Source organism: Hydrogenophaga sp. LT287 (assembly GCF_055702805.1).
Genome location: NZ_JBVPZC010000004.1, coordinates 1 through 56,239, shown reverse-complemented (window position 1 = coordinate 56,239; position 56,239 = coordinate 1). Strand labels below are relative to the sequence as shown.

Annotated in this window: 51 protein-coding genes (1 of these 51 cut by a window edge); 27 read left to right on the top strand and 24 right to left on the bottom strand. The window is 63.9% G+C overall.

Annotation, left to right across the window (positions count from 1 at the left end; translation table 11 throughout):
- The 3 genes from AC0GNR_RS05175 to imuA form a co-directional block, all read right to left on the bottom strand.
- Nucleotides 1-468 carry the start of an error-prone DNA polymerase gene (locus tag AC0GNR_RS05175; protein ID WP_472899938.1) on the bottom strand. The gene continues 2,721 nt to the left of window position 1, outside the view, so 468 of the gene's 3,189 nt are visible here — the first part of the coding sequence; its start codon is at nucleotides 466-468; its stop codon lies off the left edge, out of view.
- A 265-nt stretch (nucleotides 469-733) separates the two neighbouring features.
- Nucleotides 734-2,038: a Y-family DNA polymerase gene (locus AC0GNR_RS05170; protein WP_472899937.1), complete on the bottom strand. Its 1,305-nt coding sequence runs from the start codon at nucleotides 2,036-2,038 to the stop codon at nucleotides 734-736.
- Nucleotides 1,983-2,834, bottom strand: coding sequence for a translesion DNA synthesis-associated protein ImuA (gene imuA, locus AC0GNR_RS05165; protein ID WP_472899936.1), 852 nt, complete (start codon nucleotides 2,832-2,834; stop codon nucleotides 1,983-1,985). The genes AC0GNR_RS05170 and imuA overlap by 56 nt, the downstream gene beginning before the upstream one ends.
- A 193-nt stretch (nucleotides 2,835-3,027) precedes the next feature.
- Here imuA and rpoH point away from each other — a divergent pair, with 193 nt between their 5' ends.
- A complete protein-coding gene (gene rpoH / locus AC0GNR_RS05160) occupies nucleotides 3,028-3,984 on the top strand; it encodes an RNA polymerase sigma factor RpoH (RefSeq protein ID WP_472899935.1) in 957 nt (318 codons plus the stop codon).
- A 243-nt stretch (nucleotides 3,985-4,227) separates the two neighbouring features.
- Nucleotides 4,228-5,931, top strand: coding sequence for a sensor domain-containing diguanylate cyclase (locus tag AC0GNR_RS05155; RefSeq protein ID WP_472899934.1), 1,704 nt, complete (start codon nucleotides 4,228-4,230; stop codon nucleotides 5,929-5,931).
- Here AC0GNR_RS05155 and lysS read toward each other — a convergent pair whose 3' ends face one another.
- Complete coding sequence (lysS, locus tag AC0GNR_RS05150) at nucleotides 5,932-7,509, bottom strand: lysine--tRNA ligase (protein ID WP_472899933.1); 1,578 nt, start codon at nucleotides 7,507-7,509, stop codon at nucleotides 5,932-5,934.
- A gap of 376 nt (nucleotides 7,510-7,885) precedes the next feature.
- On the opposite strand from lysS, the gene AC0GNR_RS05145 reads away from it, so the two are divergent.
- The 8 genes from AC0GNR_RS05145 to AC0GNR_RS05110 all read left to right on the top strand — a co-directional run bounded on the left by AC0GNR_RS05145 (nucleotide 7,886) and on the right by AC0GNR_RS05110 (nucleotide 16,233).
- Entirely contained in the window at nucleotides 7,886-8,881 is a 996-nt protein-coding gene (locus AC0GNR_RS05145) for a UDP-glucose 4-epimerase family protein (RefSeq protein ID WP_472899932.1), read from the top strand.
- Complete coding sequence (locus AC0GNR_RS05140) at nucleotides 8,878-9,438, top strand: sugar transferase (protein ID WP_472899931.1); 561 nt, start codon at nucleotides 8,878-8,880, stop codon at nucleotides 9,436-9,438. Before AC0GNR_RS05145 ends, AC0GNR_RS05140 begins: the two co-directional genes overlap by 4 nt.
- Before the next feature lie 102 nt (nucleotides 9,439-9,540).
- Nucleotides 9,541-11,496, top strand: a complete 1,956-nt coding sequence (locus AC0GNR_RS05135) for a polysaccharide biosynthesis protein (RefSeq protein ID WP_472899930.1) — start codon at nucleotides 9,541-9,543, stop codon at nucleotides 11,494-11,496.
- Between the two features lie 41 nt (nucleotides 11,497-11,537).
- Nucleotides 11,538-12,452 carry a glycosyltransferase family 2 protein gene (locus AC0GNR_RS05130; RefSeq protein WP_472899929.1) on the top strand — a complete coding sequence of 305 codons (915 nt, stop codon included), beginning with the start codon at nucleotides 11,538-11,540 and terminating at the stop codon, nucleotides 12,450-12,452.
- On the top strand, nucleotides 12,445-13,101 hold the full coding sequence (locus tag AC0GNR_RS05125; protein ID WP_472899928.1) for a class I SAM-dependent methyltransferase: 657 nt from the start codon (nucleotides 12,445-12,447) through the stop codon (nucleotides 13,099-13,101). The genes AC0GNR_RS05130 and AC0GNR_RS05125 overlap by 8 nt, the downstream gene beginning before the upstream one ends.
- A gap of 30 nt (nucleotides 13,102-13,131) precedes the next feature.
- The gene (locus tag AC0GNR_RS05120) at nucleotides 13,132-13,935 is read left to right on the top strand and encodes a methyltransferase domain-containing protein (RefSeq protein WP_472899927.1); all 804 of its coding nucleotides are present in this window, start codon (nucleotides 13,132-13,134) and stop codon (nucleotides 13,933-13,935) included.
- Nucleotides 13,932-14,681 carry a glycosyltransferase family 2 protein gene (locus tag AC0GNR_RS05115; RefSeq protein WP_472899926.1) on the top strand — a complete coding sequence of 250 codons (750 nt, stop codon included), beginning with the start codon at nucleotides 13,932-13,934 and terminating at the stop codon, nucleotides 14,679-14,681. Before AC0GNR_RS05120 ends, AC0GNR_RS05115 begins: the two co-directional genes overlap by 4 nt.
- Before the next feature lie 28 nt (nucleotides 14,682-14,709).
- On the top strand, nucleotides 14,710-16,233 hold the full coding sequence (locus AC0GNR_RS05110) for an oligosaccharide flippase family protein (RefSeq protein ID WP_472899925.1): 1,524 nt from the start codon (nucleotides 14,710-14,712) through the stop codon (nucleotides 16,231-16,233).
- Nucleotides 16,234-16,284: 51 nt separating this feature from the next.
- Here AC0GNR_RS05110 and AC0GNR_RS05105 read toward each other — a convergent pair whose 3' ends face one another.
- From AC0GNR_RS05105 to AC0GNR_RS05070, 8 genes are all read right to left on the bottom strand, one after another.
- Nucleotides 16,285-17,001, bottom strand: a complete 717-nt coding sequence (locus AC0GNR_RS05105; RefSeq protein WP_472899924.1) for an ABC transporter ATP-binding protein — start codon at nucleotides 16,999-17,001, stop codon at nucleotides 16,285-16,287.
- Nucleotides 17,002-17,131: 130 nt separating this feature from the next.
- Nucleotides 17,132-17,902, bottom strand: coding sequence for an ABC transporter ATP-binding protein (locus AC0GNR_RS05100; RefSeq protein ID WP_472899923.1), 771 nt, complete (start codon nucleotides 17,900-17,902; stop codon nucleotides 17,132-17,134).
- 14 nt (nucleotides 17,903-17,916) lie between these two features.
- Complete coding sequence (locus AC0GNR_RS05095; RefSeq protein WP_472899922.1) at nucleotides 17,917-19,002, bottom strand: branched-chain amino acid ABC transporter permease; 1,086 nt, start codon at nucleotides 19,000-19,002, stop codon at nucleotides 17,917-17,919.
- A 13-nt stretch (nucleotides 19,003-19,015) separates the two neighbouring features.
- Nucleotides 19,016-19,945, bottom strand: coding sequence for a branched-chain amino acid ABC transporter permease (locus tag AC0GNR_RS05090; protein ID WP_472899921.1), 930 nt, complete (start codon nucleotides 19,943-19,945; stop codon nucleotides 19,016-19,018).
- A 229-nt stretch (nucleotides 19,946-20,174) separates the two neighbouring features.
- Nucleotides 20,175-21,470: a replication-associated recombination protein A gene (locus AC0GNR_RS05085; RefSeq protein ID WP_472899920.1), complete on the bottom strand. Its 1,296-nt coding sequence runs from the start codon at nucleotides 21,468-21,470 to the stop codon at nucleotides 20,175-20,177.
- A gap of 28 nt (nucleotides 21,471-21,498) precedes the next feature.
- Nucleotides 21,499-22,134, bottom strand: a complete 636-nt coding sequence (lolA, locus tag AC0GNR_RS05080; RefSeq protein WP_472900051.1) for an outer membrane lipoprotein periplasmic chaperone LolA — start codon at nucleotides 22,132-22,134, stop codon at nucleotides 21,499-21,501.
- 46 nt (nucleotides 22,135-22,180) lie between these two features.
- On the bottom strand, nucleotides 22,181-24,541 hold the full coding sequence (locus AC0GNR_RS05075) for a DNA translocase FtsK (RefSeq protein ID WP_472899919.1): 2,361 nt from the start codon (nucleotides 24,539-24,541) through the stop codon (nucleotides 22,181-22,183).
- Between the two features lie 266 nt (nucleotides 24,542-24,807).
- Complete coding sequence (locus tag AC0GNR_RS05070) at nucleotides 24,808-25,482, bottom strand: Crp/Fnr family transcriptional regulator (protein ID WP_472899918.1); 675 nt, start codon at nucleotides 25,480-25,482, stop codon at nucleotides 24,808-24,810.
- 163 nt (nucleotides 25,483-25,645) lie between these two features.
- On the opposite strand from AC0GNR_RS05070, the gene trxB reads away from it, so the two are divergent.
- The 3 genes from trxB (at nucleotide 25,646) to rpmG (ending at nucleotide 27,253) form a co-directional block, all read left to right on the top strand.
- Nucleotides 25,646-26,593: a thioredoxin-disulfide reductase gene (trxB, locus tag AC0GNR_RS05065; RefSeq protein WP_472899917.1), complete on the top strand. Its 948-nt coding sequence runs from the start codon at nucleotides 25,646-25,648 to the stop codon at nucleotides 26,591-26,593.
- Nucleotides 26,594-26,836: 243 nt separating this feature from the next.
- On the top strand, nucleotides 26,837-27,070 hold the full coding sequence (gene rpmB / locus AC0GNR_RS05060) for a 50S ribosomal protein L28 (protein ID WP_056269541.1): 234 nt from the start codon (nucleotides 26,837-26,839) through the stop codon (nucleotides 27,068-27,070).
- A gap of 12 nt (nucleotides 27,071-27,082) precedes the next feature.
- The gene (gene rpmG / locus AC0GNR_RS05055; protein ID WP_056269543.1) at nucleotides 27,083-27,253 is read left to right on the top strand and encodes a 50S ribosomal protein L33; all 171 of its coding nucleotides are present in this window, start codon (nucleotides 27,083-27,085) and stop codon (nucleotides 27,251-27,253) included.
- A gap of 184 nt (nucleotides 27,254-27,437) precedes the next feature.
- Here the strand turns inward: rpmG and AC0GNR_RS05050 are convergent, their stop codons facing one another.
- Entirely contained in the window at nucleotides 27,438-28,655 is a 1,218-nt protein-coding gene (locus tag AC0GNR_RS05050; protein WP_472899916.1) for a DesA family fatty acid desaturase, read from the bottom strand.
- A 167-nt stretch (nucleotides 28,656-28,822) separates the two neighbouring features.
- Nucleotides 28,823-30,091 (bottom strand): RsmB/NOP family class I SAM-dependent RNA methyltransferase, encoded by a 1,269-nt coding sequence (locus tag AC0GNR_RS05045; RefSeq protein ID WP_472899915.1) that lies wholly within the window; start codon nucleotides 30,089-30,091, stop codon nucleotides 28,823-28,825.
- A 68-nt stretch (nucleotides 30,092-30,159) separates the two neighbouring features.
- Here AC0GNR_RS05045 and AC0GNR_RS05040 point away from each other — a divergent pair, with 68 nt between their 5' ends.
- Nucleotides 30,160-31,779 (top strand): peptide chain release factor 3, encoded by a 1,620-nt coding sequence (locus tag AC0GNR_RS05040; RefSeq protein WP_472899914.1) that lies wholly within the window; start codon nucleotides 30,160-30,162, stop codon nucleotides 31,777-31,779.
- Nucleotides 31,780-31,914: 135 nt separating this feature from the next.
- Here AC0GNR_RS05040 and purN read toward each other — a convergent pair whose 3' ends face one another.
- Entirely contained in the window at nucleotides 31,915-32,511 is a 597-nt protein-coding gene (purN, locus tag AC0GNR_RS05035) for a phosphoribosylglycinamide formyltransferase (RefSeq protein WP_472899913.1), read from the bottom strand.
- A 14-nt stretch (nucleotides 32,512-32,525) separates the two neighbouring features.
- Here purN and AC0GNR_RS05030 point away from each other — a divergent pair, with 14 nt between their 5' ends.
- The 4 genes from AC0GNR_RS05030 (at nucleotide 32,526) to AC0GNR_RS05015 (ending at nucleotide 38,236) form a co-directional block, all read left to right on the top strand.
- Nucleotides 32,526-33,245 (top strand): YceH family protein, encoded by a 720-nt coding sequence (locus AC0GNR_RS05030; protein WP_472899912.1) that lies wholly within the window; start codon nucleotides 32,526-32,528, stop codon nucleotides 33,243-33,245.
- A gap of 76 nt (nucleotides 33,246-33,321) precedes the next feature.
- On the top strand, nucleotides 33,322-34,503 hold the full coding sequence (locus AC0GNR_RS05025; protein ID WP_472899911.1) for an acyl-CoA dehydrogenase family protein: 1,182 nt from the start codon (nucleotides 33,322-33,324) through the stop codon (nucleotides 34,501-34,503).
- 13 nt (nucleotides 34,504-34,516) lie between these two features.
- The gene (locus AC0GNR_RS05020; RefSeq protein ID WP_472899910.1) at nucleotides 34,517-35,632 is read left to right on the top strand and encodes an acyl-CoA dehydrogenase family protein; all 1,116 of its coding nucleotides are present in this window, start codon (nucleotides 34,517-34,519) and stop codon (nucleotides 35,630-35,632) included.
- Between the two features lie 153 nt (nucleotides 35,633-35,785).
- Nucleotides 35,786-38,236, top strand: a complete 2,451-nt coding sequence (locus AC0GNR_RS05015; RefSeq protein WP_472899909.1) for a hypothetical protein — start codon at nucleotides 35,786-35,788, stop codon at nucleotides 38,234-38,236.
- A gap of 80 nt (nucleotides 38,237-38,316) precedes the next feature.
- Here AC0GNR_RS05015 and AC0GNR_RS05010 read toward each other — a convergent pair whose 3' ends face one another.
- A complete protein-coding gene (locus tag AC0GNR_RS05010) occupies nucleotides 38,317-38,874 on the bottom strand; it encodes an HNH endonuclease (protein ID WP_472899908.1) in 558 nt (185 codons plus the stop codon).
- Between the two features lie 154 nt (nucleotides 38,875-39,028).
- On the opposite strand from AC0GNR_RS05010, the gene AC0GNR_RS05005 reads away from it, so the two are divergent.
- The 5 genes from AC0GNR_RS05005 (at nucleotide 39,029) to AC0GNR_RS04985 (ending at nucleotide 45,568) form a co-directional block, all read left to right on the top strand.
- Nucleotides 39,029-40,114, top strand: a complete 1,086-nt coding sequence (locus AC0GNR_RS05005) for a bifunctional riboflavin kinase/FAD synthetase (RefSeq protein ID WP_472899907.1) — start codon at nucleotides 39,029-39,031, stop codon at nucleotides 40,112-40,114.
- A gap of 118 nt (nucleotides 40,115-40,232) precedes the next feature.
- Entirely contained in the window at nucleotides 40,233-43,157 is a 2,925-nt protein-coding gene (gene ileS, locus AC0GNR_RS05000) for an isoleucine--tRNA ligase (RefSeq protein WP_472899906.1), read from the top strand.
- Nucleotides 43,157-43,663: a signal peptidase II gene (gene lspA, locus AC0GNR_RS04995; RefSeq protein ID WP_472899905.1), complete on the top strand. Its 507-nt coding sequence runs from the start codon at nucleotides 43,157-43,159 to the stop codon at nucleotides 43,661-43,663. Before ileS ends, lspA begins: the two co-directional genes overlap by 1 nt.
- Nucleotides 43,664-43,752: 89 nt before the next feature.
- Nucleotides 43,753-44,898: an aminotransferase class V-fold PLP-dependent enzyme gene (locus tag AC0GNR_RS04990; protein WP_472899904.1), complete on the top strand. Its 1,146-nt coding sequence runs from the start codon at nucleotides 43,753-43,755 to the stop codon at nucleotides 44,896-44,898.
- Nucleotides 44,899-45,064: 166 nt separating this feature from the next.
- On the top strand, nucleotides 45,065-45,568 hold the full coding sequence (locus AC0GNR_RS04985) for a porin family protein (protein WP_472899903.1): 504 nt from the start codon (nucleotides 45,065-45,067) through the stop codon (nucleotides 45,566-45,568).
- A gap of 64 nt (nucleotides 45,569-45,632) precedes the next feature.
- On the opposite strand, the gene AC0GNR_RS04980 is transcribed toward AC0GNR_RS04985, so the two are convergent.
- Nucleotides 45,633-46,625, bottom strand: a complete 993-nt coding sequence (locus AC0GNR_RS04980; protein ID WP_472899902.1) for a quinone oxidoreductase family protein — start codon at nucleotides 46,623-46,625, stop codon at nucleotides 45,633-45,635.
- Nucleotides 46,626-46,774: 149 nt separating this feature from the next.
- Here AC0GNR_RS04980 and AC0GNR_RS04975 point away from each other — a divergent pair, with 149 nt between their 5' ends.
- Nucleotides 46,775-47,713, top strand: coding sequence for a DMT family transporter (locus tag AC0GNR_RS04975; protein WP_472899901.1), 939 nt, complete (start codon nucleotides 46,775-46,777; stop codon nucleotides 47,711-47,713).
- Between the two features lie 26 nt (nucleotides 47,714-47,739).
- On the opposite strand, the gene AC0GNR_RS04970 is transcribed toward AC0GNR_RS04975, so the two are convergent.
- The 5 genes from AC0GNR_RS04970 to AC0GNR_RS04950 form a co-directional block, all read right to left on the bottom strand.
- Nucleotides 47,740-48,537, bottom strand: coding sequence for an SDR family oxidoreductase (locus tag AC0GNR_RS04970; RefSeq protein WP_472899900.1), 798 nt, complete (start codon nucleotides 48,535-48,537; stop codon nucleotides 47,740-47,742).
- Nucleotides 48,538-48,558: 21 nt separating this feature from the next.
- The gene (locus AC0GNR_RS04965; protein WP_472899899.1) at nucleotides 48,559-49,494 is read right to left on the bottom strand and encodes a DMT family transporter; all 936 of its coding nucleotides are present in this window, start codon (nucleotides 49,492-49,494) and stop codon (nucleotides 48,559-48,561) included.
- A gap of 64 nt (nucleotides 49,495-49,558) precedes the next feature.
- On the bottom strand, nucleotides 49,559-50,269 hold the full coding sequence (locus AC0GNR_RS04960; RefSeq protein WP_472899898.1) for a Crp/Fnr family transcriptional regulator: 711 nt from the start codon (nucleotides 50,267-50,269) through the stop codon (nucleotides 49,559-49,561).
- Between the two features lie 108 nt (nucleotides 50,270-50,377).
- A complete protein-coding gene (tfpB, locus tag AC0GNR_RS04955; protein WP_472899897.1) occupies nucleotides 50,378-52,183 on the bottom strand; it encodes a type IV pilus assembly ATPase TfpB in 1,806 nt (601 codons plus the stop codon).
- 10 nt (nucleotides 52,184-52,193) lie between these two features.
- Nucleotides 52,194-52,976 carry a class I SAM-dependent methyltransferase gene (locus AC0GNR_RS04950; protein ID WP_472899896.1) on the bottom strand — a complete coding sequence of 261 codons (783 nt, stop codon included), beginning with the start codon at nucleotides 52,974-52,976 and terminating at the stop codon, nucleotides 52,194-52,196.
- Nucleotides 52,977-53,116: 140 nt separating this feature from the next.
- On the opposite strand from AC0GNR_RS04950, the gene AC0GNR_RS04945 reads away from it, so the two are divergent.
- Nucleotides 53,117-53,926: a mechanosensitive ion channel family protein gene (locus tag AC0GNR_RS04945; protein ID WP_472899895.1), complete on the top strand. Its 810-nt coding sequence runs from the start codon at nucleotides 53,117-53,119 to the stop codon at nucleotides 53,924-53,926.
- Nucleotides 53,927-54,149: 223 nt separating this feature from the next.
- Here AC0GNR_RS04945 and AC0GNR_RS04940 read toward each other — a convergent pair whose 3' ends face one another.
- A complete protein-coding gene (locus AC0GNR_RS04940; protein WP_472899894.1) occupies nucleotides 54,150-54,713 on the bottom strand; it encodes a DNA-deoxyinosine glycosylase in 564 nt (187 codons plus the stop codon).
- The gene (locus AC0GNR_RS04935; protein ID WP_472899893.1) at nucleotides 54,710-55,561 is read right to left on the bottom strand and encodes a TatD family hydrolase; all 852 of its coding nucleotides are present in this window, start codon (nucleotides 55,559-55,561) and stop codon (nucleotides 54,710-54,712) included. The genes AC0GNR_RS04940 and AC0GNR_RS04935 overlap by 4 nt, the downstream gene beginning before the upstream one ends.
- 92 nt (nucleotides 55,562-55,653) lie before the next feature.
- Here AC0GNR_RS04935 and AC0GNR_RS04930 point away from each other — a divergent pair, with 92 nt between their 5' ends.
- Both AC0GNR_RS04930 and AC0GNR_RS04925 read left to right on the top strand, forming a co-directional pair.
- Nucleotides 55,654-56,010 carry an META domain-containing protein gene (locus AC0GNR_RS04930; RefSeq protein ID WP_472899892.1) on the top strand — a complete coding sequence of 119 codons (357 nt, stop codon included), beginning with the start codon at nucleotides 55,654-55,656 and terminating at the stop codon, nucleotides 56,008-56,010.
- Between the two features lie 51 nt (nucleotides 56,011-56,061).
- Nucleotides 56,062-56,239: helix-turn-helix domain-containing protein (locus AC0GNR_RS04925; RefSeq protein WP_472900050.1), on the top strand; the 178-nt coding region annotated here is incomplete at its 3' end.

The following is a 56,239-nucleotide window of genomic DNA, read 5'->3' as shown; positions in this document are numbered from 1 at the left end:
CACGAAATGCTGCAACAGCCAGCGCGCCACAGCGTCAATCTGATCCTGCGTGCTGCCGCGCTGTGGTACGGCAATCACCAGGCAGTCGGTCAGTGCGTCGGCGCTGATGGCGTTCAGCGTGAGGCGGTAGGTGCCCTTGGGCGCCGTGCGGCGCAGGCGGGTGATGAATTCGCACAAGTTGCCGTAGCCGTTGAGGTTGGTGGCGAGCACGACGAGGGTGAACGGCGCGTCACACACCACCTGAAACTGGCTGCCCACCAGCAGCTTCAGGCCATGCGCTTTGGCCGCCACGTGGGCGCGCACGATGCCAGCGAGCGAGCACTCGTCGGTGAGCGCCAGCGCGGTGTATCCCAGCGCCTGGGCACGCTCCACCAGCTCTTCGGGCCGGCTGGCACCGCGCAGGAAACTGAAGTTGGACAGGCACAGCAGCTCGGCGTAGGCGGGAATGCCAGCGGGTTGTGGCGTCATGGTGGGCACCCTCGCAGGCGGGCCCCCATCCCTGCCTTCCCCCAGAGGGGGAAGGGGTCAGTCATGTGCTCCGGGCGAGGATGGGCTTCAATGCCTTGCTCCTTCCCCCTCTGGGGGAAGGTTGGGATGGGGGCAAGCGCACCACGGGGAGGGATGCGTACCGAGCAGAGGGGAAGCCCCCCAGGGCGCCGTCGGGCCGGCTTTGCCGGACGGCCAGTGCCGCCCCCTTGAGGGGGTCGCGCGCAGCGCGGCGGGGGGGAGTCAATCAAGCGAATACTCCATGGAGAAACCACGCTGGCGCCTCGTCCAACCGCGTCTGAAACACCCACAACACCCCCGCGTGTGCCGACTGCGCCACCCAGTAGTCGCGCACCACGTTGCGTATCTGCCCCACGGACTCGTCGCGGTCCCACCAGCCGCCCTCGACCCGCTGCGGGCCGGCGAGCAATTGAAGTTCACCCTGGTAATAAGGCCGGTGGGCGCGCACCAGCAGCTTGATCGGCGCCGCCAAGATGAAGCCGGGCTGCGGCAGCCCGTTGCCCGCCACGGGCTTGCGGGGCAAGGGTTCGGGTGCCGTTTGCCAGCGGCACATCCATTCGGGGCGATGGTCTTCACACAGCACCGGGCGCAGCACGCGCTGCGGCCCCAGGCGAGCGGCCAGGCGTTCCAGCACCAGGTGCAGCGGCTCGCGGCCTTCGGCTTCGTCGGGCAGCCACGAAGCGCTTTTTTCTTCCAGCGGCACCACGGCGTCGGCCACCAGTTCCAAGTCGCCCACCGGGGCCAGCAGCTCCACCCGGGCCAGGTGTTCGGCGAGCAGGCGGCAGAGGTGATCAAGCTGGCGTGTGGGCTCGGCGGTGCGTATGGTGATGCTGCCGCCCTCGCCTGCGGACTTGGCGCGCATGGCGTCGTGCGCCCAGCGGAGGGTGAAGGCGGTGGTGCCGCTGTGGCGCGCGGCCAGCCAGCCGCACAGCGAAAGCAGCAGGCGGCGCGCGCCAAACAGCAGGGCCGGCGCGTCGTCCACCCGAAACATCAGCTCCAGGCGCTGCGCAAAGTGCTCGGGCAGCTCGATCCAGGCATGCACTTCAGGCGCTCTGCCGTAAGCCCGGTCGAGCGCGGCGAGCAACTGTTTGTCAAACCGGCGGGCCACACCGCCGCGCGGCAGCCGCCGCACGTCGCCCAGGGTGCTGCAGCCGATGTGCGACAGCGTGAGGCGGTGCGGGCGCACGGCACTGAGCGTGTCCATGGGCAGGGCGTCCAGCAGGGCGTCCAGCGGCTGTTGCAGGCCGTTTTCAACCCCGGCGCGTGCCAGCGCCAGCGCGGCCAGGCTGTTGGGCGCCCAGGCCAGCTGGCCCACACCCAGTTCGGCGCCTTCGGCTTGCACGCGCTCGCGCAGCGCGCGCTGGCCCCCAAACAGGCGCACGCTCGCCGCCAGCTCCATGACCACGGCTTCGTCAGCGACAGCAACGCGGGGCGTGAATTGAAGCGCCCAGAGTGCCAGCGTCTGCAGCGCCGCGTCAGTGGGCAAGGCGGTGTCGTCGGGCGCTGGGAGCCGGAGCGCTGACCACAACATGGTCGACCTTTGGGGTGGGGGTAGGCGCAGCGTCCCGGGGCTGGTCGCTGGGCAGCAACGCGCTGGGCTGTTTCAGGCGCGGCGTCAAAATGGTCTGCAGGCCACCGGGCACAGACGGCAAATGCAGCGTGCTGCCCAGTGGCGGGCCTTTGCGCTTGAACACCTCGACCCGCAAGGCCCAGTCAGGCCCCACGCGGGCCAGCAGGCGCAGCGGCGCGGCCGACGACTCTTGTGCCGCCGAGGCAGACCGGCACAGAAACACTGGGCCGGCACAGCCCGCCGCCAGCACCTGCAAGCGGCGCACCTGCTCGGCCCGCACCTGCGGCAGCCAAGCAATGACGGCACCGAAGGCGTTGGCCCTGACCAGCTGCTCGGTGGCCCACAGGCGCTCGGCCGGCGTCTCGGTTTGCACCCAGACCAGCTGGCGCTCGCTGATGCCTTCCCAGCGCAAACCGGGCGGGTGCGGCGGACGCGGCGGGCCCACCAGCACCACACTGCGCCCAGCGGCGCACACCTGACGCAGCAGCGGCCCCAGCAGCCGCCATTCCAGCATGCCGCTTTGCGGCGCCAGAATTTCGGTGACGGTATGGCAGGGCCAGCCACCGCCGGGCAACACCGCGTCCAGCGCAGCAAAGCCGCTGGACAGGGTGGCGGCCACAGGCGCGCCCAACTGGTCACCGCGCCACAGCGCTGCGGCCACAGCAGCAGGCAGGCCGCTGGCGAGCGCACCCGGGGCTGGCACCGGGTGGGGCGCGTTGTGGACCGGCGAGGCCAAAGGGACGGTGGCGGGTTGCATGTTGACGTTAAATACTGTTTATGCGTACAGTATATGAAAGCATTGAAGCTGTCCAGTAAAGCCCGGCGCCGTGCACGCCGCATCGACACCCGCGCAAAGCCCAGCCATATCAAGCCCATGGAACTATTCAATTAGCACTCACTCATAGAGAGTGCTAATATTTATGAAAGCCAACCTGAGGAGGGTTCTTCACATGTCCGTATCACTTGCTCCCGCCGCCTTGCCCACCGCCACCCTGGCCGTGGCCAGCCCTTGGGCCAGCCGCTCGCTCACGATGCCGCCGCTGGGCAACTTGGATGCCTATATTTCTGCGGTCAACCGCATGCCGCTGCTGACGCTGGAAGAGGAACAGGGCGCCGCCCGGCGCCTGCGCGACCACAACGACTTGGACGCTGCGGGCCAGCTGGTGATGTCGCACCTGCGGCTGGTGGTGTCGATTGCCCGCCAGTACTTGGGCTATGGCCTGCCGCACGGCGACCTGATCCAGGAAGGCAACGTGGGTCTGATGAAGGCCGTGAAACGCTTCGACCCCGACCAGGGCGTGCGCCTGGTGAGCTACGCCATGCACTGGATCAAGGCCGAGATCCACGAATACATCCTGAAAAACTGGCGCATGGTGAAGCTGGCCACCACCAAGGCGCAGCGCAAGCTGTTTTTTAACCTGCGCTCGCGCAAGCAGGGCTTTCGTGCCGATGCGCTGGACGGTGACACGCACCGCGATGTGCTGTCGGACACCGAGGTGGGCGTGATGGCGCGTGAACTGAAGGTGAAGCCGGAAGAAGTGCGCGAGATGGAAACCCGCCTGTCGGGTGGCGACGTGGTGCTGGACCCCGGCCCGAGCGACGACGGCGAAGACAGCTTCGGCCCCATTGCCTACCTGGCTGATGCCACCCACGAGCCCACGGCGGTGCTGGAGTCGGCCGAGCGCGACGCCCTGGCCACCGAAGGCGTGGCGCACGCCATGAGCGAGCTGGACGAACGCTCACGCCGCATCGTGACCGAGCGCTGGCTCAAGGTGAACGACGACGGCTCAGGCGGCATGACGCTGCACGAGCTGGCGGCCGAATACGGCGTGAGCGCCGAGCGGGTGCGCCAGATTGAGGTGGCGGCCATGAAGAAAATGCGCAAGGCATTGGCCGAGTTCGCCTGACGCCTCTGAGGCGCTCAAACTCAAAAGCCCCGGCGGATGGATTCGCCGGGGCTTTTTGCTGTATTGGCCAGACTCAGCCACTCCGCCACTCAGGCGCTGAACCGTCGGTTTTGTCCGAGGAACGGAGGCCCGTGCAAGCCAAAATGGCTGATGCCTATCTTTCTCAGCTCCCCACCCACCAGCTTCAGGGCCATGCGGCGGCACTGGGGCCAGCTTCTCAGCTTGTTGGTATGGGTTGGGCTGATGGCTTTGGGCACGCCCCATGCGCAGGCCACCAGCGCGCCCAGCAGCCTGACGCTGCCCACGGTGGTGCTGGACAGCGCGCAAAAAAGTGTGCCACTGGCGCAGCGTAGCCTCTTCTGGGTGGACCCCAGCGGCCAGCTGACCGCACCCGAGGTGGCCCAAAGCCAGGCGAGCCTGCCGTTTGCGGTGCGCAGCCCCAAGCACCGCTTGCTCATCGGCCCACAAGCGGCGCTCTGGGTGCGGTTTGACGCCTGGGTGCAAGACACCGGTTCGCACTGGGAACTGGAGCTGACGCATTCGGGCACAGACCTGATCAGCTTGTATTACCAGCACCCCGACGGCAGCTGGCACGCGCAGCACGCGGGCGACAGCATGGCCGTGCGCGACTGGGCTTCGCCCGACCGCTACCCGGTGTTTGCACTCGATACGCGGGCCGATGCCCCCGTGACCTACTGGGTGCGCATTCAACATGCCCGGGTGCCGTTCTCGGGCGAGCTGTTTGTGCACCGCCACAGCGCGCTGCGCGAAATGCGCATTCAACAGCAGTTCATGCTGGGTGCCTATTTCGGCATGGCTTTTTTGCTGACAGTGGTGGCGGTGGCCAATTCCCTGGTGTTTCGCGACCTGAGTTTTGGCAGCTACGCGGTCTACATTTCGGTGCTGGGCCTGGCGCTGGCTGCTTCGCTGGGGGTGGGCGGACAGTTTCTGTGGCCCCATTCCGCCCACTGGAACGGCATGGCCGAATTTGTGCTGCTGCCCCTGGTGGCGGTGGTGGGCTTGCTGTTTGTGCGCCATGTGGTGCAGCCCCGGCGCATCGGGCAAGGCCTTGACCGGCTTTCCCTTACCCTGGCGGGCCTGCTGGTGTTGCTGACGGCTTGGGATGTGGTCAGGCCCTCCGCCTGGACGCTGCAAGCCATTACCGCCACCGGCGCGCTGACCATGGTGTTGGTGTACGCCATGCTCTGGACCGCCTGGCGCACGGGCGACCGCTGGGTGCGCTGGATTGCACTGGGCATTTTGCCGGTGCTGGTGGCCGGCACAGTGCCGATCTTGCGCAATTTCGGCCTGATGTCGTCGGGCTTCCTGTCGCAATACGGCATGGTGATCGCCGCCGCCATTGAAGCGCCGCTGCTGATCTATGGCTTGCTGCAACGGTCGTCCATGCAACACGAGGCACAGACCCGCGCCAAGGCCCTTGCGCTGACCGAGCCGCTCACCGGCCTGACCAACCGCCACAACGGCATGCTGCGCCTGCACGACAGCCTGGTGCGGGCCCAGCGCTACAAGCACCAAACGGCGCTGCTGCTGATCGACCTGGACAACCACACCGGATTTGAACAAGAACACGGCCGGGAAGTGGCCGACCGCGCCCTGGTGCTCACCGGCTCGCTGCTGCGCTCGGTGGCGCGCGACGTGGACACCGCTGCCCGGGTGGACAACCGCAGCTTCATGCTGTTGATGGAAGGCCCTGTGCGGGCCGCGCAAGCGGTGGCAGCCGCCACCAGCATCGTGGCGGGCGGTCTGCGCCCGTCGTCGCAGTTGCCCGTGGGCGCCACCCTGCGTTTTAAAGTGGTGCTGGCCCTGCTGCCGGCAGAGGGCCAAGACCTGCAACAAGACGCACAAGCCCACCTGGACTGGCTGCGCAACAGCCTGGACGAACTGCGCAACGACAAGCGCAAGAGCATCCAGACGCTGAATTTTTGATCACGACTCTCTTCTGAGCGCCGGAAACAAAATCACGTCGCGGATGCTGGGGCTGTCGGTCAGCAGCATCATCAAACGGTCAATGCCAATGCCGCAGCCGCCGGCCGGGGGCATGCCGTATTCCAGCGCACGAATGAAGTCGGCGTCGTAATACATGGCCTCTTCGTCGCCGCCGTCCTTGGCCGACACCTGGGCGTGAAAGCGCGCGGCCTGGTCTTCGGCGTCGTTCAGCTCAGAAAACGCGTTGCCAAACTCGCGCCCGGTGATGTAAAGCTCAAAGCGCTCAGTCACTTCGGGACGGTCGTCGTTGGCGCGCGCCAACGGCGAGATTTCGGTGGGGTGCTCCATGATGAAGGTCGGGTTCCAGAGCTTCTCTTCCACCGTCTCTTCAAAGTACAGCACCTGCAAACTGGCCAGGCTGCGCGTGCTGAGCTGGTGCTTGGCTTCGGTCATGCCCAGCTTGCGCAGCGCCGGTATCAGCCACTCGGCGCTGTCCACGCCCTCGCCCGCCTCGGTGTATTTCAAGATCGCTTCGCGGATCGTCAGGCGCTCGAACGGCGAGTACACGTCCACCGGCTTGCCGTTGTAGGTCAGCGGCGTGTCGCCGTGCACCTGCTGCACCACGTGGCGGATCAGCTGCTCGTTGAAGTCCATCAGGTCGTGGTAGTTCCAATACGCCGCGTAGAACTCCATCATGGTGAACTCGGGGTTGTGGCGAACGCTGATGCCTTCGTTGCGGAAGTTGCGGTTGATCTCGAACACGCGGTCAAAACCGCCCACCAGCAGGCGCTTCAGGTACAGCTCAGGCGCGATGCGCAAAAACATTTCCTGGTCGAGCGCGTTGTGGTGCGTCTTGAACGGCTTGGCGTTGGCACCGCCGGGAATGGGGTGCAGCATCGGCGTTTCCACTTCCAGAAAGCCGTGGCTGACCATGTATTCGCGGATGCTGGACAGGGCCTGGCTGCGCGTGATGAAACGCTTGCGGGCGCTCTCGTCGGTCATCAGGTCCACATAGCGCTGGCGGTACTTGATTTCCTGGTCGTGAATACCGTGAAACTTGTCGGGCAGCGGGCGCAGGCTCTTGGTGATCAGGCGGATCTTGTCAGCGTGGATGGTCAGCTCGCCGGTGCGGGTTTTGAACAGCACGCCTTCAGCGGCCACGATGTCGCCCAGGTCCCAGTGCTTGAACGCGTTGTGCAGCTCTTCGCCCACGCTGTCGTTGTTCAGGTAGATCTGGATGCGACCACCCGACGGGCCAAACGACGCATCTTGCAGTGTGGCAAAACTGGCCTTGCCCATCACCCGCTTGAGCATCATGCGACCGGCCACACTGGCGCGCGAGGGGTTGGCCTCCAGGCCTTCCTTGGTGGCTTCGCTGTGCAGGGCAAACAGCTCGGCGGCTTTGTCCGACGGCTTGAAGTCGTTCGGAAATGCCACGCCCTTGCCTTGCTGCTGCGCCTCGCGCATGGCCTTGAGCTTTTCGCGGCGCTCGACGATCAACTGGTTGTCATCAAACGCGGGGTGGGCACCGGTCACAGGGGTGTCGGCGGCAGGGCTGTTGGGTGTGGCTTGGGACATAAAAAGAGCAGGTGGGTAGCCCAGCGGGCAGATCGGGGCGCGCCTGCGGTACCCAGGGGCACCCGGGCAGGCTTCACGCAAAACTTCACATTTTAGTTGTCTGGCTTGGCAATGCCCTCTTTTTGAAAGGAGGGAGCCACACAACATACGTCACACCCAACACCCAGGGTTTGAACCACCGGGGCATGTTTCACGAAACGGGCGCACAGACTCACTTATAGTGAGCGCCGGCCAGCCCTCGCAAGCAAAAATCGCAAGCAAAGTGCCGCGGCCACCCACCCCGGCGAGTGCCTGCCGGATCTTTCACACCCTTCACACGCCAGGCCATCAGCCCACAAGGGGTTGCACTGGAACAGCCGAACCGATCCACTCTGCCATGCGCATCTTGATCACAGGCGCCAACGGATTCGTTGGCCGCAGCGCAAGCGCCTCTTTTTTGGCAGCCGGACACGAAGTGGTCGCGCAACAGCGCTCGGCGCCCGCCTCATCTGCGGGGCAGCCGTTGCTGCAACAGCTGCAGTCCGACCTGAGCGATAGCAGCGCTCTCAGGGCGGCCATGCGCGGGTGTGATGCGATCGTGCATACCGCTGCACGCGTGCACAGGCTCAACGACCAAGACCTATCGCCGTTGGCCGCCTACCGCCGTACCAACACCGACCTGACCGTGCAGTTGGCCACCATGGCCGCGCAATGTGGCGTGAAGCGGTTCGTTTTTCTCAGCTCCATCAAGGTCCATGGCGAGTGGACTGCGCCAGGGCACGCCTTTCAGGCCGATGACCCCGCCTGCGCCACAGACGCTTACGCCATCAGCAAACAGGAAGCCGAGGACGGTCTGCGACAGGTCGCCAGGCAGACGGGCCTGGAGGTCGTGATCGTGCGGCCGCCCCTGGTGTACGGGCCTGGTGTGAAAGCCAATTTTTTGCGCATGATGGCCTGGGTTGACCGCGGCATTCCATTGCCCCTGGGTGCCATCAACAACCGCCGCAGCCTGGTGGGGCTGAGCAATCTGACCCACTTTCTGGAGCTGTGTGCAAGACACCCCGCCGCAGGCAACCAGACGTTTCTGGTCAGCGACGGCGCAGACGTTTCTACAACCCATTTGCTGCGCGCCATTGGCCAAGCCCTTGGGCGCCCAGCGCGTCTGGTGCCCATCCCGCAACCATGGCTTGAAAACAGTTTGCGCTGGATAGGGCAAGGTGCTCTGGCGCAACGGCTCTGCGCCGACCTGGCTGTGGATATCGAAAAAAATCGCCAATGGCTGCACTGGACACCACCGATGAGCCTGGAGGAAGAGCTTCAACGCACCGCTCAGGCGTACAAGTCACACCGCGCAGCACACCATGCAGCGCTGGAATCGACGGAACGAGCATGAAAAGAGCGATGGATCTGTTGCTGGCCTGCGCAGCCTTGTTCCTGCTGGCCATTCCCATGGCCCTGGTCGCGCTGCTGGTCAAGTTGACCGCACCCGGACCCGCCCTCTATTGGTCTGACCGGGTGGGACGAGACAACCGGATTTTTCGAATGCCCAAGTTCCGCAGCATGCGGACCGACACACCCGCGGTCGCCACCCACCTGCTTGAAAACCCCCGCCAATACCTCACACCCATCGGACATTTTTTGCGCAGAAGCAGCCTGGACGAACTGCCTCAGCTGTGGAACATCTTCAAGGGTGACATGAGCTTTGTAGGCCCCAGGCCCGCCCTGTTCAACCAGCACGACCTGATCGCACTGCGCACCGAGGCCCAGGTGCACACGCTGCGCCCGGGCCTGACGGGCTGGGCGCAGGTGAACGGGCGCGACGAACTGCCCATTCCCGACAAAGTGAAACTGGATGCCGAATACCGACAGCGCCAGTCGCTCTGGTTCGACCTGCGGATTCTCTGGCTCACCGCAGCACAGGTGTGGCGAGGCTCGGGCGTGTCGCATTGAAGCGTCGCTCTGGCGGCAACTTCGCACCACCGATCGAGTCTTGAGCCCCCTTGCGGTGAGCCCCGGCGCCCCAGGCTGTACACCAAACGTACACTCCAACCCATGAAAGAAGACGCCCTGCCGTCCCCCACCCGCCAGGCTGCGACGCAAAGCCTGGTGACCTTGCCGCGCACCGCCAAACGCCTGCTGGTGGTGGCGCTGGATGTGTGCCTGTGCATGATCACCGCATGGCTGTCGATCTGCCTGCGGTTCGAGGCCTGGGTGTCGCTGGACGACTACCAGTGGCTGGCGGTGGGCGCCTCGCCTGTGCTGGCGGTGCCCCTGCTGGCGGCGTTCGGCCTGTACAGCTCGGTGTTCCGCTTCGCCGGGCGCGAATCACTGCGTGCCCTGGTGGGCGCCATCGCGATCTACGCCGCGCTCTACGCCACGCTGTTCACGGTGATCGGTTTCCCGCTGGTGCCGCGCACCATCGGCCTGCTGCAGCCGGCGCTGCTGCTGCTGTGCGTGGGGGCCACGCGTTTCCTCGCGGGTGAACTGCTCAGCGAGACGCCTGCACCAGCGCGCTCGCCAGCCACCCGCGTGCCGGTATTCATCTACGGCGCGGGCGATACCGGGCGCCAGCTCGCCGAATCGCTCGCCCGGACCAGCATGCGCGTGGTGGGCTTTCTAGACGACAACCCAAGCCTGCAGGGCGGGCGCATCATGGGCCAGCTGGTCTACAACCCGGCGGCGATCGAAGCCCAGGTGCAGATCCACGGCGTGCGCGACGTGCTGCTGGCGCTGCCCTCGGTATCGCGGGCACGCCGTACCGAGATCGTGAAACTGCTCAACCGCGCCCGCGTCGGGGTGCGCACCCTGCCCCGGCTGGCCGATCTGGCCCACCGCCGGGTAGACGCCGACCAGCTGCGCGAGGTGTCGCTGGAAGACCTGCTGGGGCGCGACCCGGTGCCACCAGACGCCCAACTGATGGCCCGCAACATCACCGGCAAGACCGTCATGGTCACCGGCGCGGGCGGCTCCATTGGCAGCGAACTGTGCCGCCAGATCGTGGCGCAGCACCCAGCGCAGCTGGTGCTCGTCGAACTCAACGAATATGCGCTGTACGCGGTTGTGGAAGACCTGGAAGGCCTGCGGCAGGCCGCCGACGACAAACCCACCACGCTGCAGCTGACTCCCTTGCTCGCCGATGCGCGCGATGAAAACCGCATGACCGAGCTGATGCAGACGCACCGGCCCGACACCGTGTACCACGCGGCAGCGTACAAGCATGTGCCCCTGGTGGAAGACAACCCGGTGGCCGCCATTCGCAACAATGTGCTGGGCACGCTGAATGTGGCCCGGGCCGCCTTGCGTGCCGGGGTTCAGGACGTGGTGCTCATCAGCACCGACAAAGCCGTGCGCCCCACCAACGTGATGGGGGCCACCAAACGACTGGCTGAAATGGTGGTGCAGGCACTGGCTCGCGAAGGGCTGTCCACAGGCACCCCCACGCGCTTTTCCATGGTTCGCTTTGGCAACGTGCTGGGCTCTTCGGGCAGCGTGATCCCCAAGTTCCGGCAGCAAATCCAGAATGGCGGGCCGGTCACGGTGACCCATCCCGACATCACGCGCTACTTCATGACCATTCCCGAAGCAGCCCAGCTGGTGATTCAGGCCGCCGCCATGTCGGCCGACTCGGCCGAGCCAGGCCCTGTCTACCTGCTCGACATGGGCGACCCGGTGCGCATTCAGGACCTGGCACGCCTCATGGTCCATCTCTCGGGCTTCACGGTGCGGGATGCAGACAATCCCGAAGGCGACATCGAGCTGGCATTCACCGGCCTGCGGCCTGGCGAGAAACTGTTTGAAGAACTGCTCATCAGCAGCGACGCCCAGCCCACCCGGCATCCCAAGGTCTGCCGTGCGCACGAAGCCTGGCTGAACTGGAACGACCTGGAGCCGGTGCTCAACGAATTGCGCCAACTGTCCGACACCACCCCGGGCGCCGAGGTTCGGCGGGTGCTGAGGCGCCATGTGCCCGACTACAAGCCCCCCACGCCCACGGCTTTTCCCGCATGAGCGCCACCAGCAACCTGCCACCGGATAGTCCGCCATCCCTCATGGCCCCACCCCCTGCCGGGGTGTGTGCCATCGTCGTGACCTACCAGCCCGATCTGCCTGCGCTCACACGCCTGGTCAACGCGCTGGCGCCTCAAGTCGAGCAGATCGTGGTGGTGGACAACGGTTCCCGTGCCGACCTGGAAACCTGGGCCGCACCCCTGGCGTCCAGCCACCGGCTCAGCCTGCGGCGGCTGGGGCAGAACCTGGGCATTGCGGCCGCACAGAACGTGGGCATTGCGCTGGCAGACCGGGCACGCTGCGGCCACGCAATCCTGTTCGACCAGGACAGCTGCCCCGCGCCCGACATGGTGGCCTGCCTGTTGCAGGTGCTGATTGAACGCACGCAGCAGGGTGAACGGGTGGCATCGGTCGGCCCCCGCTTCGTCGACGACCGGCTCGACAATCCGCCCCCGTTCATCCGCATCAATGGCCTGCGCTACCAACGCCAGGCCTGCTCGACAGCGGACGCGGTGGTGGCTGTGGACTACCTGGTGGCCTCGGGCTGCCTCATGCCCCTGGCCGTGCTTGATGCCGTGGGTGGTATGCGCGAAGAGCTGTTCATTGACTACGTGGACATCGAATGGGGCTTGCGCGCCGGGGCGATGGGCCTGGCCAGCTACGGGGTGTGTGCGGCCCACATGCACCACAGCCTGGGCGACCAGCCGATTGCCTTTCGCGGCCGCCACTACCCGACCCGCCAGGCGCTGCGGCATTACTACATGTTCCGCAATGCCGTCTGGATGTACCGCCAGCCGGGCCTGCCCCTGAACTGGAAGCTGGCCGATGGCTGGCGCCTGTTGCTGAAGTACGGCTTTTACCTGCTGTTTGACAAGCCACGCCTGCCCTCCTGGCGCATGATTCACCGTGGCCTGCTCGATGGTCTGTTGCGACGAACCGGACCCTTTCATGCCTGACCACACCGCGCCCCTCGGCGCTGGCCATGACACTTACGCCACATCCACACGGGCCGACATCCTGCCGCTGGTGGACCGGCGCTACCCCCATGTTCTCGACGTGGGCTGCTCGGCTGGCAATACCGGCGCCCTGCTGAAAGAGCGCGGGCTTTGCGAACGCGTCACCGGTATCGAGCCGTTTGCCGCCACCGCCGCCCTGGCCCGCCACAAGCTCGATCATGTGATCGAAAAACCCGTGGAGGCTGCGCTCGACGACATACCCGACCTGTCCGTGGACTGCATCCTGTGCCTGGATGTGCTGGAACACCTGGTCGACCCCTGGGCGACCGTGGAGCGCCTGAGCACCAAGCTCAAGCCGGGCGGCGCCTTCATCACCAGCGTGCCCAACGTGCGCCATGTGCAGGTGCTGTTCAACCTGCTGGTGCGGGGGCGGTTCCGCTACACCGACAGCGGTATTCTGGACCGCACACACCTGCGGTTCTTTACGCGCGAATCGGCCCTGGCGCTCATGCAAACCCAAAGCCTTGCCATCGAGCAGAGCAGCGGCCTGCTCGGGCCCCTGTCCAAGGGGCTGAACACCGCGTCGCTGGGCCTCTTCAAGAACCTGCTGATCGGCCAGTACCTGATGCGCTCGCGCAAAGCTGCGTGACCACCAGCCATACCACGCCAAGCACCCGCCATGATGAAGACCCGGATCAAATACGCCGTGCGGCAGTTGTTGCCAAGAAGCTGGCTGCAACCTCTGCTGCGGCTGAAGTACCGGGGCCGCCAACTGCCCCGCGCGGCCGACTATGTGCAGGCGCTCAAGGGTCAGTGCGGGATTGAAATTGGCGGGCCCAGCCTGGCCTTCCAGGTTTTCATTCCGCTCTACCCCGAGCTTGCAGGTCTCGACGGCGTCAACTTTTCAGAACAGACGACCTGGGAAGGGCACATCACCGAAGCGCGGCCTTTCCGTTATGGCAAGGACCGGGTGGGAAAACAGTGGATCGCCGAAGCGTCGAGCCTGCCGGCGCTTGGCAACGAACGCTACGACTTCGTGATCTCGTCCAACTGCCTGGAACACGTGGCCAATCCGATCAAGGCGCTGGAAGAATGGCTGAGGATCGTGCGCCCCGGTGGCCACCTGTTGCTGGTGCTGCCCAACCAGGCATCGAATTTTGACCACCGCCGGCCGGTGACCCGCTTTGAGCACCTGCTGGAAGACCACCGCCACGGCGTCGGCGAAGACGACCTTACGCACCTGCCCGAAATTTTGGCTTTACACGACGGCTCGCGGGACGCCGGTTCGCCCTCGCCCGAGGCCTTCCGAGAGCGCAGCCTCAAAAACCACGAAAACCGTTGCCTGCACCACCATGTGTTCGACCCCGAACTCATGGTCACCTTGTGCCGGCACCTGCAACTGGAACTGGTCCGAAGCGACAGTTCGGCCAGCGACCATTTCATGCTGGCACGCAAGCCGGTGTCGACAGGAGCGCAGCCGTGAGCGTGGCACCCAATTGTCCGCTGAGCATCTCCATCGTGAGCCACGGCCAGGGTGCGCTGGTGGCCGACCTGCTGCAAGATCTCCAGCAACCGATGAACGTCGACTTCGAGTTGCTGATCACCCTCAACATTCCGGAAGACGAAGGCTTTCTGGCGCCCCTGTTGCGCAGCGGCCGAAGCGTGCGGGTGATCCGCAACCCGACGCCCAAAGGCTTTGGCGCGAACCACAACGCGGCCTTTCTACACGCCCGGGGTGATTGCTTTGCGGTGGTCAACCCGGATGTGCGCCTGCTCGATGGTCACCTGCAAGCATTGCTGAGCCTGGCGCAACAGCCTGCTACCGGCGTGTGCGCGCCCTGCGCCTTTTTCTCCAGCGGCGCGCCAGCGCCCATAGCGCGGCGCTTCCCCAACGCCGCGTATCTGGTGCGCAAGCTGCTGCGCCGTGGCCACCAGGCCGACTACCCCGTGTTCACGACGCCTGCGGTGGTCGACTGGGTGTCGGGCATGTTCATGGTGTTTCCCCGCGCAGCATTTGAGGCGGTGGGCGGTTTTGATGAACGCTATTTCATGTATTACGAGGACGCTGACCTGTGCCGCCGTCTGGGACAGGCCGGCCTGTCGTGCCGGGTTCAGCCGGCCTGCCGCATCGTGCACGACGGCCAGTACGCCAGCCGACGCAACCTGCGGCACCTGTACTGGCACCTCAGCAGCGCCCTGCGTTTTCTGAGCGGCAGCCGCCCGAGATGACCGCCGATTCCATCGGGCACATGCCAACATGACCCTGGCTCGGCACACCCTGGTGAATTACGTCAGCCATGCCTACGTGGCCCTGGCAGGGCTGCTCGGGCTGGTGGCCTACGTGCGCTTTGTCGACGCCGAAACCTACGGCCTGATCGCGTTCTACGGGGTGCTGCAGACCTGGTTCATGTTGCTCGACCTTGGCCTCGGTGCCACGCTGGCCCGCGAAACAGCACGGCACCGGGCGGGCGGCCTTGATCCGGCTGCGCTCGCGCGGCTCGTGCGCCGGGTGCAACAGGTGCTGGTGGCCGTGGGCGCAGCGGGCCTGCTGGCCGTGGTGTTGGCCTCAGGCTTCATCACGCACCGATGGCTGAAGATCGAATCGCTGGACTTGGCATCCACCCGCTGGGCGCTGCAGCTCATGGCGGGTTCGCTGATGCTGCGTTTTGTCACCGTGGCCTACCGCAGCGTGCTCACCGGCACCGAAGACTTCGTCCGTCTCGGCGTTCTCAACATCGTTTTTGCCAGCTTGCGTTTCCTGGTGGTCATTCCGTTGTTCATGTACGTGGGCACCGATGCGTTGCACTTCTTTGCCTACCAGCTGGGCGTCGCCGTGCTAGAAGTGCTGGTGATGCGGCGCCATGCCGGCCAGTCGCTCGCTGCGGTGCTGCCCGCAGTTCAGAAGCCCTCAAACAAGCGCACTGCGCCTGCCTCTGCCATCACGCGCGAGCTCTGGCGTTTCGCTGCGGCGGCCGGCGCCACGGCGGCGCTCTGGATCGCCGTCACTCAAGTCGACCGCCTGATCCTCTCGCTGCTGCTGTCGCTGGCTCAGTTCGGGTACTTCAGCCTCGCGGTGCTGGTGGCCAATTCGTTGTTCGTGGCCAGCACGCCCATCAACACCGTGCTGCTCTCGCGTCTGTCCGTGCTGCAGGCGGCCCGCAATGTCACCGAGGTGCACCGCCTCTACCGCATGGGCACGCAGCTCATGGCGGTCGTGTGCCTGCCAGTGGCCGGGGTGCTGTGGGTGCTGGCGGGTCCCACACTGTGGTTGCTCACGGGCAACCGCGAACTGGCGCTGGCAGCCGAGTCCGTGCTGGCGTTTTATGCCATCGGGAACGCCTGCCTGCTGTTCGCCATGTGCCCCTATTTGCTGCTGTACGCCCGGGGACAAATGGGCCTGCATGTCGCGGGCCAGTTGTTGCTGCTGGCTGCCCTGGCCCCTGCCATGTTCTGGGCTGCGCGCCATGGTATCAACCACACCGGGCCCGTGTGGATGGCCTGCAATGCCTTGTACCTGCTCTTGTGGGTGCCGGTGATACACCAGCGCCACTGGCCGGGCATGCACCGGCAATGGCTCACGCGTGACATCGCCCCCATTGCACTGCCGGTGGTGGCCATCAGCGCCCTGTGGCCGCTGCTGGTGGCGCCGCCGCCAGACCGCGTGTCTGCCGCGCTCCAGATCGGCGCGCTCGGCTCGCTGCTTGTACTCACCAGCACACTCGCCAGCCCGGTGCTGCGCAGGTGGTTACTGGCGCTGCTACAGCGCCGAAGGGCGCATTGAATCAAGAAAAAGGCCCGCGATGCGGGCCTCTTCTCTGTCTCTGATCGGGGTTCAATGCCCCAGATAAGCTTCTTTCACCTTCGGGTCGGTCAGCAAATCTTTGCCCGCTCCTGTCATGGTGATCTCACCCGAATCCATCACGTAGCCGCGGTCGGCAATCTGCAAGGCGCGCTGGGCGTTTTGTTCCACCAGCAGCACCGTCACGCCCTGGGCTGACACGTCGCGCACCACTTCAAAGATCTTGTCCACCATGATGGGTGACAGGCCCATGGAAGGCTCGTCCAGCAACAACACCTTGGGCTGACTCATCAGCGCACGCGCCATGGCCAGCATTTGCTGTTCGCCACCGCTCATGGTGCCGGCGAGCTGGTCTTTGCGTTCACGCAGACGCGGAAAAATGCCAAACATGCGCTCAATATCGTTGGCAATACCCGCTTTATCGGTGCGAATGTAGGCGCCCATTTGCAGGTTTTCGGTGATGGTCATGCGGGTGAACACGCCACGGCCCTCCGGCACCATGGCCAGGCCCTGTTTCACCAAATCCCAGGCGCCTTTGCCTTTGATACTTTTGCCCAGGTACTCAATGTCGCCGGCTTCAAACGCCAGCGAACCGGTGACCGCCTTCATGGTGGTGGTTTTGCCGGCACCGTTGGAGCCGATGAGCGAAATCAGTTCGCCCTCGCGCACCTCCAGGTCGATGCCCTTGACCGCCTTGATGCCACCGTAAGCGACCTTCAGGCCACTGACTTTGAGAAGTGTGTTCGCCATGTCGTAATTCCTTTTGTGTTCCTTTAGCGGGCGCGAAATGCTTCAACCCAGAACATCGCGGAACCGGCTTTGCCGGGCCGCAGATGTTGCCCACTGGGGGGTGACGCCGCAGGCGGCGCGGGGGGAGCGATCACCCGCCACCGGTGCCCAGATAGGCTTCAATCACTTTCGGATCGCTCTGCACTTCAGCGGGCGTGCCCGACGAGAGCTGTTTGCCGTAGTCCAGTACCGTCACGCGGTCGCACAGGCCCATGACCAACTTCACATCGTGCTCAATCAACAAGATGGTGCGGTTGTCGTTGCGGATGCGGTCGATCAGTTCACGCAACATCACTTTTTCTGTTGCGTTCATGCCGGCAGCCGGTTCGTCCAGCGCAATCAGCTGGGGGTCGGTGGCGAGCGCACGCGCAATTTCCAGGCGGCGCTGGTCGCCGTAGCTCAGTGTGCGGGACTTGTAGTCCGCAAACTTGCTGATGCCCACGTATTCCAGCAACTCGCGGGCGCGAGCGGTGATCTCGGCCTCTTCGCGCTTGAAACCCGGTGTGCGCAGCACCGCACCAATCAGCCCGGAATGGGTGCGCACGTGCCGCCCCACCATCACGTTTTCCAGCGCCGTCATCTCGGCAAACAGCCGGATATTCTGAAAGGTGCGGGCGATACCCGCTTTGGCGACTTCGTGCACGGCCGAGGGCGTGTAGGGCTTGCCCGCCAGCTCAAAGGTGCCGCTGTCGGGCGTGTACAGGCCGGTGAGCACGTTGAAAAAGGTGGTTTTGCCGGCGCCGTTGGGACCGATCAGGCCATATACCTGACCGCGCTTGATTTCCATGCCCACATCGCTGAGGGCTTGCAGGCCGCCAAAACGCTTGGAAACGTTGGCCACCTTGAGAATGGTTTCAGACATATCAGCAACTCCGCTCATTTGGTCAAGGACTTGCCGTGTTCGGGCGCCGGCCACAGGCCCTTGGGCCGGATCAGCATCACCACCACCATGGCCAGCGCAATCAACAGCTGGCGCAAGATTTCAGGGGCCAGTCGGCCATCGGTCAACTCCGTCAGGGGGTGGGCCACATGGCGCAGCAGCTCGGGCAGGCCAGCCAGCAGCAAGGCGCCCAAAATCACGCCCGGAATGTGCCCAATGCCACCCAGCACGACCATGGCCACCACCATCACCGACTCCATCAGCGAGAACGATTCGGGCGACACAAAACGCTGGAACGACGCAAACAGCACGCCCGATACGCCACCGAACGAGGCCCCCATGCCGAACGCCAGCAACTTGAGGTTGCGGGTGTTCAGGCCCATGGCCTTGGCGGCGATTTCGTCTTCCCGAATCGCCATCCAGGCACGGCCAATGCGCGAGTCTTGCAGGCGGTAAGAAATGATCACCGCCAGCACCACGAAGAACAGGAACAGATAGTAGTACAGCGTGACGGGCTGGAAGGTGTAGTCACCAATGGTCAGGCGCTTGCCCAAGTCGAGACCGAACACCGAAATGGTGTCGATCTGGCTGATGCCCTTGGGCCCGTTGGTGATGTTCACCGGACGGTCCATGTTGAGCAGGAAGATGCGGATGATTTCGCCGAAACCCAGTGTGATGATGGCCAGGTAATCGCCGCGCAGCTTGAGCGTGGGCGCACCCAGGATCATGCCCACGATACCCGCCACCACCGCCGCCAAAATCATCACCCACCAGATGCTGTAGTGCAGGCCGTTGGGGAACATGGCCTTGATGGCCGGGAAGGTGTCAGCCAGATGGGGCGATCCCAGCAGGGCAAAGATGTAGGCCCCCACCGCGAAGAACGCGATGTAACCCAGATCGAGCAGACCGGCGTAGCCGACCACAATGTTCAGGCCCAGCGCCAGCAGCACGTACAGCAGCGCGATGTCCAGAATGCGAACCCACGAGTTGCTGCCCGTGGATTGCAACAGAATGGGCAACAGCAGCAGCGCTGCGGCGGCCAGCAAAAAGACGATCAGTTTTCCAATTTTGGAATTCATCATGGTGCGCTCCTGCTCAGGCTCGGTCTGCCACACGCTCGCCCAGCAGACCCGAAGGACGCAGGGTCAGCACGATCGCCAGCACGATGAAGGCAAAGATGTCGGTGTATTGGCTGCCCAGCACACCGCCCGTGAGCTTGCCCAGGTAGCCGGCGCCCAGCGACTCGATCAGACCCAGCGCAATGCCGCCGACCACGGCGCCCGCCAGGTTGCCAATGCCGCCCATCACCGCGGCCACAAACGCCTTCAGGCCGGGCATGAAGCCCATGGCGTGTTGCACCGTGCCGTAGTTGGACGCCCACATCACGCCCGCAATGGCCGCCAGCATGGCGCCGATGATGAAGGTGGCGGAAATCACCACGTCGGGCTTGATGCCCATGAGGGCTGCCACGCGGGGGTTTTCAGCCGTGGCACGCATGGCCCGGCCCAGGTTGGTGCGGTTGACCAGCCACATCAGGAAAGCCAGGGTGATCGCCGTCACGGCCAGGATGGTCACCTGCGTCACCGAAATCACCGCACCACCCAGGTGAAACGGCTCGCTTGAGAGCATGGACGGGTACGACTTAGGGTTGGGTTTCCAGATGATCATGGCCAGCGTCTGCAACAGCAGCGACATACCAATGGCTGTGATCAGCGGGGCCAGGCGTGATGAGTTGCGCAACGGCCGGTAGGCCAGCTTCTCGATGGTGAAGTTCAGCGCCGCACACACCACCATGGCAATGATGGTGGCCATCAGCAGCATCAACCAGCCGGGCACGCCCACCATGGACTCGCGCATACCGGCAATGATGGTCCAGCTCGTGAGCGCGCCGATCATCAACACATCGCCGTGCGCGAAGTTGATGAGTCCGATGATGCCGTAGACCATGGTGTACCCGAGGGCCACCAGCGCGTACATGCTGCCCAGCACCAGACCGTTGATGATCTGCTGTAGCAAGGTTTCCATGAAGTTTCTCCGTGTTTTTGACAGGCGCGGGCGGACTGCCCGGACTGGCCTGTTTCAACTTAGCAAAAAACCCGCCAGGCTCGACCTTGGGACAGGACAGACTGCGGGTTGGTGCCGGATTGTAGCGAGGCGATTTGAGAGGCCCCATGCGTGTAACCCCTTATCACACGCGGGTTTACCCTGATTTCCAGATTTCAAACCGCCCTGCATCAGCGCGATTGGTCTTTCATTAGTTTTTGTGATCGTTCAGTTTTTTGAGCTCACGCAGCTTATCGGCAATACGAATCTCCAGCCCGCGCTCCACCGGACGGTAAAACCCCGGCTCGGCCATGCCTTCGGGCAGGTAATTTTCGCCAGCCGCGAAGCCATCGGCCTCGTCGTGGGCGTAGCGGTAGCCTTTTCCATAGTCGAGCTGCTTCATGAGCCGGGTGGGCGCATTGCGAAGGTGCATCGGCACCGGACGGGTGCCGTCTTTTTTCACAAACGCCTTGGCCTCGTTAAAGGCTTTGTAGACCGCGTTGGACTTGGGTGCCACCGCCAGATACACCACGCACTCGGCCAGGGCCAACTCACCCTCGGGCGTGCCCAGGCGCTCGTACACCTCGGCAGCGTCCAGCGCCAAGCGCAGCGCTCGGGGATCGGCCAGGCCAATGTCTTCGCTCGCCATACGGATAAAGCGGCGCGCCAGATAGCGGGGATCGGCCCCGCCGTCGAGCATGCGCACAAACCAGTAGAGTGCTGCGTCCGGGTCGGAGCCGCGCACACTTTTGTGCAGCGCGCTGATGTTGTCGTAGAACTGCTCGCCGCCCTTGTCATAGCGGCGCATGCGTTCGCCCAACACGCGCAGCAGCCAGTCATCGGTGACCTCGGCCAGTTTTTCGCGCCCGGCGGCCACGGCCAGGGTTTCCAGTGTGTTGAGCAGGCGGCGGGCATCGCCGTCGGCGTAGGCGATCAGGCGATCGGCCGCTGCCGCCTGCAGCGGGGGCACGGCGTTGATGGCCTGCGCCCGTCCGATGATCTGGCGCAGATCGTCCTCGCCCATGGGCTGCAGCACATACACCGCCGCCCGCGAGAGCAAGGCGGCATTGACTTCAAACGAGGGGTTTTCAGTGGTGGCACCAATGAAGGTGAACAAGCCGCTCTCCACATGGGGCAAAAACGCGTCCTGCTGGCTTTTGTTGAAGCGGTGCACCTCGTCCACAAACACAATGGTGCGCTGCTGGTGCAAGCCATCGCGCGCAGCCTCGGCTTTGTCCACCGCTTCGCGGATGTCTTTCACACCACCCAGCACCGCGCTGATGGTGATGAACTGCGCGTCAAACGCATCGGCCATGAGCCGGGCGATGGTGGTCTTGCCCACCCCCGGCGGGCCCCAGAGAATGCAGCTGTGGGGCTGACCCGACTCAAACGCCAGCCGCAGCGCCATGCCCCGGCCCAGCAGGTGCTGCTGACCGATGACCGTGGCCAGCGTGCGCGGGCGCAAGCGCTCGGCCAGGGGCGTGTGCTGGGGTGCGGCTGAGCTCACGGCAACCGGAGATGCTGGGCGGTTGCGATCAAGGCCGGATCACGTCGGCACCCGCAGGCGCCTGGAACCGAAACCGCTCAGCTGTCAACGGGGCGTTGCCCTGCCACTGGCTGAACGTCAAAACCGAGCGTTGGCCAAGGCTGTCCGCAATCTCCAGCGCCGTCAGCTGGCCTTGCCGAAAACCCACACGCACGCTTTGCAACTGCCCGTCCTTGCTGCGCGGGCGCGCTTCCAGCCACTCCATGCCATCTTGTGCAGGCGCGGCTTTCAAATCAAAAACCTCGGACAAAGCCCGCAAGTCGGTACCCGCGGCAATCAGGGCGGCGGGCGTGCTGCCCAACACCTCTTGCTGCTTGCGGGCCGTTACCTGGTTCAAGTCCACGTCGTAAAGCCAGAGCGTCTGGCCGTCGGCCACGATGGTTTGCTCAAACGGCTTGGTGTATTCAAACCGGAACCGGTTGGGCCGCAAAAACTCAAAACGCCCGCTGGACGTCTTGCTGCGCGCCACCGTCTCGCCGGTGCGCTTGGGCGAGGTGACCACCTGGGTAAAGCTGGCCTGCGCGCTGTTGACTTCGCGCAGGAATTTTTCGAGGTCTTTCAGCCCGTCGGCCTGCGCTGTGAATGCCGTCAAGGCGAGCGCGGCGGTGGTTATCAGTGTTTTGATCATGACTTGTCAGAGCCGTTTGCGCACACAAGGTTGCATAGCGCCCTCATTCATTGCGCCCGGGCACCAAAATGTCGCGCTGCCCGCTCGACGTCAACGCGCTCACCAAGCCCGCGTTTTCCATGTCTTCCAGCAAACGCGCGGCCCGGTTGTAACCAATTTTCAGCTTGCGCTGCACATAAGAAATACTGGCCTTGCGGTCCTTCAAGACGATTTCCACGGCCTGGTCGTACAGCGCATCTTTCTCGCCACCACCGCTACCGCCCTCGCCAAACACATCGCTGCCGTCGCCTTCGCCTGCAGCGGCTTCCAGCACGCCGTCGATGTAGTTGGGCTCGCCACCCTGCTGCTTCAGGTAAGCCACCACACGGTGCACCTCGTCGTCGCTCACAAAAGCGCCGTGCACACGAATCGGAAAGCCCGTGCCCGAAGGCATATAAAGCATGTCGCCCATACCCAGCAAACTCTCGGCGCCCATTTGGTCCAGGATGGTGCGGCTGTCGATCTTGCTGCTGACCTGGAAAGACAAGCGGGTGGGAATATTGGCCTTGATCAGACCCGTGATCACGTCCACGCTGGGCCGCTGCGTGGCCAATATCAGGTGAATGCCAGCCGCCCGGGCCTTCTGCGCCAGGCGCGCAATCAGCTCTTCGATCTTCTTGCCCACCACCATCATCAGGTCGGCCAGCTCATCGATCACCACCACGATGTAGGGCAGACGCTCCAGCGGCTCAGGCTGCTCGGGCGTGAGACTGAACGGGTTGCCAATGATCTCGCCACGCGCCTTGGCTTCGTCGATCTTGACGTTGTAACCGGCCAGGTTGCGCACACCCATCTTGCTCATGAGCTTGTAGCGCTTTTCCATTTCGGCTACGCACCAGTTCAGGCCGTTGGCGGCGTGTTTCATGTCCGTCACCACCGGCGCCAGCAGGTGCGGAATGCCCTCGTAAACGCTCATTTCCAGCATCTTGGGGTCGATCAACAACAAACGCACGTCTTTGGCGTCGGCCTTGTACAGCAACGACAAAATCATGGCGTTGATACCCACCGACTTGCCCGAGCCCGTGGTGCCCGCCACCAGGCAATGCGGCATTTTGGCCAGGTCGGCCACGATCGGCTGCCCCCCAATGTCCTTGCCCAGGCCCATGGTCAGCATGGACTTGGCGTCGTTGTAGACAGCCGAGCCCAAAATTTCGCTCAGCTTGATGGTCTGGCGCTTGGCGTTGGGCAGCTCCAGCGCCATCAGGTTCTTGCCAGGAATGGTCTCAATCACGCGGATCGACACCAGGGACAACGAACGCGCCAGGTCGCGGCCCAGGTTCACAATCTGCGAGCCTTTCACGCCTGTGGCGGGCTCAATTTCGTACCGCGTGATGACCGGACCGGGCGCAGCCGCGACCACGCGCACTTCCACCCCAAAGTCCTTGAGCTTCTTCTCAATCAGGCGGCTGGTCATCTCCAGCGTCTGGCTGTCCACGCCAGGCTGGTTCAGCGGCGCGCTGTCCAGCAGATCCACCTGTGGCAGCTTGCTGTCGGGCATTTCACTGAACAAGGGCTTCTGCCGCTCTTTGGCCACGCGCTCGCTCTTGGGCACGTCCACCAGCGTCGGCTCGATCACCACCGGCATCGGGTGGTGCTCTTCAATCTCCACCCGCTCCACCTTCACAACCTCTTCGCGCTCGCGCGCGGCCTGCTCCCCAATGCGCTGGTCTTCCACCGCCTCACGCTTCTCGCGCCGGGCTTCAAACCAGCCGTCGAGCACGAAACCCACCCCCTCGGCCCAGTGGCCCCAGGAAAAACGGAAAACACGGGGCAGGCAGAGCACCAGCAACGCCAACATGGCCAGCGCCGATCCGGTGAAACCCAGCCAGCGCATGGCCAGCATCCCCAGCGTATGCCCCAGCACACCACCAGCATGGCCAGGCAGCATGCTTTCCAGCCGGTACATGCGCGTCCATTCCAGCACCGTGCTGGCCGCCAGCAACAACACCAAACCCACCCAGAAAGCGCTGCGGCGACTCCAGAAACGGCCCCACCGCGTGTCCACGCCCGAAGCCGCGCCGTCATCAGCCACCTGGCCGCCTTGCTGACCCCGTATCCAGTCGGCCAGGGCCGACAACCAGGCCCGCAAACCAGCGAAAAAGCACCACCACACCGAAAAACCGAGCAGGTAATAACTGCCGTCGGCCAACAGCGCCCCCAGCCGCCCACCCCAATTGCCGGCCTCGGCCAGGGTGCCTGTGGTGCTCCAGGCCGGGTCCGCCAGCGAATGGCTGAGCAAGGCCAGCAACCAAAAAGCCAAGGCTGCCGCGCCCAGCACCAGACCGATTTCCTGGGCAAAACGGGCCACCCCCGCCGGTGCAGCGCTGGCACGGTCGGCGTTGAGCGTGTTCAATGAATAGGTCATAAGCTTCGGGGTCGTCCTGAAGCAAGCTTAACCCAAGGATTTGGGCCCTCCGGACCGCCCGCGCCGGATGACGTTCGTCTGACTGGATGACGCCAACCCCCGCGCGCGCCAGCGCTCAGAGGTTGGGCGTTTTTTGGATGTGTCCGAGCAACGCCCCAAAACGCGCCCGATCAAGGCGCAAAGCACAGCCACAGCTCGGACGGCGCGCCTTTGCAACGCCGAGCGGGTGTGTTTTGGGGTGGTGAGCGGGCATGAGCAAAAGACGCTCAGCCCAGCGTGTTGAGGCGGTCCTTGATGATCGTGCTGCCGTCCTCAGCCAGCTCAATGAAGCCGCGGTCTTCCAAATCCTTCATCACGCGGCTGACCATCTCCCGCGAGGCGCCAATCATTTTGGCCACGTCCTGGCGCGACACCCGGTCACGGATCGTCAGCTGCCCGTCTTTGCCCGGCTGCGCAAATTCCAGCAGCGCCCTCGCCACCCGGCCATACACATCCATCAGCGCCAACGACTCGATCTTGCGGTCGGCGTGGCGCAGACGCTGCACCAGGCCCTTCATCACCGCGTAGGCCATTGAGGTGTTTTCAGGCAGGCAGCGGGCAAATTCGGGGCGCCCCAGAATCAGCACGTCGGTTTGCACCTCGGCACGCACCGTGGCCGAGTGCGGCTGGTTGTCGATCAAGCTCATTTCGCCCACATAGTCACCCGGGTTCATGGTGGCCAAAATCACCTCGCGACCACGCGCATCCGTGGTCACCACACGGGCCCGCCCCGTCAACACAATCGCCAAGAAATTGGACTTTTTACCTTGCTCAACAATGCACTCGCCGCGCTTGAAGCGGCGCTTGATCACAGCGTCAGCCACCGACTCAGCCTGCGCTTGCGTCAAGGTTGAAAACAGGGGAACCCGGCGGATCAAATCCAGATTGGACAGTATGGACATACGTTATTCCTCAGATCAGGCGGCATAAGCAGCTCTGTTTCATACAATGCCTCACAGATACCGACCCCCATCCCTCACCAGGATGGTTTGAATGGCGTTGGCAGCAACCATTTATCTCAACACTCTAAACCAATCACCCCCTGTCACCATCGGGGCTTGCACCATGAAGCATACTAAAGTTCTTATTCTCGGCTCAGGCCCCGCCGGTTACACCGCCGCTGTGTATGCCGCACGCGCCAACCTGAACCCCGTGCTCATCACCGGTATTGCCCAGGGTGGTCAGCTCATGACCACCACCGAAGTGGACAACTGGCCCGCCGACGTGGAGGGTGTGCAAGGCCCCGATCTCATGCAGCGCTTTCTGGCGCATGCCGAGCGCTTCAAGACCGAAATCGTGTTCGACCACATCCACACCGTCGACTTTTCACAGCGGCCCTTCGTCCTCAAGGGCGACAGCGGCGAATACAGCTGCGACGCGCTCATCATTGCCACCGGCGCCTCAGCCAAATACCTGGGTCTGCCGTCAGAAGAGGCCTTCATGGGCAAGGGTGTTTCGGGCTGCGCCACATGCGATGGGTTTTTCTACCGCAACGAAATCTGCAGCGTGGTCGGTGGTGGCAACACCGCTGTGGAAGAAGCGCTGTACCTGTCAAACATCGCCAGCAAGGTCTACCTGATTCACCGCCGCGACACGTTCAAAGCCGAAGCGATCATGATCGACAAGCTGATGGAGAAAGTGGCCGCTGGCAAGATCGAACTCAAGCTGCACAGCACGCTCGACGAAGTGCTGGGCGACCAGACCGGCGTGACGGGCGTTCGCTTGAAGAACGTGCAAACCGGCGCAACCGAAGACGTGACGGTCAAAGGTTGCTTCATCGCCATTGGCCACAGCCCCAACACCGACATCTTCAAAGGCCAGCTGGAAATGAAGGACGGCTACATCGTCACGCAGTCGGGCCTGAAAGGCATGGCCACCATGACCAGCGTGCCCGGCGTTTTCGCGGCCGGCGACGTGCAGGACCACATTTACCGCCAGGCCATCACCAGCGCGGGCACCGGCTGCATGGCAGCGCTGGACGCCCAGCGCTTCCTTGAGCAAAACGATCTGTAAGCCGAAGGGTACGGACACCGCAGGAACCCGCCTGCGAATGGACGCGATTCCCGCCCAAGGCTATAATTCAAGGCTTTGCTGCAATTTCCCGGATACTGAGCTTTGGCTTTGGTCCGCGCAGCAAGATTCGGGTTACCGCCACCCTATCCTGGCGAGGTGAGGCTGAAATGCCAGATACGGCCTGTCGCGATACCGCGTCAGGTCCTTGGCAAACAGCTGTTAGAAAATGATCGGAGTGTCCTCATGGCACGCGTCTGCGACGTAACGGGCAAGAAGCCCATGGTCGGGAACAACGTTTCCCACGCCAACAACAAAACCAAGCGCCGGTTCCTGCCGAACCTGCAATACCGCCGTTTCTGGGTCGAGAGCGAAAACCGTTGGGTGCGTCTTCGCGTCTCCGGTGCAGCCCTGCGCCTGATCGACAAAAACGGCATTGATGCCGTGCTCGCAGACCTGCGCGCACGCGGCCAGGCTTAAGGAGAACCGAACATGGCAACCAAAGGCGCACGCGAGAAAATCAAGCTGGAATCCACTGCTGGAACCGGCCATTTCTACACCACCACGAAAAACAAGAAGACCACGCCCGAGAAGATGCTGATCAAAAAGTTTGATCCAAAAGCTCGCAAGCACGTGGACTACAAAGAAATCAAGCTGAAGTAATTCAGCTGGGTACGAACAAAAAAGCCGCTGTTTTCACAGCGGCTTTTTTTATGTTTCTGCAGACCCAGAACCCCAAGGCTTTCCCGTTTACGCCACGCTTGACAGGTCGCTTTTGGGCGGGGTCTTACAAGTCAAAGACATCTAGGACTACCGCGCCGCACAAGCGGCGCGTTGGACAGGCAAATCAGGCTCGGGCTGAGCGCAGCTGGATCGAGAATTCGCGCAGTGCAGCGATCCCGCTCTCTTCTGCACGGCGGCACCAAGCTTGCAAATCAGCAGCCAGTTGCTCGCGAGAATGCGAGGTGTTCAGCCAGATCTGGCGCAACTCTTCGCGCATCACCACCATTTTGTCCAGCACCGGATAGGCCGCGCGGGCCTGGCTCAGCTGGGGTACGGCGGCAGCGGGCACCTTGTCGGCGTCGCGGTGCAGCCAGCGGCTGGCCGTTTTGAGCACGCTGGCGTCCACCTTGGGCGTGGCAGCCTCGTGCTGGAACACGTCGCGCATCTTGCGGGCGTAACCCGCCATGACTTCGTAGCGGTTGGCGATGATCGCCTCCAGCGTTTTTTCGTCGGCCACGGGTTTGACGTCGCCGTAAGCCATTTTGGGCGGGGTCTTTTTGACGGTCGCCAGACCCACCATCTGCATGATGCTGATGTACATCCAGCCAATATCAAACTCGTAGGGTTTGACCGAGAGCTTGGCCGAGGTGGGGTAGGTATGGTGGTTGTTGTGCAACTCTTCACCGCCAATGAGGATGCCCCATGGCGAGATGTTGGTGCTGGCGTCGGTTGCCTCAAAGTTGCGGTAACCCCAGTAATGGGCCGCGCCGTTGATGATGCCGGCTGCCGTGATGGGAATCCAGGCCATTTGAACCGCCCAGACCGCCAGGCCCGCTGCGCCAAACAGGGCGATGTTGATGATCATCATCAGCGCCACGCCTTGCCAGGAGTACTTGGTGTAGAGGTTGCGCTCGATCCAATCGTCCGGCGTACCGTGGCCGTAACGGGCCATGGTTTCCTTGTTTTTGGACTCGGCGCGGTACAGCTCAGCGCCTTCAAACAGCACCTTTTTGATGCCATAGACATGCGGGCTGTGCGGGTCTTCCGCTTGCTCGCATTTGGCGTGGTGTTTGCGGTGGATCGCCGCCCATTCTTTGGTCACCTGGCCCGTCGTCAGCCAGAGCCAGAAACGGAAGAAGTGCGACGCGATGGGGTGCAGGTCGAGCGAACGGTGCGCTTGATGGCGGTGCAAAAAGATGGTGACGCTGGCAATGGTGATGTGGGTGAACACCAGGGTCACCAGCACAATCTGCCACCAGCTGGCTTCGGTCAGTCCGTGGGCCAACTGCTGAATCAGACCATCCCACAAAGTGGAAAAGAATCCGGAATCGGTAGAAAACATTGATGTCCTAAATGACCGCCCAACAGCGGCGGGAACACGAGGGATAAACGCTCTGATGAAAGAGCAACCAAAACACGTCGGATTTTAAGGCGGGGGGTGCAAAACACCAAATGCCTACGCGTCTGGAAGACCCGAACCTGATCAAGATCAGGCTTTTGCCTGATTTTTCAAGCCTTCCTCCGCCAAACGGCAGCGAAAAAGCCGTCCGTTGCATGCCGATGTGGCCACAAACGCAGCATTTGGCCCTCATCACCCGTGCACAAGGACCCAGCGTGCGGCACTTGGGCCGTCTCCAGCAAATCCACCACCGGCACCGGCTCGAAGTCTGGGTGGGCTTCGCCAAAGGCGGCCACGACGGCCTCGTTTTCGGCAGGCAACAGACTGCAGGTGGCGTACACCAAACGCCCGCCGGGCTTCAACAGGCGCGCCGCGCTGTGCAAGATAGCCTGCTGCAATTCGGCTTGGGCGGCCACCGTCTGGGGGTTTTGGCGCCACTTCAGGTCGGGGCTGCGGCGCAGCGTTCCCAGGCCTGAGCAAGGCGCATCCACCAGCACGCGGTCGATCTTGCCCGCCAAGCGCTTGATGCGGTCGTCGCGCTCGTGCGCAATGGCTACGGGGTGGACGTTGGACAGGCCGCTGCGAGCCAGCCGGGGCTTCAGCGCGTCCAGCCGGTGCCCGGACGTGTCAAACGCGTACAGGCGTCCGCTGTTGCGCATGGCCGCGCCAATGGCCAGCGTCTTGCCGCCTGCGCCAGCGCAAAAGTCCACCACCATTTCGCCGCGCTTGGCGTCCAGCAGCAAAGCCAACAGTTGCGAGCCTTCGTCTTGCACCTCCACGTCGCCCTGCACAAACGCGGGCAATTTGGCCAGCGAGGGCTTGCCCTGCAGCCGGATGCCCATGGATGAATAAGGGGTGGGCTCACAGGCAAGGCCAGCCTGGCGCAATTCGGCCAGCACCACTTCGCGCTTCTTTTTGAGCACGTTCACGCGCAAGTCGAGCGGGGCGGGCTGGTTCAGACTGGCCACGAGCGCATCAAATTCGGTGCCCACCTGCTCACGCAGCGCGGTAGCCAGCCATTCGGGCAGGTTGTGGCGGTGGGGCGCCATCAGGTCGGCGTCTTTCACGGCATCGCAGTGGTCGAGCCAGTTTTTTTCCACATCGGTCAGCGCGCTTTTAAGAAAGTCGCGGTCGCCGGGGAAACCCAACACGGCCAAACGGCGCCACTTGGAGCCGCTGCCGGAGCGCGCGAGCCATTCAAACTTCAGGCGCTCGCGCAGGGTGGCGTAGACGGTGTCAGACAGGGTAGCCCGCTCACGCGGACCGAGCGAGCGGTGCTCACGGAAATAGCGGGACACCACCGCATCGGCGGGGTGCTCAAATTTGTAAACGAGTTCAATCAGGTTGGCGCATTCGTCCAGAAGGGCTATTGGGTGCATCTTGGAATTATCCCCCCTGGGCTTGCCTCACCCTGCGCCTGCTGCGCAGGAGGGGATAATCCGTGCCCATGTCAGAACTCTCCAATCAAGTGCGCCGCCGGCGCACATTCGCCATCATTTCCCACCCCGACGCGGGCAAAACCACGCTGACCGAAAAACTGCTGCTGTTTTCGGGCGCGATCAACATCGCCGGTTCGGTGAAGGCGCGCAAGGCGGCGCGCCACGCCACGTCCGACTGGATGGAGATTGAAAAGCAGCGCGGCATCTCCGTGGCTTCGTCGGTGATGCAGATGGAATACCGCGACTGCGTGATCAACCTGCTCGACACCCCGGGCCACCAGGACTTCAGCGAAGACACCTACCGCGTGCTGACCGCCGTGGACGCCGCGCTGATGGTGATCGACGCTGGCAACGGCGTAGAACCGCAGACGCGGCGCCTGCTGCAGGTGTGCCGGGCACGCAACACGCCCATCCTCACGTTTGTGAACAAAATGGACCGTGAGGTGCAGGCCCCGCTGGACCTGATGGACGAGATTGAGCGCGAACTGGGCATGACAGTGGTGCCATTCACCTGGCCTGTGGGCATGGGCAAAACGTTTCGGGGCGTGTTTGACCGCCGCACCGACCAGATGCGCGTGTTTGCCGCCGGCGAAGACCGCCGCGGTGGCGACGAAGACGTGCTGAGCGGCCTGGACAACCCCGAGAGCGTGAAGCGCTTTGGCGCCGAATTTGAACAAGCCAAAGAAGAACTGGAACTGGTGGAAGGCGCCTCACCCGCGTTTGACGAGGCCGAATTTTTGGCCGGGCGCCAGACGCCGATGCTGTTTGGCTCGGCGGTGAACAACTTCGGCGTGCGCGAGGTGCTGGACGCGCTGGTGGACCTGGCGCCCCCGCCCGGCGACCGCCCGGCTATTCAGCGCGTTGTGCACCCGGACGAGCCCAAATTCACCGGCGTGGTGTTCAAGATTCAGGCCAACATGGACCCTGCGCACCGCGACCGCATTGCGTTCGTGCGCGTGGCCAGCGGCCACTTCGAGCGCGGCATGAAACTGAAAGTGGTGCGCAGCGGCAAAGACCTGCGCCCCAACACGGTGGTGAGCTTTTTGAGCCAGCGGCGCGAGTTGCTGGATGAGGCCTTTGCCGGCGACATCATTGGTATCCCGAACCACGGCGTGCTGCAACTGGGCGACACGCTGACCGAGGGCGAGACGCTGCAATTCACCGGCCTGCCGTTTTTTGCGCCAGAAATTATTCGCAGCGTGGAAGTGGCCGACCCGCTGCGCAGCAAGCAGCTGCGCGCCGGCCTGACCCAGTTGGGCGAAGAAGGTGCCATCCAGGTGTTTCGCCCGGTGGCGGGCAGCGTGCTGTTGCTCGGCGCGGTGGGGCAGTTGCAGTTTGAGGTGGTGGCGCATCGGCTGGAGCACGAATACGGCGTGAAAGCCCGCATCATGAACAGCCCTTACCAGGTGGCGCGCTGGGTCACATGTGCGCCCGAAGACGGTGGCGAGGTAGAGCTGAAAAAGTTCATTGATGCCAACAGCCACCGCGTGGCGCTGGACGCCGTGGACGCGCCGACGTTGCTGGTCGACCACCAGGCCACGCTGCGGGCGGTGGAGGCGAATTGGCCGAAGATCAAGTTTCACGCCATGCGGGAACACGCGGGCCTGGTGTTTCATAAGTCCATGTAACCCCCCGCGCAAGGCAAAGCACCCCCCGCGCCGGCTACGGCGTCACCCCCCAGGGGGCTTTGCTCCTGGCCCGGCAAGCCGGTTCCACCGCGTTCTGGGTGGACAGCCCTTCGTGGAACGGCGGGACTGGCTGTCTCAGACCACCCGTGTGAGCAGGCGCTCTACCGCACGCGGGTAAATGATGTGTTCCTGCGTCAGCACGCGCGCGGCCAATGTCTGCGCGGTGTCACCGGGCAACACCGGTACCACGGCCTGGTCCAGAACGTCGCCATGGTCCAGCTCGGGCGTCACGCGGTGCACCGTGGCGCCGGCAAACTTGCAGCCCATGTCGATGGCGCGCTGGTGCGTGTTCAACCCGGTGAAAGCGGGCAGCAGACTGGGATGGATGTTGATCAGCCGACCGGCGTAATGCTGCACAAAACCGGGTGTGAGGATGCGCATAAATCCGGCCAGCACCACCAGCGCGGGGCCATGGCGGTCGATCGTGGCCATCAGCTCGGCATCAAAAGCTTCGCGACTGTCGAACGCCTTGTGGTCCACCACGGCGGTGGCGATGCCCTGTTCACGGGCAAACTCCAGGCCCTTGGCCTCGGCCTTGTTGCTGATGACGGCCGCCACACGGGCGCCGAATTGTTCTCCCCAGTGGTGTTTTTGAGCGGTCTTGACGATGGCGGCCATGTTGGAGCCGCTGCCGGAGATCAGAATAACGATGTTTTTGTTCACGCCTGCCATGGCCAAGAAGTGTAATGACTCCAGAAACCACGACCGCCCCGCGTTCACACGATTTTCAACAGCGTCCGCTGTCCGTTGCCGAAGCCCGCGTGCTGGGCACCCTGATGGAGAAGGCCCGCACGGTGCCCGACAGCTACCCGCTCACGCTCAACACGCTGATCACCGGCTGCAACCAGAAGTCCAGCCGCGACCCGGTGCTGCAACTGCCCGACGCGCTGGTGGTGGAAGCACTGGAAGGCTTGCGCCATCTGAATCTGGTGTTCGAGACCAGCGGCGGACGGGCAACCCGCTACGAACACAACTTCATGCGGGCCGTGGGTGTGCCCGAACAATCTGCCGTGCTGCTGGGCATGCTGATGCTGCGCGGCCCGCAAACCGCCGGTGAACTGCGGCTGAACACCGAACGCTGGTACAAGTTTCTGGACATTGCGTCGGTCGATGCCTTTCTGGAAGAGTTACAGGACCGGTCCCCTGAAAAAGGCGGTGCCCTGGTGGTAAAACTGCCGCGCGCACCCGGGGCACGCGAGCAGCGCTGGGCGCACCTGCTCTGTGGCCCGGTCGATCTGTCGGCGCTGCAAAACGCTGCCGCCCCCGGCGCAACCGGCGCCACAGAGGACGACGTGATCGCACTCACCCGCCGCGTCGCAACGCTGGAAGACACCGTGGCCTTGCTGCAAGACCAGTTGCAAAACCTGCACAAAGAACTCGGCTTGTCGCAGCCCGGACAGGACTAAAACGAACGGTCGTGCCAAACTGAGGCTTGTTTGCGCGGACGCCCCGTTCACCCGCGCCCCACAAGGAGACACCCCCATGGATTTGGCATTCACGCCCGAAGAGCAGGCGTTTCGCGAAGACATTCGCGCCTGGGTCAAGGACAACCTGCCCGCAGACATTGCCCACAAAGTGCACAACGCGCTGCGCCTCTCGCGCGACGATATGCAGCGCTGGGCCAAGATACTGGGCAAGAAAGGCTGGCTCGGCCACGGCTGGCCCAAAGAATTTGGCGGTCCCGGCTGGAACGCGGTGCAAAAACACCTGTTTGAAGAAGAATGCGCCTTGGCGGGTGCACCACGCGTGGTGCCCTTTGGCCCAGTCATGGTGGCACCCGTCATCATGGCCTTTGGCAACAAAGCCCAGCAAGAGCGCTTTCTGCCCGGCATTGCCAGCGGCGACGTGTGGTGGAGCCAGGGCTACAGCGAACCTGGATCGGGTTCCGACCTGGCTTCGGTGAAGTGCCGTGCAGAGCGCCAGGGCGACAAATACATCGTCAACGGACAAAAAACCTGGACCACCCTGGGCCAGTACGGCGAATGGATCTTTTGCCTGGTGCGCACCAGCAACGAGGGCAAGCCGCAAACCGGCATCAGCTTCCTGCTGATCGACATGAAGTCGCCCGGCGTGAGCGTGCGCCCGATCAAGCTGCTGGACGGCGAATGCGAGGTCAACGAAGTCTGGTTTGACAACGTGGAAGTGCCCGCCGAGAACCTGATCGGTGAAGAAAACAAGGGTTGGACTTACGCCAAGCACCTGCTCAGCCACGAGCGCACCAACATTGCCGACGTGAACCGCGCCAAGCGCGAGCTTGAGCGCCTCAAGCGCATCGCCAAGGCAGAAGGCGTGTGGGATGACCTGCGCTTTCGCGACCAGATTGCCCTGCTGGAAGTGGACGTGGTAGCGCTGGAAATGCTGGTGCTGCGGGTGCTCAGCGCTGAAAAATCGGGCAAGAACTCGCTGGACATCGCCGGCCTGCTCAAGATCAAAGGCAGCGAAATTCAGCAGCGCTACGCCGAACTCATGATGTTGGCGGCTGGGCCGTTCGCCATTCCCTTCATGGAAGAGGCCATGGAAGCCGGCTGGCAAGGCAACTTCCCTGGCGGCGAAGTGGCCAACGCGCCGCTGGCGTCCACCTACTTCAACATGCGCAAGACCACCATCTATGGCGGCAGCAACGAAGTGCAGCGCAACATCGTGGCCCAGACGGTCCTCGGCTAAAGGAGACAACAACATGGATTTCGACTTCTCAGAAGACCAGGAACAACTGCGCGACGCAGTGCGCAAATGGGTCGACAAGGGCTACGACTTCGAGCGCCGTCGCAGCATCGTGAGCGCAGGCGGGTTTGACCGAGCCGCTTACAACGAACTGGCCGAACTCGGCCTGGCAGGCCTCTACATCAGCGAAGAAGACGGCGGCCTGGGCATGGGGCCCACCGAAGGCATGGTGGTGATGGAAGAGCTGGGCCGCGGCATCGTGCTGGAGCCGCTGCAGCAAACCCTGATCGCGGGCGGCGTGCTGGGCGCCTACGCACCGGCCGACCTGAAAGCAGCCTGGCTACCGCGCATTGCCTCGGGTGAAGCGCTGGTGGTGCTGGCACACCAGGAACGCGGTGCGCGCTACCGCCTCGACATCTGCAAGACCACGGCGACGCAAACTGGCAGTGGCTGGGCGCTCAGTGGCACCAAAAACCTGGTGCCGGTGGGCGATCAGGCCGACGGTTTCATTGTGTCGGCCACGGTCAACGGCCGCATGGCACTGTTCCTCGTGGCGCGCAGCGCCACGGGCTTGGACGCACAGGGCTACCGCACCCAGGACGGCGGCCGAGCCGCCGACGTGGTGCTGCAAAACGCACCAGGTCAGCTGATCACGGCCGACGGCCTGCTGGCGCTGGAGCACGCAGTGGACATCGGCATTGCGTGCGCCTGCGCCGAGGCGGTGGGCGTGATGGACAAGACGCTCGCCATCACCACCGAGTACATGAACACCCGCAAGCAGTTCGGCGTGGCCATTGCCAGCTTTCAGGCGCTGCGCCACCGCGTGGCCGACATGAAAATGCAGCTGGAGCTGGCCCGCTCCATGAGCTTCTACGCCAGCCTCAAGCTCAACGCCCCCACCGACGAGCGTCGGGCTGCCATGGCCAGGGCCAAGGTGCAGCTGGGCAATTCCATGCGCTTTGTGGGCCAGCAGGCGGTCCAACTACACGGCGGCATCGGCGTGACCGACGAGTACATCGTGAGCCATTACTTCAAAAAGCTGACCCAACTGGAAATGACCTTTGGCGACACGCTGCACCACCTGGGCGAAGTGTCTCAGCGGATGCAGGACACGGCGGGTGTGTTTGCTTGAAGCCCGTGCGGATTACACGGATACGCCCTGAAAGTTGACAGGTGCGCCTGCGGAGGTGGGTTCAGGCATCTTGATCAAAGGTAAACTAACACTTTATCTTTATGTTTTTTGGAACAGGCTATCCTTTTCCAAACGATCACGGGCTACCCAGCGATGAGAAGCAACACCCAACCCACCCGCGATTTCGGCCACCTGAAACGCGCATTTCTACGTTCTTTGGTGCTTTTCTTGGGTGCCATCACTTTCTTGCCGGCTATGGCACAGGTGTGCGGTGCCCCCGGAAAAGACGGCGTAACGTTCAGCCGAAATACCTATTTTCCGGGCGTGGGCACGGCGAGCTCGGGTAGTTCGGTCGTGAATCACGGTTCTGCCAGGGCAGACACGAACGCCGCTATCGCGGGCTTCTCTGCGGGTGACCTCGCCTTGGTCATTCAGATGCAAGACGCGTTGGTGAACAACACCAACACGGGCGCCTACGGCGACGGCGTCTCAGGCGATCCCGCGACAGGCTCCACGAACTTGAGAAATGCTGGGGTGTACGAGTTCAAGCGAGTCGTTTCCGCCACCGCAACTTCTGTCACCCTGGACAGCCCCCTAGCCAACACCTACACCACAGCCAATGCTGACGCGAGCACAGGGCATCGACGATTTCAAGTCGTGCGCGTACCCCAGTTTGCTTCGCTAACGCTGCCCGGTGGAACCCTTGGGGTGACAGCTTGGAATGGGACCACCGGGGGGCTTTTTGCTCTTGACGTGTCCGGCACGTTGAACATGAACGGTACGACGATCAACGCGGACGCTACTGGTTTCCGCGGCGGTGGTTCTCAGGAAGCATTGACTACAACCGGATCAAACATCATTACCTACGCCAGTGCTCAAGCCGCTGGCACACCACCGGCGAACTTGGGTGCGGCAAAAGGTGAGGGCATTGCCGGTACGCCGCGGTTCGTCCGGTCGGCCGTGATTTCCAACGGATACGCTGGGGAAAGTCTGGGCAGCTCTGGGTATCTCAGTGGTCTTGATCTCTCCAGAGGTGCACCTGGCAATGCAGGCGGCGGTCGCACCCAACACAACGCGGGCGGTGGCGGTGGCGGAAACGCTGGCACTGGCGGCAGAGGCGGTAACACCTTCGGCTTCTTCGATGCCGATGGTTCAAGTACCCAAGGGGCCTGTGTTCAGTTTGCCGCTGGCTTTTTCTCCTGCGGGGGTGACGGGTCCAGGCCTATGGGTGGTTTTGGAGGTACTGGACTGGCACCGATCGCGACACGCCTGTATTTGGGCGGCGGCGGTGGCGCCGGTGAATCGAACAACGCGAATGACAACCCAACGGTCGCCCAGGCCGGTGGTGGTCAAGGCGGTGGTTTGGTATTCGTGCGCGCTCGATTCATCACGGGCAATGGCACACTCAGGGCCAACGGCCAGGATGGACTTCCCGGTGGCCGTGACGCGGGCGGCGGCGGGGGTGCAGGCGGAACCGTTGTTTTGGTTTCAGAATCGACGTCGATCGCAGGTCTAACTGTGAGCACGCGTGGTGGCGACGGCGGCAACACAGGTTTACCGCTGCGTGGCGCCGAAACACAAGGCACCGGCGGCGGCGGCGGCGGCGGTGCCTTTATCCGCTCAACCGGTCTCACCGTGGGAACGATCAACGTCGCAGGCGGTGCCGCGGGCGTGAACACACCCGTGGCCGGTGTGAGCAATACGTTTGGTGCCTCAGCAGGCGCAGGCGGCGTAGCAAACGTCAACTTTTCGGGTACGCAGTTTCCAAACCCCGCCAGCTGCTACCCCGCATTGACGGTGAGCAAAAGCACATCATCCCCAACCAGGACCATCCCTGCCGATACCACCGCGCAATACAGCATCAACGTTCGAAATGCTTCGAACGTTGGCGCAGCAGTAGGCGTTGCGATTAGGGATGCTCTGCCTACCCCATTCACGCTCGCGAGCACTACAGCCGCTGCTGTTTTCTCCGGTGGCGCAGCAGGCCCGAATCCTGCTCCGGCAACGGGTACATCCACCGTGACCATTGCCACCCCAGGTGGATCGACAGCCAACAGCTTTTTCATACCTCCGAATGCCTCTTTAACGGTCACATTCATCGTCAACCTGAATGGCGCAACCTTGGGCACCTACCAGAACCCTGCTGCCACGAACTACAGCGACCCGACACGATCACTAGCGAGCGCCACGATCTCGCCAGGGAGCACTTACGCGGTGGGTGGCTCGGTGGGGGGCACGAACTACTTGGCATCTTCAAGCACGCAGGAAGACGTGATCATCACAACCACCGCCGACCTGAACATCACCAAGAACAACGGTGTGAGCACGCTGGTCGCAGGCTCCACCACAAGTTACGTTGTCACAGTGAGCAATGCAGGACCGGGTAACGCGCACGACACCATCGTGACCGACCCCGCCACCTCCGGTCTCAGCTGTACCAACGTAACCTGTAGCGTGGCCAGCGGGGCCGCCGTGTGCCCGGTTCCGCCCGCACTGACCATCGCCAATCTACAAGGCTCAGGCGTACCGATTGCGACTTTTCCTGCCAATTCAAGTCTGAACTTTTTGGTGACCTGCAGCGTGACAGCCACAGGCGTGCCCTGAGAGATCGGTGTTCAAGCGAACGACCAACCCATTAAAAAACCCGCTTCGGCGGGTTTTTTAATAGGCTCAAGGCAAAGGTTTCAGGCGTGCAACCGAGACGATTTGGGCAAATGCGCCATCAGAAACTCCATTTGATCGGCCAGGATGCGGCGGTTGCGCAAGATGAAGTCTTCCCACAGACTGGGCACGTAGGGCGCGTACAGCAGCGGCATGTGGGCTTGCTCGGGTGTGCGGTTGCCCTTGCGGTGGTTGCATGAGCGGCAGGCGGTCACAACATTCATCCACAGGTCTCGCCCGTTTTGCCCCAGCGGAACCACGTGCTCTCGGGTCAGATCGTCTTCAACAAAATGGTTACCGCAATAGGCGCACACGTTGCGGTCGCGCGCAAACAGCTTGCTGTTGGTGATGGAGGGGCGCAGGTCAAATGGGTTGATGCGCGGCACGCCCTGGGTGCCGATGATGGAATTGATGGTGATGCAGGACTGGCGCCCCGTGAGCGCGTTGTGCCCGCCGCGAAACACGGCCACTTGGGCACCCATTTCCCAGCGCACCTCGTCCGCCGCGTAGTGCAACACAGCCTCTTCGAGGCTGATCCACGACTGTGGCAACCCCTGTGCAGACAGCTTCAAGACCTTCAAGACCCACCTCCACGTTGACGACCAACCGGACAATCTGTCTTCAGGACGAGGCCCCCACCCGGGAGCAGGGCACGTCTTGTGTGTCAATATACCGTGCTTCTGTGACAAACACCTTGAACCGCGTCCAACACCCCGGCTTGGACAGACATCTCCCATGAAAATCATCCGAGGTCTGTGGAACCTTCAACACGCCCTGCGCCACGAGCCCGCAACGGGCTGCGCGCTCACCATTGGCAACTTTGACGGTGTGCACCGGGGCCACCAGGCCATGCTGGCACTCCTGATCAATGAGGCGCGCCACCGCGGCGTGCCCAGCTGCGTGATGACCTTTGAGCCGCACCCGCGCGACTACTTTGCCGCCCTGCACCAAAAGCCCGCGCTGGCCCCGGCCCGCATTGCCACGCTGCGCGACAAGCTCGAAGAGCTGGCCCGCTGTGGCGTGGACCGCTGCGTGGTGCTCCCGTTCAACGCGCGCCTCGCATCGCAGTTGCCCCAAGCCTTTATTGAAGACACGCTGGTGGGCGCCCTGGGCGTAAAGTACGTGCTGGTGGGTGACGACTTTCGCTTTGGCGCCCAGCGCGCAGGCGACTACGCGCTGCTGGACGCCGCCGGCGAACGGCTCGGATTTGACGTGGCGCGCATGCAGAGCTACGAAGTGCACGGCATTCGCGTGTCCAGCTCAGCGGTGCGCGACGCCCTGGGCTCGGGCGACATGGAACGCGTAGCGGCCTTGCTGGGGCGGCCCTATGCCATCAGCGGCCATGTGGTGCACGGCCGCAAGCTGGGCCGCGAACTCGGCGCCAGCGCCGAAGGCAAAGGCGACGGCTTTCGCACCCTGAACCTGCGTTTTTCGCACTGGAAGCCAGCCGCCAGCGGCATTTTTGCGGTGCATGTGCACGGACTGAACCCCGACGGCACGCCGCTGACTGGCGTGGCCAACCTGGGCGTGCGCCCTTCCATCGACCCCAACGATGTCAACGGCGGCCGCGTGCTGCTGGAAACCCATTGTTTCGACTGGCCCGAGGCGCTGGCCCGCAGCCTGCCCGGCGGGGAGGCCTACGGTAAAATCATCCGCGTGGACCTGCTGCACAAACTGCATGACGAACTGAAGTACGACAGTCTGGACGCCCTGACCCAGGGCATCGCCAAGGACTGCAACGACGCTCGTGCGTTTTTTGCCACCCTGCCCGCGCAGGCCTATGGGCAAACCCACCGCCAGACCACGCGCGACCGAATTTAGCGCCCGCGCGTACCCGGTCGCTGCCCTTCGACAGGCTCAGGGCGAACGGAATTCCCTCCCAGCATCCTTCCCACCCCGTTCGGGCTGAGCCAGTCGTTGTCCCCACCGAGCCGCCCCCATGTCTGAAACCACACCCCACGCAGCCGCTGCCAGCAAACCGGAAGCCAGCGCCTACCGCGCCACGCTGAACATGCCCGACACGCCGTTCCCCATGCGTGGCGATTTGCCCAAGCGCGAACCGGCCTGGGTGGGTGACTGGAACCAGGGTGGTCTGTACAAGCGCCTGCGCGATGCGCGCCAGGGCGCGCCGCTCTTCGTGCTACACGACGGCCCGCCCTACGCCAACGGCAAGCTGCACATCGGCCACGCGCTGAACAAGGTGCTGAAAGACATGATCGTGAAGTCGAAACAGCTGGCTGGTTTCGACGCCCAGTACATCCCCGGTTGGGACTGCCACGGCCTGCCGATCGAGAACGCGATTGAAAAACTGCATGGCCGCAACCTGAGCCGCGACGACATGCAGGCCAAGAGCCGCGCTTTCGCCACCGAGCAGATCAACCAACAGCGCGAGGACTTCAAGCGCCTCGGCGTGCTGGGCGACTGGGAGCGCCCCTACCGCACCATGGACCCGGCCAACGAAGCCGGCCAGATCCGCGCCTTCAAGCGCGTGATCGAGCGCGGTTTTGTGTACCGTGGCCTCAAGCCGGTGTACTGGTGTTTCGACTGCGGCAGCTCGCTGGCCGAGTTCGAGATCGAATACGCCGACAAGAAGAGCGACACGCTGGACGTGGCCTTTGAGTCCAACGACGCGGCCGGCCTGGCCCAAGCCTTTGGCCTCGCAGCCCTGCCCGCGGGGAAAAGCGCCTTCGCCGTCATCTGGACCACCACCGCCTGGACCATCCCGGCCAACCAGGCGCTCAACGCCCACCCCGAGCTGGAATACGCGCTGGTGGACACGCCCAAAGGCGTGCTGCTGCTGGGCGCCAGCCTGGTGGACAAGTGCCTGGAGCGCTTTGGACTGGAAGGCAGCGTGCTGGCCACCGCCAAAGGCGAAGCCCTGCGCGGCCAGGTGTTCCGCCACCCGCTGCACGATGTGGACAGCGGCGACGGCAAGTTCAGCTACCGGCGCTTGTCACCGCTGTACCTGGCCGACTACGTCAGCGACGGTGACGGCACGGGCATCGTGCATTCGGCCCCCGCCTACGGCGTGGACGACTTCAACAGCTGCGTGGCCCACGGCCTGGCCTACGACGACATCCTCAACCCGGTGCAAGGCAACGGTGTCTACACCGACGAGCTGCCGCTGTTTGGCGGCCAGCACATCTGGAAGGCCTGCCCGGTCATCATCGACACGCTGCGCGAGCACGGCCGCCTGATGGCCACGGTGGGCATCACCCACAGCTACCCGCACTGCTGGCGCCACAAGACGCCGGTGATCTACCGCGCCGCCGCACAGTGGTTCGTGCGCATGGACGAGGGCGAGGGTGTGTTCACGAAGGACAAAGCGCCCAAGACGCTGCGTCAGCTGGCGCTGGGCGCTATCGACCACACCCACTTTTACCCAGAAAACGGCAAGACCCGCTTGCGCGACATGATCGCCAACCGGCCCGACTGGTGCATCAGCCGCCAGCGCAGCTGGGGCGTGCCGGTGCCCTTCTTCTTGCACAAAGACTCTGGCGAGCTGCACCCCAACACCATGGCCATCCTGGACCAGGCGGCCGACATCGTGGAGCAAGGCGGTATCGAAGCCTGGAGCCGCGTCACGGCCGAAGACATTCTGGGTGCCGACGACGCGCCGAGCTATACCAAGAGCACCGACATCCTGGAGGTCTGGTTCGACTCCGGGTCCACCTTCTGGCACGTGCTGCGCGGCAGCCACGCCAAGGCCTACCCCAACGGCGCGTTCCATGCCGAAGGCCCCGAGGCTGACCTGTACCTGGAAGGCCACGACCAGCACCGCGGCTGGTTCCACAGCTCGCTGCTGCTGGGCTGCGCCCTGTTTGACCGCGCGCCCTACAAAGGCCTGCTGACCCACGGCTTCGCCACCGACGGCCAAGGCCGCAAAATGAGCAAGAGCCTGGGCAACACGGTGGAGCCGCAGAGCGTGACGAGCAAGCTTGGCGCTGAAATCGTGCGCCTGTGGGTGGCCAGCACCGACTACTCAGGCGACCTCAACATCGACGAAAAGATCCTGGCCCGGGTGGTGGACGCCTACCGCCGCATCCGCAACACCCTGCGCTTCCTGATGGCCAACACGGCCGACTTCGACGCTGCCACCGATGCTGTGCCGCTGGACGAGATGCTGGAGATTGACCGCTACGCGCTGGCCCGCGCCAGCGAGCTGCAGGCGGAAATCTTGGCGCACTTCGATGTGTACGAGTTCCACCCCGTGGTGAGCAAGCTGCAGGTGTATTGCTCGGAAGACCTCGGCGCTTTCTACCTCGACGTGCTGAAAGACCGGCTGTACACCACCGCACCCAACAGCCTGGCGCGCCGCTCGGCCCAAACCGCGCTGCACCAGATCACCCAGGCCATGCTGCGCTGGATGGCCCCGTTCCTGAGCTTCACCGCAGAAGAGGCCTGGCCCATGGTGGCGGGCGCCAACAACAAAGGTTCGATCTTCTTTGAGACCTTTTTGCCGCTGCCCGCCCCCAACGAGGCGCTGCTGGCCAAGTGGTCGCGCATCCGCGCCATCCGCGATGTGGCGAACAAAGAGATCGAGGCCGTGCGCACCGCCGGGCAGGTGGGGGCTTCGCTGCAAGCCACACTGGCCATCACCGCGGGTGCCGACGACGCGGCTTTGCTGCGCTCGCTGGGCGACGACCTGAAGTTCGTCACCATCACATCCACCGCCACGGTGGCGGACGGCACCGAACTCGCGGTCTCAGTGACCCCCAGCACCGCCACCAAATGCGAGCGCTGCTGGCACTACAGCGACGACGTGGGCCACCACGCCGAGCACCCTACGGTGTGCGGGCGCTGCGTGAGCAACCTGAATGAGGCGGCAGGCACGGGCGCGGGTGAATCGCGCAAGGTGGCCTGATGGCACGCACCAAAGGCACGTTCTGGCCCTGGCTGGGCCTGGCCGCCGCTATTTTGCTGCTGGACCAGTTCACCAAGGTACTGATCCTGGGCTACTACCAGTTGGGCGACAGCACGTATGTGACCAGCTTTTTCAACGTGGTTCGCGTGCACAACACCGGCGCAGCCTTCTCGTTTCTGGCCTCGGCCGGGGGCTGGCAGCGCTGGTTTTTCACCGCCGTCGGGGTGGCTGCAGCCATCTTCATTGTGTGGATGCTGCGCTCGCACCCCGGACAAAAACTGTTTGCCTTTGCGCTGGCCTGCATTTTGGGCGGCGCCATCGGCAACGTGATCGACCGCGTGGTGCACGGCTACGTGGTGGACTTCCTGGACTTTCACTGGTCGTTCCTGTCGGGCATCTTCCACGGCGGGCACTTCCCGGCCTTCAACGTGGCCGACGCCGGCATCACCATCGGCGCGGTGAGCCTGATCCTGGACGAAATTTTACGGGTCAGACGAAGCAAGTGAACAACCGCGCCCACGCTCCGCCGCTGCGCGGGTCGTGCTCCCTGTGCTAACCTGACCGGCTGGACCCACAAGCCCCATAGGAGACACCCATGCCCGGACTGCTGCCCCACATCGACCCCGACGGTCTGCTTGAGTTTTCGGTGGTTTACACCGACCGCGCACTCAACCACATGTCCAAGCGCTTTCAGGGCGTGATGACCGACATATCGGCCATGCTCAAACGCGTGTACGGCGCCCACTCGGCGGTGCTGGTGCCCGGCAGCGGCACGTTTGGCATGGAGTCGGTAGCGCGCCAGTTTGCCCACGGCAAACACGTCATGGTGATCCGCAATGGCTGGTTCAGCTACCGCTGGACACAGATTTTTGACATGGGCTCCATCCCCGCCAGCCACACGGTGCTGAAAGCCCGTCGCACCGGCGAGGGCACACAAGCCGCCTGGGCGCCTGCGCCCATCGAAGAAGTAAAGGCGGCCATCGCTGCCGAGAAACCGGCGCTGGTGTTTGCCCCCCATGTGGAAACCTCGGCAGGCATGATCTTGCCCGACGACTACCTGAGCGCTGTGGCCGACGCGGTGCACGCCGTGGGCGGCCTGTTTGTGCTGGACTGCATCGCCTCGGGTGCCATGTGGGTCGACATGCAAGCCACCGGCGTGGACATTCTCATTTCGGCCCCGCAAAAGGGTTGGAGCAGCTCACCTTGCTGCGCCATGGTGATGCTGAGCGAGCGCGCGCGCCAAGCCATTGACGCGACCCAGAGCACCACCTTTGCCATGGACCTGAAAAAGTGGCTGCAGATCATGGAAACCTACGAAGGCGGTGGCCACGCGTACCACACCACGCTGCCCACCGACGCTTTGGTGCGCCTGCACGAAACCATGAAAGAAACCGAGGCGTATGGCACTGAACGCGTGCGCCAGGAGCAAATGGCGCTGGGCCGCGAGGTGCGCAGCTTGCTGGAACGCCATGGCTTCCCCAGCGTTTCAGCGGCGGGTTTCCAGGCGCCCGGCGTGGTGGTGAGCTACACCACCGACCCCGACATCCAGAGCAGCAAGAAGTTTCTGGCCGCTGGCCTGCAGACCGCGGCCGGCGTGCCACTGCAGTGCGACGAACCGGCCGACTTCCGCACCTTCCGCATCGGTCTGTTTGGTCTGGACAAATGGCACGACGTGCCCGCCACCCTGCAGCACCTGGAACGAGCGCTGGCCGAGGTAGCACCTGCGGCCGTCCCCGCCTGAGTAACCGCCCAGGTAAGCGTTTGTTGCCCGCCATGGGGCGCGGGCAACAAACGCACACAGTCTTCACACAGCGGAATGGATAGCGATACACCCCAGCCAACATAGGCCTCCAAGATGGAACCGTGCTGACATCCGGCGCATTTCCTCAATCTCAAATGGAGGTCTCATGACCCGCTTCGCAAAAATTTCGGCTGTTTTGGGCTTTGCCGTGTTGGCGGTCGGCGCTCAGGCGCAATCCGTTTACGGTGAACTGGGCTACACCGCGCTCGACTTCAAAGAACCTGGCTTCAAGGCCAGCCCGGGCATGGTCCGCGGCATTGTGGGTTACGAAATTTCGCCCAACTTTGCCGTTGAAGGCCTGGTGGGTGCGGGCGCGCGTTCGGATACCGAATCGGGAACCAAGCTCAGCGTCGGCAACATGGTGGGTGTGTTTGGCAAGGTGCAGGCGCCCGTGACCGACGCCCTGAAGGTGTATGGCCGCCTGGGCGTGGTGCGCACCAGCCTGAAGGCCAATGGCGTGTCTGATAGCGACTCGGGCCTGGCCTACGGTGCAGGCGTGAGCTACGACCTCAACAAGGCGGTGTACCTCAACGCCGACTACACCAGTTACTACGACCGCAAAGACCAAAAGCTCGACGGTTTCACCGTGGGCGTGGGCTACCGCTTCTGACCGTCACCCACACAAAGAAAGCCTCCCTCGGGTGGCTTTCTTTTTTTCGGCATGGCGCCAGCGGTCAGGGCAGCAGCACGGTACAGCCCGTCGTGGCCCGCGCTTCCAGGCTCTCATGGGCCTGGCGCACATCGGTCAGCGCAAAGCGCTGGTCAATACGGATCTTCACCGCACCGCTTTGCACCACAGCAAACAAATCGTCGGCCATGGCCTGCGTGCGTTCGCGGCTGGTGATGTGGCTGAACAGCGTCTGGCGCGTCACGTAAATCGAACCCTTGGGGCCGAGAATGCCAGGAGCAAACGGCGCCACCGGGCCACTGGCGTTGCCAAAGCTCACCATCAGGCCAAAGGGCATCAGGCAGTCGAGCGACTTGTCAAATGTGTCTTTGCCCACCGAGTCGTAGACCACTTTGACGCCCTTGCCACCGGTGATTTCTTTCACCCGGGCCGCAAAGTCTTCGGTGCGGTAGTTGATGGTGAACTCGGCACCGTGCTCATGCGCCAGCGCGCATTTTTCGTCAGACCCCGCCGTGCCGATCAAGCGCAAGCCCAGCGCCTTGGCCCACTGGCAGGCGATCAGGCCCACGCCGCCGGCAGCGGCATGAAACAGCACAAAGTCACCCGCCTCCAGGCCTTCCACCGGCTTGCAGCGCTTAAGCAAATATTGCGCGGTCAGGCCCTTGAGCATCATCGCTGCGCCGGTCTCAAAATCAATTGCGTCGGGCAGCTGGCACACGTTCATGGCCGGCATCACACGCACGTCGCAATAGCTGCCGGGCGGGTTGGCGGCGTAGGCCGCACGGTCACCGGCCTTCAGGTGCGTCACGCCCTCGCCCACCGCCTCGATCACACCCGCGCCCTCCATGCCCAGTGCCAGGGGCATCGCGTTGGGGTAAAGGCCGGTGCGCTGGTACACGTCAATGAAATTCAGGCCGATCGCGTGGTGGCGGATGCGCACCTGGCCGGGGCCGGGTTCGCCCACGTCCACGGTGTCGATCACAAGCTGTTCGGGGCCGCCATGGGCGTGGATGCGCACGGCGCGACTGGTCTGGGTCATGGGAGTCTCCTCGTTGTTGTGGGGCTGAAAAGCCAAAGTCTGCACGAAACAGGACCGACATGCTGCCACGAAACGCCGCCCGCGCCTGCGCGACAGTCGCGCAGCCCCATGCCAGGGTCGGGCTTGGCGCGGTTGTTACAGTGCAGGCCATGCCGCACACCGCCTCTGCACGCCTCACCCCCGCCACCGTCGCCCTGCTGGTGATTCCACCGCTCATGTGGGCGGGCAACGCCGTGGTGGGCCGGATGATGCAGGGCGTCTTGCCGCCCATCACCTTCAACCTGCTGCGCTGGGCGCTGGCGCTGCTGATCTTGCTGCCCGTGGCGGGCTGGGTGCTGCGCCCCGGCAGCCCCCTGTGGCAGCACTGGCGGCGCTTTGCGCTGCTGGGCTTGCTGGGCGTGGGGCTGTACAACGCGCTGCAATACATGGCGCTGAAAACCTCGACCCCGCTCAACGTGACGCTGGTGGCGTCGAGCACGCCGGTGTGGATGCTGCTGCTGGGCAGCCTGTTTTACGGCGTGTCCATTTCCCGCCGTGCAGCGCTGGGCGCCGGCTTGTCGCTGGCTGGGGTGGCCACGGTGCTGTCGCGGGGCGAACTGGCGCAACTGCAAGCGGTGCAACTGGTGCCGGGTGATGGCTGGATGCTGCTGGCCTCGTTGGTCTGGGCCTGGTACAGCTGGCTGCTGGCCAAGCCCAAACCCGGCACCGAACCCGCCGCCATCAAGGCCGACTGGGCCGCCTTTTTGCTCGCGCAAATGGCCATGGGTGTGGTGTGGTCCAGCGCCATGGTGGCGGCCGAATGGAGCCTGCTACCCACCCTGCCAGCGGGGCAAAGCCACATACAGTGGGGTTGGCCACTGGCCAGCGCCCTGCTGTTCGTGGCCATCGGACCGTCGCTGCTGGCCTACCGCTGCTGGGGCGCCGGTGTGGGCCGCGTCGGGCCATCCATCGCCAGCTTCTTCACCAACCTCACCCCGCTGTTTGCCGCGCTCATGTCGGCCATGCTGCTGGGCGACATGCCCCGGCTGTACCACGCGGCCGGGTTTGCGCTGATCGTGGGTGGGATTGTGGTGAGCTCACGGCGGTAGCCCCCGGCGGCGCGCCGGGGGACCATTCAAAACGTTCCCGCGTAAGCCCCGCCATCGGCCAGCACGTTTTGCCCCGTCATGTAGGCCGCGTGCTGGCTGCACAAAAACGCGCAGATGGCGCCAAACTCTTGCGGGTTGCCAAAGCGCCGGGCCGGGATCTGGGCCTGCTGGGCCAGGCGAATGTCGTCCACGCTCTTGCCGGTTTTTTCGGCTGCGGCCTGGATCGTGGTGGCGATGCGGTCGGTGTCGAACTTGCCGGGCAGCAGGTTGTTGATGGTCACGCCCTGCGCGGCAATGCCGCTGCGCGCCACGCCGGCCACAAAGCCCGTCAGGCCACTGCGTGCACCGTTGCTCAGGCCCAAGATGTCGATGGGCGCTTTCACCGCGCTGCTGGTGATGTTGACGATGCGGCCAAAACCGCGCTGCGCCATGCCGTCCACCGTGGCCTTGATGAGTTCAATGGGGGTGAGCATGTTGGCGTCGATCGCCTTGATCCAGGCGTCGCGGTCCCAGCTGCGAAAGTCGCCGGGCGGCGGGCCACCGGCGTTGGTCACCACGATGTCAAACGCCGTGCCGGGGCCGCCGGCCACGCCCAGCGCCGCCGCGCGGCCTGCTTCGGTGGTGATGTCGGCGGCCACAGCGATCACCTGCACACCGGGCGACGCGGCGCGCAGCGCGGCTGCTGAGGCCTCCAGCACATCGGCCCGGCGGGCCACCATGACGACGTGTGCGCCCTCGGCCGCCAGCGCCTGCGCGCAGCCCAGGCCCAGCCCTTTGCTGGCGCCGCACACCAGCGCCCATTTGCCTGCAAGTCCCAAGTCCATGTGTTGGTCTCCTGATTAAAACTATTTCGCCGCGCTGGCCGAGCCAAAGCGCGTCACCAAAAACACGCCCGACACCACCAGCACGGTGCCCGCCACAATCCAGCCGTTGAACGGCTCGCCCAGAATCACCACACCCATGGCGATGGTGGACATGGGGCCGATCATGCCGGTCTGCGCAGCCAGGCCGGCGCCAATGCGCTCAATGGCCATCATCACCATGATGACGGGCGCAAACGTGCACAGCGTGGCGTTGAGCACCGACAGCCAGATCACCTCGGGTGCCACCAGGGCCGCGCTCAGCGGGCGCAACAGCACAAACTGCAGCAGGCACAAACCGCAGGCCACGCTGGTGGCCAGGCCGACCAGCCGCATGGAGCCCAGGCGCTTGACGAGTTCGCCGCTGTACACGAGGTACATGGCGTAGCTGATGGCGCTGCCAAACACCAGCGCGGCACCCAGCACGGCGTTGGGGCCAGCAAAGTCGGCCTCGTGGCCAAACACCAGCAGCACGCCGGCGTAGCTCACCGCCATGGCCAGCGCTTGCAGGCGGGTGATGCGGCGCTTGTAGACCACCCAACCCAGCACCAGCACCAGCGTGGGGTTGAGGTACAGAATCAGCCGCTCCAGGCTGGCGCTGATGTATTGCAAGCCCCAGAAGTCCAGAAAACTGGCCAGGTAGTAGCCGGTGAACCCCAGCCCAAAAATACCCAGCCAGTCTTGGCGGGTGAGCGCCGCTTTGCCCCCGCCCCCTTGCCGGTACGTGGCCCACCAGGCCAGCGCCAGAAACAACGGCAGCGCAAACAACATGCGGTACATGATGAGCGTGACCGCGTCCACCCCATGGCGGTAGGCCAGCTTGACGATGATGGCCTTGCCCGAAAAAGCAATGGACCCGGCGCTGGCGAGCAGCAAGCCGGTGGCAAGGTGGGGCACGGGACGCGCAGAGGTGGAAGGCATTGCACCGATTATCGGCACATGCCGCCGGCCCGCCTGTCGCTCAGAGGCGGTACGGCGCAGCCTCTCAAGCCTTGGGTGCCGACAGCCGCTCGGCGTCCACCACGCGGTACACGCGGCCGTGTTTGTCCAGCGGCTCTATGAGCCCTTCGCGCTCAAACGCCGACAGCGTGCGGCTCACGGTTTCGAGCTTCAGGTCGAGCATGGCGCCCATGTCTTCGCGAGAAAACAGGTGGCACACGGTTGGGTCGTCTTCAGCGCGCATTTTCAAAATGAGCCCTGCCACGCGCTGGCGGGCGTTGCCAAAGTTCAGGTCGGCCAGCCAGTCGTCGGCTTCTTTCAGGCTGCGGTGCCATTTTTCCAGCAGGCGCTGGTGCAGGCGCGGGGTTTCGCGGTTCAGGCGCTGGATCACCTGCAGCGGCAGGCGGCACACCTTGATAGGGGTGAGCGCAATGGCGTCCGAGTCGTAGGTGGGGCCCATGAGCGCTTCCAGGCCCACCACGTCGCCCGAACGCAGCACACGCACGATGCGCTGGCGCCCGTCCACCGTGTTGCGCACCAGCTTGATCACCCCCACGCGCAGCGTGTAAAGCGAGGTGGCGGTTTCACCCATGCGCACCAGCGGCTGGCCGGCGGCAAATTCCAGGTCGTCAATGGGCGCGTGGATCAGGGAAAAGTCTTCTTCGCGCAGGTCGGCAAACAGCACCATGTCGCGGATGCCGCAGTTGCGGCAGTCGGCGGTGCCGCGCCAGGCGGACTCGGTTTTGATGGGGATCATGCGGGCTCGGGTTGCAACGACAGGGGAAACTGCAAATATAAGCGCTTGCTGAATATCAAACCATCAAAAGGCCATCCGCCCAAGCGGCGAGCGCCTGGCGCAACAGACTCAGCTCACCGGCGGTGTGGTGGCCAGCACCTCATCCAACGTGGTGAGCCCTTCGGCCACCCGCGCGGCCCCGGCCAGGCGCAACGGGCGCATGCCATCGGTCACGGCCTGCTTGCGCAGGCTCTCCAGTTGCGGCTCGCGGCTCACTTTGTCTTTGAACGCGTCGGTGACCACCAACAATTCGTAAAGCCCCATGCGTCCGCGAAACCCGGTCATGCGGCAGTCCACGCAGCCCACCGGCTGGTAGGGCCGGTAGCTGCCGCTCACCTTCCAGGGCTTCACCAGCTCGGCCAGCGCCTGGCTCGACGTGGCGGTGGTGGCCTCGTCCTCGCGCGTGCGGCAGGCCGGGCACAGGGTGCGCACCAGGCGCTGCGCCAGCACACCGAGCACGGTGGCGTTGATCAGATAAGGCGGTATGCCCAGCTCCATCAGCCGCATGATGGCCGAGGGGGCATCGTTGGTGTGCAGCGTGGTGAACACCAAATGGCCGGTGAGCGCAGCCTGCACCGCCATTTCGGCCGTGGGCAGGTCGCGTATTTCGCCCACCATGATGATGTCCGGGTCTTGCCGCATCAGGGCGCGCAGCCCCTGGGCAAAGTCCAGGTCCAGGTGGGTCTGCACCTGGGTCTGGTTGAAGGCGGGTTCGATCATTTCGATCGGGTCTTCCACCGTGCTCACATTCACCTCTTCGGTGGCCAGGCGCTTGAGCGTGGCGTAGAGCGTGGTGGTTTTGCCCGAGCCAGTGGGGCCGGTCACCAGCACGATGCCGTGCGGGCGTTTGGTCAGGCCTTCCCAGCGCAAAGCGTCGTGCGGCGCAAAGCCCAGCGCGCTCAGGTCTTTCACCGTGGCTTCGGGGTCAAAAATGCGCATCACCAGCTTTTCACCAAAGGCGGTGGGCAGGGTCGATAGGCGCATTTCCACCTCGTCACCGCGCGCAGCGCCCACACCCGGCCTGAGCGTCTTGATGCGGCCGTCTTGCGGGCGGCGCTTTTCCACCACGTCCATGCGCCCCAGCAGCTTGATGCGCGCAATCATCGCGTTCATCACGCCCATGGGCATCTGATAGACCGGGTGCAGCACGCCGTCGATGCGGAAGCGGATCACGCCCTGCTCGCGCCGCGGCTCCAGGTGGATGTCGCTGGCGCGCTGGTCAAAGGCGTATTGCCACAGCCAGTCCACCACCTGCACCACGCCCTGGTCGTTGGCGTCGAGCTGCTTGTTGGCCTTGCCCAGTTCCACCAGTTGTTCAAAGCTGCCAAAGCCGCCCGAGCCGCCGCCTTTGTTGGCCGCACGCACCGACTTGGCCAGCGCAAAAAACTCGGCCGTGTACCGCGTGATGGCCATGGGGCTGGCCAGCACCAGGCGCACCGTCTTGCGGGTCTGGCGCTCCACCTCGGGCACCCAGTCGCGGATGAACGGCTCGGCCGTGGCCACCACCACCTCGGTCGGGCTCACCTGCACCGGCAGCACCTTGTGGCGCTCGGCGTAAGCAGCGCTCATCACGTCGGCCACCTTGCCCACATCCACTTTCAGCGGGTCGATGCGCATGTAGGTCAGGCCGCAGCGCTTGGCCAGCCACTCGGTTAGCAGCTCTGCGTCGAGCACATGGCCGTCGGCCGCCCGCGCCATGCCCACCACCGCCAGGCGCTGCAGCGGGTGCTGCGCGCTGTGCGCCGAAGCGCAGCGGGCAATGGTGCGCTCGGCCTCTGGCGCGGCAATCACACCGTCGTCACGCAACCAACCCACCAGCGTGCGCCAGTCGAGCGGGCCAGCGTCCATGGGGGCAGCGGGCTTGGCGTTTTTCATGCGGCTTTTTTTAAGAAACAGGTTTAAAAATCTTCAGCCACTTCACCGCCGGCAAGCCCCAGCGCTCTTGCACCGCCTCAGCGCGCGCCAGCAGCTCCATGCGGGTGGGCCGGGTGGCGGTGCGCTGGGCCAGCACAATGGTGTTGCCCTCGCGCGTGGGCTTGAAGGCCCACACCGCATCTTCACCAAAAGCGGCGCAAATGCTTTGCAACGAGCGCTCGTAACTCGTGTCTCGGCCAAACAGGTTCACCGTCATCACGCCGTCGTCGCTCAGCACCGAGCGGCAGTCCACATAAAAGTCGGGGCTGTCCAGCACCGGGGCGGCGGCTTCGTGGTCGTACAGGTCCACCTGCAGGGCGTCGATGCGACCGGTGTGTGCGGGGTTTCGTATTTCCTGGCCGGCGTCGGCCAGCACCACGCGCAGGCGCGGGCCGTCATCAGGCAGCTTGAACCAGGTGCGGCAAACAGCCAGCACCTGGGGGTTGATCTCGATGGCGGTGGTGTCCATGCGCAGTTTCTTGAAGTGAAACTTGGTCAGCGCCGCTGAGCCCAGGCCCAGCTGCATGGCGCGGCGCTTGCTCACCGACTCGGGCGCCACAAACAGCAGCCAGGCCACCATGCGCTGCACATAGTCCAGCTCAATGTCAAACGGCGCTTCGAGCAGCATGGAGCCCTGGATCCATTCGGTGCCCAGGTGCAAAAAGCGCACCTCGCTGTCTTCAGAAATCGTCACATCGGGCAAGGTTTGCTGGCCGGTGCGCTTGCGGGCGGCGGCGTTGGCACCGGCCTTCATGCGCAGGCTCCGCAACCCGTACACAACAGTCCGGGGAACAATGCCACAGCCACGGCAGGCATGTGGCGCCATGGGGCGGCTAAACGGGCGGTGGCGGGTGAATACTGCATTTTTGTCTGTGATCTGCGAAAGGAATCATTATGAACATGGAAGCCATCTGGACATTTCTGTCCACCCAAGGGGCCGAGTTTGGCCTGAAGATACTCGGCGCCATTGCCGCCTGGATCGTGGGCCGCTGGCTCATCGGCATGGCCGTGAGCCTCATTGGCCGGGGCATGGAGCGCGGTAAAAAGATCGACGCCACGCTCATTCAGTACCTCAAGTCCATCATCTCGGTGGGCCTGACGCTCATTTTGGTGCTGGCCATCCTGGACATCTTTGGTATCAAGACCACCTCGTTTGCCGCCTTGCTGGCCGGCGCCGGCCTGGCCATTGGTGCGGCCTGGAGCGGCATGCTGGGCAACTTTGCCGCCGGCATCTTCCTGCAGGTGTTGCGGCCCTACAAAGTGGGCGACTTCATCAACGCTGGCGGCACGCTGGGCACGGTGAAAGAGCTCGGCCTGTTTGCCACCACCGTGCTCACGCCCGACAACGTGCTGACCGTGGTGGGCAACAACAAGGTGTTTGGCGACAACATCCAGAACTTCAGCGCCGAGCCTTTTCGCCGGGTCGACTGCGTGGCCAAAGTGGCCAACAGTGTGGACGTGATGGACGCCATCGCCCGCCTGCGCCCTGTGATCGCGGCCATCCCGAACGTGAAAGAAAGCCCGGCGCCCGACATCGAGATTCTGGAATTCACCCCGGAAGGCCCCAAGCTCTGCGTGCGCCCTTACACCCACACCGACCACTACTGGCAGGTGTACTTCGACACGCACAAGGCCATCGTTTCGACTTTTGGCGCGGCTGGATATCCCGTACCTGAAACACCGATGGCACATCGCACTGTGTGATTCGCTGACCTGGATCTACCAAAGCCGCCCGATGTAAGCCCCGGGCGGCTTTTCTTTTGGGCTTGTGGTTCGGGCCTGCATGGTGCAAGAATGCCCAAACGCATCCAGCTTGCTGCGGCGGTGCGTTCTGCACAGCAAGGTAAAGGAGGAGGGCCGCAGGCCCGGGGGACACGAGCGGCGCAGAGCGTACCGCCGCAGCAAGCCAGCGAGGTCTTACACAGCCCTACGAAGCCATCCCATACCGCCGCATCACCTCAGCCCAAGCCGCCAGCTTGCGGTCAAACGACCAGCTCGCATTCGCCGGGCTGGTGGACGGCAACTTGTGAACCGGTAACCCGAGCGCCGACGTGTGCTTGGCGTGCCGGTAGCTCTCACCGCCGTTGTGTGCAATGGCTTCCAGCAGCGGACACTGCCGCAGCACCGAGGCGAAGTCATTGAGTTCGGCGGCGCGAATGTCGGCGTCCAAGCTGCCCTCGCGCTCGCAGGCGCCGTACACGTCCCACAAGCCCAGGCCGTGGGCGTGCAGCGCAGCCAGGCGTTCGGGGTAAGGCATCTGCATCAGCGGCAGCGCCCACAAAGCACCCAAAATTTTCCAGAAATGGTTTTGCGGGTGGCCGTAATACTGCTGCGCCCGCAAAGACGCCACGCTGGGAAAACTGCCCAGCACCAGCAGCCGCGTGCGCGGCCCCAGCACCGGGGCCAGGCCTTGCAGGCGGCAAGCTGGTGCACCTTCGCCCGGCGGGCTGCGGTGCGAGCTTGCTTGGGAACGGCCCGGCGCTGCGCTCATGCCACACCGTGCGGCAGCAGACCCGCCAGCCGGGGCAGCGCCTGCAGGGCGTTGGCCGTGGTGGCCTGCGCCAGATCGTGCAAAGGTATGCCACGCAAACCCGCCACCACAGCGGCAATGCGCGGCAGCTCTGCAGGTGAATTGATGCCCTGCACGCGCCCATTCAAGCGCTCGGCGGCCGTGGCGTACAGCCAGTGCGGCGGTATGTCGGGCGCGTCGGTTTCCAGCACCAGCGCTGTCAGCGGCAGCGTGCTGGCCAGGCGGCGCAAGCGGTGGGCCGGCTCAAACGTGAGCGCCCCGCCAAAGCCCAGCTTGAACCTCAGCCCCTGAAACGCCTGGGCTTGTTGCTCACTGCCGTTAAAAGCATGGGCGATGCCGCCCCCGGTGGGCACTTCGCGCAGGTGCTTGAGCAAAGCGTCGGCACTGCGCCGCACATGCAAGATCACCGGCAGGCCGTGCTTTCGGGCCAGCTTGAGCTGCTCGCGGTAAAACCAGGTTTGGCGCTCGCGCATCGCGCTCTCACACAGCGCGGGCACAAAGAAGTCCAGCCCGATTTCACCCACCGCCACCAGGCGCGGGTCGTCGTGGTGCTGGCTCAGGGCAGCGTCCAGCGCTTGCACATCGGCTTCTTGGGCCTGCGGCACAAACAGCGGGTGAATACCCAGCGCATAGGCGTCGCCCAGTTGGTGGGCCAGCTGGCGCACGGTGTCAAAGTTGGCGCGTTCCACCGCCGGAATGACGCACAGCCCCACACCCTGGCCCGCAGCGCGCTGGCGCAGCGTGCGTGCCAGTGCGTGGTCAACGCCAAATTCGGGAGCGTCCAGATGGCAATGGGTGTCGATCCACATAGGCGTATACATTGGCTGCTGATTTTGCCTCGGTACGCCGCCCCGCGCTGAAGGCCTTACCAACCCACCGCCCGCACACCCGGAGCCAAGCCATGCTGTTCACTTTTAGCCCTTCGAAACCCGCAGCAGGCCACCTGCTGGCCTGCATCACACTGCCGCTGCTGTGGTCGCTCACCGCCTGCGCGGTGCCACCGGCGCCGGCAGCCAGCGCGCCCCCGCTGTGGGGCACCATCTGGCAGCTGGAAGACCTGGGCGGGCGCGGTGTGCTCGACCGAGCACAGGCCACGCTGGCCTTTCCTGAAGCGGGGCGTGTGGCGGGCCAGGGATCGTGCAACCGCTTCTTCGGGTCGGTCACGGTGGACGGCTCGCGCATCGGCTTCGGCCAGATCGGCAGCACCCGCATGGCCTGTGTGGCTGCGGTGAACGAGCAAGAAAGCCGCTACCTATAGATAAGGCCCGTTAAAGTCTGAACTTTGTCTGATTTTCGCGATCAGAGTGTCATGGAAAAAGAAAGCGCAAGAAGTCAGACACTGGAGCAACTTCACGAACGGCGCAAACAGGTCGTGAGGCTGTACAGACAAGGCACCAAGATCATGCAGATCGTCACGATGACGGGGCTGAGCTACCCGACAGTGCGAACGGCTATCGATCTGTTTGACGCTGGCGGCTGGGGTGCGA

What these genes read in the sequence shown, in the direction of transcription:
- AC0GNR_RS04950 (WP_472899896.1), bottom strand. Translation starts at nt 52,976, where the DNA reads ATGAAGGCCGGTGCCAACGCCGCCGCCCGCAAGCGCACCGGCCAGCAA.
- AC0GNR_RS04960 (WP_472899898.1), bottom strand. Translation starts at nt 50,269, where the DNA reads ATGATCCCCATCAAAACCGAGTCCGCCTGGCGCGGCACCGCCGACTGC.
- AC0GNR_RS05005 (WP_472899907.1), top strand. Translation starts at nt 39,029, where the DNA reads ATGAAAATCATCCGAGGTCTGTGGAACCTTCAACACGCCCTGCGCCAC.
- purN (WP_472899913.1), bottom strand. Translation starts at nt 32,511, where the DNA reads ATGGCAGGCGTGAACAAAAACATCGTTATTCTGATCTCCGGCAGCGGC.
- AC0GNR_RS04930 (WP_472899892.1), top strand. Translation starts at nt 55,654, where the DNA reads ATGCTGTTCACTTTTAGCCCTTCGAAACCCGCAGCAGGCCACCTGCTG.
- rpmB (WP_056269541.1), top strand. Translation starts at nt 26,837, where the DNA reads ATGGCACGCGTCTGCGACGTAACGGGCAAGAAGCCCATGGTCGGGAAC.
- AC0GNR_RS05120 (WP_472899927.1), top strand. Translation starts at nt 13,132, where the DNA reads ATGATGAAGACCCGGATCAAATACGCCGTGCGGCAGTTGTTGCCAAGA.
- rpmG (WP_056269543.1), top strand. Translation starts at nt 27,083, where the DNA reads ATGGCAACCAAAGGCGCACGCGAGAAAATCAAGCTGGAATCCACTGCT.
- AC0GNR_RS04975 (WP_472899901.1), top strand. Translation starts at nt 46,775, where the DNA reads ATGCCGCACACCGCCTCTGCACGCCTCACCCCCGCCACCGTCGCCCTG.
- lspA (WP_472899905.1), top strand. Translation starts at nt 43,157, where the DNA reads ATGGCACGCACCAAAGGCACGTTCTGGCCCTGGCTGGGCCTGGCCGCC.
- AC0GNR_RS05105 (WP_472899924.1), bottom strand. Translation starts at nt 17,001, where the DNA reads ATGGCGAACACACTTCTCAAAGTCAGTGGCCTGAAGGTCGCTTACGGT.
- AC0GNR_RS05125 (WP_472899928.1), top strand. Translation starts at nt 12,445, where the DNA reads ATGCCTGACCACACCGCGCCCCTCGGCGCTGGCCATGACACTTACGCC.
- AC0GNR_RS05020 (WP_472899910.1), top strand. Translation starts at nt 34,517, where the DNA reads ATGGATTTCGACTTCTCAGAAGACCAGGAACAACTGCGCGACGCAGTG.
- AC0GNR_RS04990 (WP_472899904.1), top strand. Translation starts at nt 43,753, where the DNA reads ATGCCCGGACTGCTGCCCCACATCGACCCCGACGGTCTGCTTGAGTTT.
- AC0GNR_RS04935 (WP_472899893.1), bottom strand. Translation starts at nt 55,561, where the DNA reads ATGTGGATCGACACCCATTGCCATCTGGACGCTCCCGAATTTGGCGTT.
- imuA (WP_472899936.1), bottom strand. Translation starts at nt 2,834, where the DNA reads ATGCAACCCGCCACCGTCCCTTTGGCCTCGCCGGTCCACAACGCGCCC.
- AC0GNR_RS05110 (WP_472899925.1), top strand. Translation starts at nt 14,710, where the DNA reads ATGACCCTGGCTCGGCACACCCTGGTGAATTACGTCAGCCATGCCTAC.
- AC0GNR_RS04940 (WP_472899894.1), bottom strand. Translation starts at nt 54,713, where the DNA reads ATGAGCGCAGCGCCGGGCCGTTCCCAAGCAAGCTCGCACCGCAGCCCG.
- AC0GNR_RS05045 (WP_472899915.1), bottom strand. Translation starts at nt 30,091, where the DNA reads ATGCACCCAATAGCCCTTCTGGACGAATGCGCCAACCTGATTGAACTC.
- AC0GNR_RS05135 (WP_472899930.1), top strand. Translation starts at nt 9,541, where the DNA reads ATGAAAGAAGACGCCCTGCCGTCCCCCACCCGCCAGGCTGCGACGCAA.
- AC0GNR_RS04985 (WP_472899903.1), top strand. Translation starts at nt 45,065, where the DNA reads ATGACCCGCTTCGCAAAAATTTCGGCTGTTTTGGGCTTTGCCGTGTTG.
- AC0GNR_RS05095 (WP_472899922.1), bottom strand. Translation starts at nt 19,002, where the DNA reads ATGATGAATTCCAAAATTGGAAAACTGATCGTCTTTTTGCTGGCCGCC.
- AC0GNR_RS05155 (WP_472899934.1), top strand. Translation starts at nt 4,228, where the DNA reads ATGGCTTTGGGCACGCCCCATGCGCAGGCCACCAGCGCGCCCAGCAGC.
- AC0GNR_RS05130 (WP_472899929.1), top strand. Translation starts at nt 11,538, where the DNA reads ATGGCCCCACCCCCTGCCGGGGTGTGTGCCATCGTCGTGACCTACCAG.
- AC0GNR_RS05050 (WP_472899916.1), bottom strand. Translation starts at nt 28,655, where the DNA reads ATGTTTTCTACCGATTCCGGATTCTTTTCCACTTTGTGGGATGGTCTG.
- AC0GNR_RS05030 (WP_472899912.1), top strand. Translation starts at nt 32,526, where the DNA reads ATGACTCCAGAAACCACGACCGCCCCGCGTTCACACGATTTTCAACAG.
- tfpB (WP_472899897.1), bottom strand. Translation starts at nt 52,183, where the DNA reads ATGAAAAACGCCAAGCCCGCTGCCCCCATGGACGCTGGCCCGCTCGAC.
- AC0GNR_RS04965 (WP_472899899.1), bottom strand. Translation starts at nt 49,494, where the DNA reads ATGCCTTCCACCTCTGCGCGTCCCGTGCCCCACCTTGCCACCGGCTTG.
- trxB (WP_472899917.1), top strand. Translation starts at nt 25,646, where the DNA reads ATGAAGCATACTAAAGTTCTTATTCTCGGCTCAGGCCCCGCCGGTTAC.
- AC0GNR_RS05170 (WP_472899937.1), bottom strand. Translation starts at nt 2,038, where the DNA reads ATGTTGTGGTCAGCGCTCCGGCTCCCAGCGCCCGACGACACCGCCTTG.
- AC0GNR_RS05025 (WP_472899911.1), top strand. Translation starts at nt 33,322, where the DNA reads ATGGATTTGGCATTCACGCCCGAAGAGCAGGCGTTTCGCGAAGACATT.
- ileS (WP_472899906.1), top strand. Translation starts at nt 40,233, where the DNA reads ATGTCTGAAACCACACCCCACGCAGCCGCTGCCAGCAAACCGGAAGCC.
- AC0GNR_RS05090 (WP_472899921.1), bottom strand. Translation starts at nt 19,945, where the DNA reads ATGGAAACCTTGCTACAGCAGATCATCAACGGTCTGGTGCTGGGCAGC.
- AC0GNR_RS05040 (WP_472899914.1), top strand. Translation starts at nt 30,160, where the DNA reads ATGTCAGAACTCTCCAATCAAGTGCGCCGCCGGCGCACATTCGCCATC.
- AC0GNR_RS04970 (WP_472899900.1), bottom strand. Translation starts at nt 48,537, where the DNA reads ATGGACTTGGGACTTGCAGGCAAATGGGCGCTGGTGTGCGGCGCCAGC.
- AC0GNR_RS04945 (WP_472899895.1), top strand. Translation starts at nt 53,117, where the DNA reads ATGAACATGGAAGCCATCTGGACATTTCTGTCCACCCAAGGGGCCGAG.
- AC0GNR_RS04980 (WP_472899902.1), bottom strand. Translation starts at nt 46,625, where the DNA reads ATGACCCAGACCAGTCGCGCCGTGCGCATCCACGCCCATGGCGGCCCC.
- lysS (WP_472899933.1), bottom strand. Translation starts at nt 7,509, where the DNA reads ATGTCCCAAGCCACACCCAACAGCCCTGCCGCCGACACCCCTGTGACC.
- AC0GNR_RS05145 (WP_472899932.1), top strand. Translation starts at nt 7,886, where the DNA reads ATGCGCATCTTGATCACAGGCGCCAACGGATTCGTTGGCCGCAGCGCA.
- AC0GNR_RS05070 (WP_472899918.1), bottom strand. Translation starts at nt 25,482, where the DNA reads ATGTCCATACTGTCCAATCTGGATTTGATCCGCCGGGTTCCCCTGTTT.
- AC0GNR_RS05100 (WP_472899923.1), bottom strand. Translation starts at nt 17,902, where the DNA reads ATGTCTGAAACCATTCTCAAGGTGGCCAACGTTTCCAAGCGTTTTGGC.
- AC0GNR_RS05015 (WP_472899909.1), top strand. Translation starts at nt 35,786, where the DNA reads ATGAGAAGCAACACCCAACCCACCCGCGATTTCGGCCACCTGAAACGC.
- AC0GNR_RS05140 (WP_472899931.1), top strand. Translation starts at nt 8,878, where the DNA reads ATGAAAAGAGCGATGGATCTGTTGCTGGCCTGCGCAGCCTTGTTCCTG.
- AC0GNR_RS05075 (WP_472899919.1), bottom strand. Translation starts at nt 24,541, where the DNA reads ATGACCTATTCATTGAACACGCTCAACGCCGACCGTGCCAGCGCTGCA.
- rpoH (WP_472899935.1), top strand. Translation starts at nt 3,028, where the DNA reads ATGTCCGTATCACTTGCTCCCGCCGCCTTGCCCACCGCCACCCTGGCC.